General features: G+C 53.3%; 48 protein-coding genes, 1 other RNA gene, 1 pseudogene and 1 other annotated feature. Of the genes and pseudogenes, 32 read left to right on the top strand and 18 right to left on the bottom strand.

The window, feature by feature from the left end; translation table 11 throughout:
- The 4 genes from FD737_RS22080 to FD737_RS22065 all read left to right on the top strand — a co-directional run.
- A partial coding sequence (locus tag FD737_RS22080; protein ID WP_160834595.1) for an ABC transporter permease occupies positions 1 to 876 on the top strand: 876 nt, incomplete at its 5' end.
- An 11-nt stretch (positions 877 to 887) separates the two neighbouring features.
- Positions 888 to 1685, top strand: coding sequence for an SDR family oxidoreductase (locus tag FD737_RS22075; protein WP_058959720.1), 798 nt, complete (start codon positions 888 to 890; stop codon positions 1683 to 1685).
- Positions 1686 to 1896: 211 nt separating this feature from the next.
- Positions 1897 to 3333, top strand: coding sequence for a YchO/YchP family invasin (locus tag FD737_RS22070; protein WP_097119244.1), 1437 nt, complete (start codon positions 1897 to 1899; stop codon positions 3331 to 3333).
- 85 nt (positions 3334 to 3418) lie between these two features.
- A complete protein-coding gene (locus tag FD737_RS22065) occupies positions 3419 to 4438 on the top strand; it encodes an AraC family transcriptional regulator (protein ID WP_160834594.1) in 1020 nt (339 codons plus the stop codon).
- Here the strand turns inward: FD737_RS22065 and FD737_RS22060 are convergent.
- Positions 4371 to 5429, bottom strand: a complete 1059-nt coding sequence (locus tag FD737_RS22060; RefSeq protein ID WP_097119246.1) for an alpha/beta fold hydrolase — start codon at positions 5427 to 5429, stop codon at positions 4371 to 4373. The two genes, FD737_RS22065 and FD737_RS22060, sit on opposite strands and share 68 nt — an antisense overlap.
- Before the next feature lie 172 nt (positions 5430 to 5601).
- Positions 5602 to 6693 (bottom strand): porin, encoded by a 1092-nt coding sequence (locus FD737_RS22055; RefSeq protein ID WP_097119247.1) that lies wholly within the window; start codon positions 6691 to 6693, stop codon positions 5602 to 5604.
- An 888-nt stretch (positions 6694 to 7581) separates the two neighbouring features.
- Here FD737_RS22055 and FD737_RS22050 point away from each other — a divergent pair.
- From FD737_RS22050 to spy, 6 genes are all read left to right on the top strand, one after another.
- Positions 7582 to 8802, top strand: coding sequence for an aspartate aminotransferase family protein (locus tag FD737_RS22050; RefSeq protein WP_160834593.1), 1221 nt, complete (start codon positions 7582 to 7584; stop codon positions 8800 to 8802).
- Positions 8799 to 9830: an arginine N-succinyltransferase gene (astA, locus tag FD737_RS22045; RefSeq protein ID WP_160834592.1), complete on the top strand. Its 1032-nt coding sequence runs from the start codon at positions 8799 to 8801 to the stop codon at positions 9828 to 9830. The genes FD737_RS22050 and astA overlap by 4 nt, the downstream gene beginning before the upstream one ends.
- Complete coding sequence (astD, locus tag FD737_RS22040) at positions 9827 to 11293, top strand: succinylglutamate-semialdehyde dehydrogenase (RefSeq protein ID WP_160834591.1); 1467 nt, start codon at positions 9827 to 9829, stop codon at positions 11291 to 11293. Before astA ends, astD begins: the two co-directional genes overlap by 4 nt.
- A complete protein-coding gene (gene astB, locus FD737_RS22035) occupies positions 11293 to 12621 on the top strand; it encodes an N-succinylarginine dihydrolase (RefSeq protein WP_097119252.1) in 1329 nt (442 codons plus the stop codon). Before astD ends, astB begins: the two co-directional genes overlap by 1 nt.
- A gap of 43 nt (positions 12622 to 12664) precedes the next feature.
- Positions 12665 to 13660: a succinylglutamate desuccinylase gene (gene astE, locus FD737_RS22030; RefSeq protein WP_160834590.1), complete on the top strand. Its 996-nt coding sequence runs from the start codon at positions 12665 to 12667 to the stop codon at positions 13658 to 13660.
- 280 nt (positions 13661 to 13940) lie between these two features.
- Positions 13941 to 14438 (top strand): ATP-independent periplasmic protein-refolding chaperone Spy, encoded by a 498-nt coding sequence (gene spy / locus FD737_RS22025; protein ID WP_034821771.1) that lies wholly within the window; start codon positions 13941 to 13943, stop codon positions 14436 to 14438.
- Between the two features lie 78 nt (positions 14439 to 14516).
- Here the strand turns inward: spy and cho are convergent, their stop codons facing one another.
- From cho to FD737_RS22010, 3 genes and pseudogenes are all read right to left on the bottom strand, one after another.
- Positions 14517 to 15377 (bottom strand): excinuclease Cho, encoded by an 861-nt coding sequence (gene cho, locus FD737_RS22020; RefSeq protein ID WP_097119253.1) that lies wholly within the window; start codon positions 15375 to 15377, stop codon positions 14517 to 14519.
- Positions 15378 to 15489: 112 nt separating this feature from the next.
- Positions 15490 to 16317: an ammonia-dependent NAD(+) synthetase gene (nadE, locus tag FD737_RS22015; RefSeq protein WP_058959728.1), complete on the bottom strand. Its 828-nt coding sequence runs from the start codon at positions 16315 to 16317 to the stop codon at positions 15490 to 15492.
- Between the two features lie 117 nt (positions 16318 to 16434).
- A pseudogene (locus tag FD737_RS22010) lies at positions 16435 to 17630 on the bottom strand (multidrug effflux MFS transporter).
- A 190-nt stretch (positions 17631 to 17820) separates the two neighbouring features.
- On the opposite strand from FD737_RS22010, the gene osmE reads away from it, so the two are divergent.
- On the top strand, positions 17821 to 18156 hold the full coding sequence (osmE, locus tag FD737_RS22005; protein ID WP_034821760.1) for an osmotically-inducible lipoprotein OsmE: 336 nt from the start codon (positions 17821 to 17823) through the stop codon (positions 18154 to 18156).
- Positions 18157 to 18210: 54 nt separating this feature from the next.
- Here the strand turns inward: osmE and FD737_RS22000 are convergent, their stop codons facing one another.
- The 6 genes from FD737_RS22000 to hxpB all read right to left on the bottom strand — a co-directional run bounded on the left by FD737_RS22000 (position 18211) and on the right by hxpB (position 23573).
- Positions 18211 to 18594, bottom strand: a complete 384-nt coding sequence (locus FD737_RS22000) for a DUF6515 family protein (RefSeq protein ID WP_034821757.1) — start codon at positions 18592 to 18594, stop codon at positions 18211 to 18213.
- Positions 18595 to 18792: 198 nt separating this feature from the next.
- Positions 18793 to 20184 (bottom strand): L-cystine transporter, encoded by a 1392-nt coding sequence (locus tag FD737_RS21995; RefSeq protein WP_160834589.1) that lies wholly within the window; start codon positions 20182 to 20184, stop codon positions 18793 to 18795.
- 153 nt (positions 20185 to 20337) lie between these two features.
- Positions 20338 to 20928, bottom strand: a complete 591-nt coding sequence (locus FD737_RS21990) for a metal-dependent hydrolase (protein ID WP_058959772.1) — start codon at positions 20926 to 20928, stop codon at positions 20338 to 20340.
- 134 nt (positions 20929 to 21062) lie between these two features.
- Positions 21063 to 21824 carry a 2-dehydro-3-deoxy-D-gluconate 5-dehydrogenase KduD gene (kduD, locus tag FD737_RS21985; protein WP_160834588.1) on the bottom strand — a complete coding sequence of 254 codons (762 nt, stop codon included), beginning with the start codon at positions 21822 to 21824 and terminating at the stop codon, positions 21063 to 21065.
- Positions 21825 to 21836: 12 nt separating this feature from the next.
- A complete protein-coding gene (gene kduI, locus FD737_RS21980) occupies positions 21837 to 22673 on the bottom strand; it encodes a 5-dehydro-4-deoxy-D-glucuronate isomerase (protein ID WP_034821747.1) in 837 nt (278 codons plus the stop codon).
- 231 nt (positions 22674 to 22904) lie between these two features.
- Positions 22905 to 23573 (bottom strand): hexitol phosphatase HxpB, encoded by a 669-nt coding sequence (gene hxpB / locus FD737_RS21975; protein WP_160834587.1) that lies wholly within the window; start codon positions 23571 to 23573, stop codon positions 22905 to 22907.
- A gap of 143 nt (positions 23574 to 23716) precedes the next feature.
- Here hxpB and FD737_RS21970 point away from each other — a divergent pair, with 143 nt between their 5' ends.
- Positions 23717 to 24253, top strand: a complete 537-nt coding sequence (locus FD737_RS21970; RefSeq protein ID WP_160834586.1) for a YniB family protein — start codon at positions 23717 to 23719, stop codon at positions 24251 to 24253.
- Between the two features lie 4 nt (positions 24254 to 24257).
- On the opposite strand, the gene FD737_RS21965 is transcribed toward FD737_RS21970, so the two are convergent.
- Positions 24258 to 25151, bottom strand: coding sequence for a fructosamine kinase family protein (locus FD737_RS21965; RefSeq protein WP_097119259.1), 894 nt, complete (start codon positions 25149 to 25151; stop codon positions 24258 to 24260).
- 89 nt (positions 25152 to 25240) lie between these two features.
- Complete coding sequence (gene ghoS / locus FD737_RS21960; protein WP_097119260.1) at positions 25241 to 25531, bottom strand: type V toxin-antitoxin system endoribonuclease antitoxin GhoS; 291 nt, start codon at positions 25529 to 25531, stop codon at positions 25241 to 25243.
- Between the two features lie 332 nt (positions 25532 to 25863).
- On the opposite strand from ghoS, the gene FD737_RS21955 reads away from it, so the two are divergent.
- The 16 genes from FD737_RS21955 (at position 25864) to FD737_RS21880 (ending at position 40177) form a co-directional block, all read left to right on the top strand.
- Positions 25864 to 26625, top strand: coding sequence for a YdiY family protein (locus FD737_RS21955; RefSeq protein ID WP_097119261.1), 762 nt, complete (start codon positions 25864 to 25866; stop codon positions 26623 to 26625).
- Positions 26626 to 26869: 244 nt separating this feature from the next.
- Positions 26870 to 28798, top strand: a complete 1929-nt coding sequence (thrS, locus tag FD737_RS21950) for a threonine--tRNA ligase (RefSeq protein WP_038647340.1) — start codon at positions 26870 to 26872, stop codon at positions 28796 to 28798.
- A 4-nt stretch (positions 28799 to 28802) separates the two neighbouring features.
- Positions 28803 to 29354 carry a translation initiation factor IF-3 gene (gene infC / locus FD737_RS21945; protein ID WP_034821726.1) on the top strand — a complete coding sequence of 184 codons (552 nt, stop codon included), beginning with the start codon at positions 28803 to 28805 and terminating at the stop codon, positions 29352 to 29354.
- Positions 29355 to 29453: 99 nt separating this feature from the next.
- Entirely contained in the window at positions 29454 to 29651 is a 198-nt protein-coding gene (gene rpmI / locus FD737_RS21940) for a 50S ribosomal protein L35 (RefSeq protein WP_160834585.1), read from the top strand.
- Positions 29652 to 29733: 82 nt separating this feature from the next.
- A complete protein-coding gene (rplT, locus tag FD737_RS21935) occupies positions 29734 to 30090 on the top strand; it encodes a 50S ribosomal protein L20 (protein ID WP_007892678.1) in 357 nt (118 codons plus the stop codon).
- A 115-nt stretch (positions 30091 to 30205) separates the two neighbouring features.
- Positions 30206 to 30331 (top strand) — a sequence feature (Phe leader region).
- Entirely contained in the window at positions 30211 to 30255 is a 45-nt protein-coding gene (gene pheM, locus FD737_RS21930; RefSeq protein ID WP_160834596.1) for a pheST operon leader peptide PheM, read from the top strand. Its footprint overlaps the feature before it by 45 nt.
- 71 nt (positions 30332 to 30402) lie before the next feature.
- Positions 30403 to 31386, top strand: coding sequence for a phenylalanine--tRNA ligase subunit alpha (pheS, locus tag FD737_RS21925; protein WP_034821723.1), 984 nt, complete (start codon positions 30403 to 30405; stop codon positions 31384 to 31386).
- A gap of 14 nt (positions 31387 to 31400) precedes the next feature.
- Positions 31401 to 33788, top strand: a complete 2388-nt coding sequence (gene pheT / locus FD737_RS21920; RefSeq protein ID WP_160834584.1) for a phenylalanine--tRNA ligase subunit beta — start codon at positions 31401 to 31403, stop codon at positions 33786 to 33788.
- Positions 33789 to 33792: 4 nt separating this feature from the next.
- Positions 33793 to 34095: an integration host factor subunit alpha gene (gene ihfA, locus FD737_RS21915; RefSeq protein ID WP_007892687.1), complete on the top strand. Its 303-nt coding sequence runs from the start codon at positions 33793 to 33795 to the stop codon at positions 34093 to 34095.
- Positions 34096 to 34286: 191 nt separating this feature from the next.
- On the top strand, positions 34287 to 34649 hold the full coding sequence (locus tag FD737_RS21910; RefSeq protein WP_097119263.1) for a DUF2502 domain-containing protein: 363 nt from the start codon (positions 34287 to 34289) through the stop codon (positions 34647 to 34649).
- 90 nt (positions 34650 to 34739) lie between these two features.
- On the top strand, positions 34740 to 35723 hold the full coding sequence (gene btuC / locus FD737_RS21905) for a vitamin B12 ABC transporter permease BtuC (RefSeq protein ID WP_097119264.1): 984 nt from the start codon (positions 34740 to 34742) through the stop codon (positions 35721 to 35723).
- A 39-nt stretch (positions 35724 to 35762) separates the two neighbouring features.
- Positions 35763 to 36308: a glutathione peroxidase gene (locus tag FD737_RS21900; RefSeq protein ID WP_160834583.1), complete on the top strand. Its 546-nt coding sequence runs from the start codon at positions 35763 to 35765 to the stop codon at positions 36306 to 36308.
- Positions 36309 to 37055 carry a vitamin B12 ABC transporter ATP-binding protein BtuD gene (gene btuD, locus FD737_RS21895; protein WP_097119266.1) on the top strand — a complete coding sequence of 249 codons (747 nt, stop codon included), beginning with the start codon at positions 36309 to 36311 and terminating at the stop codon, positions 37053 to 37055.
- Positions 37056 to 37123: 68 nt separating this feature from the next.
- Entirely contained in the window at positions 37124 to 37585 is a 462-nt protein-coding gene (locus FD737_RS21890) for an NlpC/P60 family protein (protein ID WP_097119267.1), read from the top strand.
- 311 nt (positions 37586 to 37896) lie between these two features.
- Positions 37897 to 38640 carry an EAL domain-containing protein gene (locus FD737_RS21885; RefSeq protein ID WP_097119291.1) on the top strand — a complete coding sequence of 248 codons (744 nt, stop codon included), beginning with the start codon at positions 37897 to 37899 and terminating at the stop codon, positions 38638 to 38640.
- 97 nt (positions 38641 to 38737) lie between these two features.
- A complete protein-coding gene (locus FD737_RS21880) occupies positions 38738 to 40177 on the top strand; it encodes a YdiU family protein (RefSeq protein WP_097119268.1) in 1440 nt (479 codons plus the stop codon).
- 5 nt (positions 40178 to 40182) lie between these two features.
- Here FD737_RS21880 and FD737_RS21875 read toward each other — a convergent pair whose 3' ends face one another.
- Together FD737_RS21875 and FD737_RS21870 are read right to left on the bottom strand one after the other, a co-directional pair.
- Positions 40183 to 41229, bottom strand: coding sequence for a 3-deoxy-7-phosphoheptulonate synthase (locus FD737_RS21875; protein WP_097119269.1), 1047 nt, complete (start codon positions 41227 to 41229; stop codon positions 40183 to 40185).
- Between the two features lie 148 nt (positions 41230 to 41377).
- Positions 41378 to 42205, bottom strand: a complete 828-nt coding sequence (locus FD737_RS21870; protein ID WP_058959746.1) for a pyruvate, water dikinase regulatory protein — start codon at positions 42203 to 42205, stop codon at positions 41378 to 41380.
- 451 nt (positions 42206 to 42656) lie between these two features.
- On the opposite strand from FD737_RS21870, the gene ppsA reads away from it, so the two are divergent.
- On the top strand, positions 42657 to 45044 hold the full coding sequence (gene ppsA / locus FD737_RS21865; RefSeq protein WP_097119270.1) for a phosphoenolpyruvate synthase: 2388 nt from the start codon (positions 42657 to 42659) through the stop codon (positions 45042 to 45044).
- Between the two features lie 98 nt (positions 45045 to 45142).
- On the opposite strand, the gene rprA is transcribed toward ppsA, so the two are convergent.
- Together rprA and ydiK are read right to left on the bottom strand one after the other, a co-directional pair.
- Positions 45143 to 45250, bottom strand: an RNA gene (rprA, locus tag FD737_RS21860) — antisense sRNA RprA.
- Between the two features lie 316 nt (positions 45251 to 45566).
- On the bottom strand, positions 45567 to 46679 hold the full coding sequence (gene ydiK / locus FD737_RS21855) for an AI-2E family transporter YdiK (RefSeq protein ID WP_034821692.1): 1113 nt from the start codon (positions 46677 to 46679) through the stop codon (positions 45567 to 45569).
- A gap of 206 nt (positions 46680 to 46885) precedes the next feature.
- On the opposite strand from ydiK, the gene FD737_RS21850 reads away from it, so the two are divergent.
- Positions 46886 to 49939, top strand: coding sequence for an FAD-binding and (Fe-S)-binding domain-containing protein (locus tag FD737_RS21850; RefSeq protein WP_160834582.1), 3054 nt, complete (start codon positions 46886 to 46888; stop codon positions 49937 to 49939).
- Between the two features lie 30 nt (positions 49940 to 49969).
- On the opposite strand, the gene FD737_RS21845 is transcribed toward FD737_RS21850, so the two are convergent.
- Positions 49970 to 50374, bottom strand: a complete 405-nt coding sequence (locus FD737_RS21845) for a hypothetical protein (RefSeq protein WP_045813973.1) — start codon at positions 50372 to 50374, stop codon at positions 49970 to 49972.
- A 390-nt stretch (positions 50375 to 50764) separates the two neighbouring features.
- Between FD737_RS21845 and sufA the strand changes: the two genes are divergently transcribed.
- Together sufA and sufB are read left to right on the top strand one after the other, a co-directional pair.
- Entirely contained in the window at positions 50765 to 51139 is a 375-nt protein-coding gene (sufA, locus tag FD737_RS21840; protein WP_038647312.1) for a Fe-S cluster assembly scaffold SufA, read from the top strand.
- A gap of 5 nt (positions 51140 to 51144) precedes the next feature.
- The coding region (gene sufB / locus FD737_RS21835; protein ID WP_160834581.1) for a Fe-S cluster assembly protein SufB at positions 51145 to 52139 on the top strand (995 nt) is incomplete at its 3' end.

Raw genomic sequence — 52139 nt, 5'->3', positions numbered from 1 at the left:
GGCATCGATCTGTCGGTCGGTGCGGTGGCGGGCATTTGCGGCATGGTGGCGGGGGCTTTGCTCACCAATGGTGTGCCGCTGTGGGGCGGCAACACGCTGTTCTTTAACGTGCCGGAAGTGATTCTGGTGGTGGCGCTGTTCGGCATCGTGCTGGGGTTGATCAACGGCACCGTGGTGACGCGTCTGGGCGTGGCACCCTTTATCTGCACCCTCGGCATGATGTATGTGGCTCGTGGGGCCGCGCTGCTGTTCAACGATGGCAGTACCTACGCCAATCTGGTGGGGATGCCAGCAGTGGGTAATACCGGTTGCGCGTTGCTGGGATCGGGCAGTGTGCTTGGCGTCTACATCCCAATCTGGTTAATGATCGGCTTCCTGCTGCTCGGCCTTTATCTGACACGTAAAACCCCGCTGGGCCGCTATATCTATGCCACCGGCGGCAATGAATCTGCGGCACGCCTGGCCGGTGTGCCGATCATTAAGGTCAAAGTGTTTGTCTATGCCTTCTCCGGTTTATGTGCTGCGCTGGTGGGATTGATCGTCGCATCCCAACTGCAAACCGCGCACCCGATGACCGGCAACATGTTCGAGATGGACGCCATCGGTGCAACCGTATTGGGCGGAACGGCGTTAGCAGGGGGGCGCGGGCGCGTATCAGGTTCGATCATCGGTGCCTTTGTCATCGTGTTCCTCGCCGATGGCATGGTGATGATGGGCGTCAGCGATTTCTGGCAAATGGTGATTAAAGGACTGGTGATCGTCACCGCCGTGGTCATCGACCAGTTCCAGCAAAAATTACAAAGTAAGGTGGTGCTGCTGCGCAGACATGAAAAAAAGCAGCAATCGGCCGCCCTGCCTGAAGCAACGCACGGATAACAGGAGGCAATATGACACGCGATTTTAGTGGGAAAACGGTGGTGATTACCGGCGCATGCCGCGGCATTGGCGCGGGCATCGCCGCACGATTTGCGCGCGATGGCGCTCGGCTGGTAATGGTGTCCAACTCGGACCGGGTATTCACCACAGCGCGGGCGCTGGAAGAACAGTATGGCAGCGAGATTCTGGCGCTGCAGGTGGATGTGACCAATGAGGCCGAAGTGCAGCAGCTTTATCAGCAGGCGGCGGAGCGCTTTGGCACCATTGATGTCTCGATTCAGAATGCCGGAGTGATCACTATTGATCGCTTTGACGCGATGCCAAAGAGCGATTTCGAAAAAATTCTGGCTGTGAACACCACCGGCGTCTGGCTGTGTTGCCGTGAGGCGGCAAAGTACATGGTGAAGCAGGGCAGCGGCAGCCTGATCAACACCTCATCCGGGCAGGGGCGACAGGGCTTTATTTACACGCCACACTATGCGGCCAGTAAAATGGGTGTTATCGGCATTACTCAGAGCCTGGCACTGGAACTGGCGCCGTCGCACATCACCGTGAATGCTTTCTGTCCGGGTATCATCGAAAGTGAGATGTGGGATTACAACGATCGCGTGTGGGGAGAAATCCTTAGCAGCGATAAAAAGCAGTATGGCAAAGGCGAGTTGATGGCGGAGTGGGTGGAAAATATTCCGCTGAAACGCGCCGGACAGCCGCAAGATGTCGCCGGGTTGGTGGCGTTTCTCGCGTCGGATGATGCGCGCTACATCACCGGCCAAACCATCAATGTGGATGGCGGGTTGATCTTCTCCTAATCGCAGCAGCCGTGAGCGTCTTGCGGGGCTTTACGCAGGGCGCTCTGTGGAGCGATGTGGCTATCAAGATAAGATGATGCCTTTTGCGAATCAGGCAATGTCCTAATTCAGCCCGGCTTTTTCTGCAATATCGGCAGAATGTGTTAGGGTATTCCAGTACAGTTTTGTGAGCCACTTCAAATTCTAAACTGGATAAAAGCCTGTTTTTGCTATGACATCTGTTTTCTCTGCTTTTAAATCACTGCGTATGTTGCCCGCTGCAACGGGGCTGCTTTTCACCGCGCCTGCTCTGGCGCTCGTCACTGACACGCATGTCGCTGATGCGCCTTTTAGCGATCCCGAACGCTTCCAGAAAATGGCCAGCGATCTGCCTGCACTCGGCTATGAAGATGAAAATGCGGCTTTCAGCAAAAATCTGGCGACCATCGCTAAGAGCATTGGTGAAGCCAGTCAGGACAGCACCAGTGACAACACTTTTGGTCATCAGGCGGGTATCTGGGCGTTTAACCATTTCCGCGATGAGGTGGCAAACCGCGTGGTGGATGAGGGCCAATCTCTGCTATCGCCTTATGGTAAAGCGCAGATCGATTTTAACGTTGATATGGATGGTAACTTCACCGGCAGTGGCGCTTCTCTGCTTACGCCGTGGGCCGATCGCTATCAATATCTGACGTTTAGTGAGGTGGGCTTCCACCAAACGGATGATGGGCTGGTGGGCAATATCGGCTTAGGACAACGTTGGACGGCGGGCAAATGGCTGCTTGGTTACAACGGTTTTGTCGATCGCATGTTCAACAGCGGATTGCAGCGCGCTTCAGTGGGCACAGAAGCCTGGGGTGATTACCTGCGCTTCTCGGCTAACTACTACACACCGCTATCGGGCTGGCAAAACCGCGATCCCTTTCAGCAGCAGCGTTTAGCACGCGGCTACGATTTCACCACTCAGGGCTACCTGCCGTTTTATCGCCAGCTTGGTATGTCAGTGAGTTGGGAGCAGTACCTGGGCAATGATGTGGATCTGTTTAGCAGCGGCAATACCTATCACAATCCTTCGGCGCTAACTTTTGGCGTCTCATACACCCCAGTACCGCTGGTGACATTTTCTGCTAGCCACAAAACCAGTAATGAAGGTGAAAGTCAGGATCAGCTGGGTTTGCATCTCAACTATCGTTTTGGTGTGCCGCTGAGCCAGCAGTTGAGTGCCGATAACGTGGCCGAAGCGCGTTCTCTGCGCGGCAGCCGTTACGACATGGTGACGCGCAACAATACGCCGGTGGTGGAGTATCGTCAGCGCAAAACCTTATCGGTATTCCTCGCCACACCGCCATGGCAATTAAACGGCGGCGAAAGCCTGCCGCTGAAATTGCAAATCCGTAATGCGAATCCGATAACCAGGGTGACGTGGCAGGGCGATACCCAGGCGTTAAGCCTCACGCCGGGCGCTAATCCGAATGATCCGCAAGGCTGGAGCATCATCATGCCCGCATGGAATAGCGCATCGGACGCCACCAACAGCTATCGTCTGTCTGTGACACTGGAAGACAGCAAGGGCAGTCGGGTGACCTCCAACTGGATTACGCTGCAAATTCAGGAACCGTTTAGCATCGATTCCGGTGAGGATAATCGTTTCGATCTGATGACGCCTTAGTAACGGCCATCGAAGAAACTCCCGCCACTTCAGTGCATGAACCTGGTAATATAGCGGCTTATTGTCAAGAATGGATTCTTACTACATGCCTTCAATTCCGGTTCCGCTGGTTACGCTACTGGTGCTGCTAATTTTAATCGTGACCTTAGCTGCGAACGATAAGCAGCGCCACCAAACCACGCTGCTATTTCTGGTCGTCTGCTCACTGTTACTGGCGGTGGGAGCATTACGTTGGATCTGGCCGTCAACACCACTCATTGCTTTGCGCGTGTTATTAGCAACGCTAATCCCGGCGCTGGCCTGGCACTGTTTCAGCCCGCATACGACTCATCAATATTCACGCTGGAAAATCGTCCCGCCCGCGCTGGCCATCATCATTATGCAGTGCTGGCCAGAAGCCATTGATAGCGCGCTATTTGTGCTTTATATCGGATACGGGGCGACATTGATTCTTATGGGCTTAGGCGGTGGGGATCGATTTAGCGATGCGCGCATTGGTGAAGTCGGGCTGGCGGCAAGAATGGCTCTTACCGCCGGTGTTTTTCTTTGCTTCTCTGGTATGACAGATTTGCTGGTGGCGCTCGAATTCACTTTGCATCAGGGCAAGCTTGTGCCGCAAATCATCGCGATACTGCAAAGTTTAATGCTGCCTTTGCTTAGTCTGGCGATTGTACTTGCAGCACGGACCCGCCCCCGGGAAGTGAGTATTGAGACAGTACTGCCCGATTCTTCTCCGTTGCAGACGCCTGAGCAGGCAGCCTTGTGCCTGCAACTGGAAAATCGACTGCGGCAGGATGACCTGTTCCTTAATACACAACTCACGTTGAATCTGTTAGCACGCAAATCCGGTATTCCCTCGCGTCATATCTCACGTGCGATCAATGCGACTTACCACTGCAATGTTTCTCAGTGGATAAATGGTTTTCGCATCGCTCATGCGCAGCAGTTGCTTCGAAGCAGTTCACTGCCGGTTACGGAGGTGATGCTGGCGTCAGGATTCACCACTAAATCAAATTTCAATCGCGAGTTTTTACGCATTAGCGGACAGACGCCGAGTGCATTTCGTCAGCAGGCGAGTTCAATGCCGCTGTCAGAAAGCGAGTGATACGGGCGATTAACTCCTGATGAATATCGGCGCGGGTGAGGCTGCCTTGATCCCGGCAAACGAAGCCCTCACCAGGGGAAGATTGTTCGATTAACTCAGCACCATGTGGTTTACAGCGCTGCATAAAACTAAAGTGGGTTGCGCCTCTTATACGTGAAAACGATGTCTGTTGCGGCGGAAGATACTGCGCCAGATAGCCGGATACCAGTGAGGCGGGAAGTTCAACACTGTCTTGTTCTGCGGATAACACCAGCACTGGCACAGAAACCCTTGCCAGGCTCTCAGGTGTGAATCCGCGCGCCAGACCAAGGTCAAGCGATACGGCCGCTTTAATACGTGGATTACGTAATTGAGCATCTAATAAAGAAGCGGTATTTGTATTGCTGATACCCAACGTTTCAATCAATTGACAGTCTGCTAGTTGCGCGTGGTTCTGACAATCCTGAACAAATCTGTTCGACGAAAACCGGGCACCGATTAACTCCATTACTGTCCACCCTCCGAGTGAGTGGCCGATTGCGGCGATGCGCAACGAATCGACCTTTCCTGCCAGGTGTTCGTCTGCCAATAACCGATCCAGTACCCGGCTGATATCATCTGGACGCAGCCAAAGTTTCCGGGCAGTAGCAGGATCGTGATTCTCAGTTGTTGTACCGGGATGATTGGGGGCAGCGACGATGTATCCCTGCACAGTGAGTGCATGCGCCAACCAGTTGAGGTTACGCCAGCTACCGCCATAGCCGTGAGACAGAAGGACTAAAGGATGCTGTCCTGGACGAGGCGTTGCATTGCGTAACATCGGCTCACCATAGAACACGGGGTTCTCACCCACATCTTCAAAGACGCCCGTGGCGGCAGTGGGATACCAAAACGCAACATTGAGCGGACGATTGCCTTGACTATCAAGTGTTATCTGACGAAAACCCGTTGCGGCCTGTGCAAGCGACGCACACATCATCAGCATAAGTGCACAAATACAAAATCGATTCATTAGCGTTGTCTCCATGAGTGTAAAATCATGAAGAGTAATAACGGAAACAGTCAGTTATCGCGTCCTCAATCACGATTGAGTACCTGTATAACGACAATAAAAAAGGGCAGCTTACGCTGCCCCTGGCTCATACCCAGCCGACACTAGCCGGTATGCAATGAGGGATACTCTCTTAGAACTGATACACCAGACCAACAGCAGTTACGTCGTCAGTGTTGATGTTCAACGCGTTATTATCTTTCAACAGGTTGATTTTATATTCTGCATAAGCAGACATGTTCTTGTTGAAGTAGTAAGTCACGCCAACGGCAACGTATTTGAACAGATCGGTATCGCCCACGTTGTTCTCAACATCTTTCGCGCGAGAAGACACATAGCCCAGTGAAGGACGCAGGCCGTTCAGGAACTGATACTGTGCAACGGCTTCAAAGTTAACCGCTTTGTTAGCGAAACCGTTGTTACCGATCGGCGTTGCATTCTGCGTTTCGCCATAGATGGTCGCCAGGTAAATCTGGTTAGCATCATATTTCAGACCGGCTGCCCAGCTCTGCGCTTTATCGCCACGGCCGTAGGTCGCGGTGTTCTGTGCAGTGACACGATCCAGATTAGCGTAAGCACCGACAAGGCTCAGGCCGAAATCGAAGTCATAAGAGGTTGACAGCGCAAAGCCGTCACCATTCGAACGACGTACCGCCAGGTTGCTGGCAGTCGCGCTATCAGAGCGCTCGTTTTTGCCTTCGTACTGCGCGGCAAAGTTCCAGCCTTTCACCAGACCGAAGAAATCTTTGTTACGCCAGGTCAGCACACCGGTAGAACGGCCTGACAGGAAGGCATCGGTGTAACCGGAATCACCACCAAAGTATGGCAGCATATCGGTGTAACCCAGAACGTCATACACCAGACCGTAGTTGCGGCCGTAGTCGATTGAACCGAACTGCGCGATTTTCAGACCTGCAAAGCCCAGTCGGGTTTTGTTACCCGTGTTAGCATCGCTGCCTTCTGAGTTGCTCAGGCTGTATTGATATTGCCACTGGCCGTAACCGGTCAGTTGGTCATTAATTTTGGTTTCGCCTTTAAAGCCCAGACGGGCATAGGAAGAGACTTCACCGTTCTGGCTGTCATTATCCGAGAACAGATGCGAAACGTTGATTTTGCCGGTCAGGTCCAGTTTGTTGCCATCTTTGTTATAGATTTCGGCGGCCTGAGCCGAAGAAAGTCCCAGCAGTAAAGGCATCACTGCTGCCAGTAAGGAGCGCTTCATCATTTATAATTTACCCTGTGATATTTTTTAATTGTGTCCCCGTAGTCGGGGTGAAAAGAAAATGACACAAAAGGTTCAAGATCAACAGTGCAATATATGTAACTAAATATTTCTAATTGGCTTTTTGTGTGATTTTTAATCTTAACTTCCATTATATGGGATTTTATATTGGAGAAACTTATCTCAATTCCGTCATTCATTTGACCAATATAAATACATATAACATTGTTTTTATTGGTTTTTAGTAAAATTAAAGAAAAGTAAATCACCGCTTTTACTTGAGGGTTAAATAGCACAAGCCTATGCTTTATTGTTCAATAACAAATATAGAAAACCACCTAATCATTAGCATGGTAATTATCTGGTTAATGTGTTTGTATCCTTTTATTTCTGTTCTGATAATAACCTTAGTCACTAAATATCGTTTAACTCACGTTTAATTAAATGGCTGTTCAAAATACAGCCAAATATGCAACGAGATTGTTAATTAGCGGCGAATCGGCCCTGCCTTTACTTGCCCATTTGGCTGCACACTTCCTGCACACTTGCGCACCATAAATGCACAAATTGCCCTAAAACAGGGCGACAGCCGCGACATTTTGGCGAAATATTCCCTGTGCGATCACAAAAGCGCTATTTCATTTTGTGAATGCATAAATCTGCTAAATAAATTGCTGCTCTCCCATCTTCATCAGACTGATATTCACTTTTTATGCATTTTATGTGAATAGCGATCTGGTGTAACTCATTGATATTGCGTTACCCAAACCCGTTTATGCATTTTTTCCGCTAGCTGGCACGCTTACTGCACTCTACAGTAGTGCTGCGACACATCAGATTTTAACAATTTTAAAACAATAGCTTCACTCAGGTGGAGCAGGAGAAATGGCTATGTCACTGCAGGTTTCACGTCACGATTTTGATCAATGGATGATGCCGGTATACGCCCCCGCGGCTTTCGTACCGGTGCGTGCTGAAGGCTCAACCCTTTGGGATCAGCAAGGTAAGGATTACATCGACTTTGCAGGCGGCATCGCGGTGAATGCTTTGGGACATGCACACCCGGCTTTGCAACAGGCACTGACCGAGCAGGCGAGTAAGCTGTGGCACACCGGCAATGGCTATACTAACGAACCTATTTTACGTCTGGCTAAACAGCTGATTGACGCCACCTTCGCCGATCGCGTGTTCTTCTGTAACTCCGGGGCGGAAGCTAATGAGGCTGCACTGAAGCTGGCCCGTAAAGTGGCGCACGATCGTTTTGGCGCAGAGAAAAACGGCATTGTAGCCTTCAATAATGCTTTCCACGGACGCACGCTGTTTACTGTTTCAGCGGGTGGACAACCGGCTTACTCACGTGATTTTGCACCGCTGCCTCCGGCGATTCAGCACGCCAACTTCAACGACCTCGCCCCTGCGGCAGCACTGATCAATGACCAGACCTGTGCCGTGATTGTTGAACCGATTCAGGGCGAAGGCGGTGTCTTGCCTGCCGATCCTGCTTTCCTGCGCGGCCTGCGTGAACTGTGCGATAAACATCAGGCGACCCTGATATTCGATGAAGTACAGAGCGGCGTGGGTCGTACCGGCTCGCTGTATGCTTACATGCATTATGGCGTGACGCCGGACGTCCTGACCACCGCCAAAGCGCTCGGTGGCGGCTTCCCGGTTGGCGCGATGCTGACGCGCGAAGATCTGGCGCTGGTGATGGGCGTGGGTACCCATGGCACCACCTACGGCGGTAACCCGCTGGCGGGTGCCGTCGCCGGTAAAGTGATGGAGTTGATAAACCAACCCGATTTTATGGCGGGCGTGGCGCAGCGCCACCAGTGGTTTGTCGATGCTTTGCAGGAGATGAATCAGCGCCTGCCGATTTTTAGAGAAGTTCGTGGTCTTGGGCTGTTGATTGGAGCCGTGCTGAATGAAGATTTTGCCGGGAAAGCGAAGCAATTCAACCTGGCGGCGGCTGAAGAAGGTGTCATGGTGCTGATTGCCGGTGCTAACGTGGTGCGTTTCGCGCCAGCGCTGAATATCAGCGAAGCGGAAGTGAAAGAGGGACTGGCGCGCTTTGAACGTGCCTGCGCTCGTGTGCTCACAGGAGCTGCATCATGATGGTGATTCGCCCCGTCGAACGTGACGACCTTGCGCAGTTGCTGTCGCTGGCGGGCAAAACCGGGGGCGGCTTAACTTCGCTGCCCGCCGATAGCGATACACTGAAAGCGCGAATCGAGCGTTCTCTGCTCACCTGGCAGGGCGCGTTATCGCGTGCTGAACAAGGCTATGTATTTGTGCTGGCCGACAGCGAAGACAATCGCGCTGTCGGCATCTGTGCCATTGAGGTGGCCGTGGGCCTGCAAGACCCGTGGTACAACTTCCGTGTGGGCACCCAGGTGCACGCTTCGAAAGAGTTAAACGTTTATGCCAGCTTGCCAACACTGTCGTTAAGTAACGATCACACCGGCAGCAGCGAGCTGTGCACCCTGTTCCTCGATCCCGATTATCGTGATGGCAAAAATGGCCATCTGCTGTCGAAATCCCGTTTCCTGTTTATGGCAAATTTCCGCGACCGCTTTATGAAGCATGTGGTGGCGGAGATGCGCGGAGTCAGCGATGACAGCGGTCATTCCCCGTTCTGGGACAGCGTCGGTAGCCGTTTCTTCTCCATGGAGTTTCGTGAGGCCGATTTCCTCAGCGGCACCGGGCAGAAAGCCTTTATTGCCGAGCTGATGCCAAAGCATCCGCTGTATATCCACTATCTCAGCGAAGCGGCGCAGAAGGTGATTGGTGAAGTGCATCCGAAAACGGCCCCCGCGCGCGCCGTGCTGGAAGCCGAAGGGTTTCGTTATCTCAATTACGTCGACATCTTCGACGGCGGCCCAACGCTGGAGTGCGAGATTGATCGCATTCGCGCCATTCGTAAAAGCCATTTGCTTCAGGCCGAAGCCGGGGAAGCGGACGAAAGCTGGCCGCTGTGTCTGGTCGCCAACGGTGATTACCAGCATTTCCGTGTGGCGCTGCTGCCTGTCGATATGGCGAGCGGAAAAGTCCGCATCAATGAACATCAGCGCACGGCGTTGCGCTGCGATTATGGCGATGCATTGCGTGTGGTCACGCTGTGCCGCGAGGAGAAAAAAGCATGACGCACTTCATTAATGGTCAATGGCTGACAGGCGGCGCGGAAGCGTTAACCAAACAAAACCCGGTGAACGGTGAAACATTGTGGCAGGGTCGGGCAGCGACAGGTGCGCAAGTGGCGGCGGCTTGTGAAGCGGCACGCGCGGCCTTTCCCGCGTGGGCACGCAAGCCGTTTGCGGAGCGTCAGGCGGTAGTGGAAGCCTTCGCCGCATTACTCGAGAGCCACAAAACTGCACTGGCAGAGACCATCGCCAAAGAAACCGGTAAGCCGCGCTGGGAAACCCTGACCGAAGTGCAGGCAATGATCAACAAAATCGCCATCTCGGTGAAAGCCTACCACACGCGTACCGGAGAGCAGGCCGACGGCGAAAGTTCGCTACGCCATCGCCCGCATGGCGTGCTTGCCGTGTTTGGTCCTTACAATTTCCCTGGTCATCTGCCGAACGGTCATATCGTTCCTGCGCTGTTGGCGGGTAACTGCGTGGTATTTAAGCCAAGTGAACTCACGCCGATGACAGCAGAGAAAACCATTGAGCTGTGGGAGCAGGCGGGACTGCCAGCGGGCGTGATAGCGCTGTTGCAGGGCGCGCGCGAAACCGGTCAGGCACTGGCGCATGAGCCACAAATCGATGGTCTGCTGTTTACCGGCAGCGCCGCAACAGGCTATCACCTGCATCGCCAGTTTGCCGGTCAGCCTGAGAAAATGCTGGCGCTGGAGATGGGGGGTAACAATGCGCTGATTGTTGAAGATCCTTCAGACCTTGATGGTGCAGTACACATCGCGATTCAGTCTGCCTTTATTACCGCCGGGCAGCGCTGCACCTGTGCACGTCGTCTGCTGGTGAAAAGCGGAGCAGCAGGCGATGCCTTCCTGCAGCGTTTGGTGGAAGTGGCCGGACGTCTGCAACCTGGTGCATGGAATGCTGAACCGCAACCCTTTATGGGCAGCGTGATTTCACCTGCCGCCGCCGGACATATTTACGCAGCCTGGCAGCAGCGTATCGATCTGGGCGGTAAGGTGTTGCTAGCGATGCACTGGCCCGACCGCGACAGCGCCATTATCACTCCAGGCATCATTGAGATGACCGACGTGGCGAAACTGCCTGACGAAGAGGTGTTTGGTCCGCTGCTGCAGGTGATCCGTTACGACGAGTACGATCAGGCAATTCGTATCGCTAACCAGACGCGTTACGGTTTGTCCTGCGGCTTGATCTCTCCGCAGCGTGCGCAGTTCGATCAGCTGCTGCTGGAAGCGCGTGCCGGCATTGTTAACTGGAACAAACCGTTAACCGGTGCCGCCAGTTCAGCGCCGTTTGGCGGTGTGGGTGCGTCCGGTAACCATCGCGCCAGTGCCTGGTATGCTGCGGATTACTGCGCGTGGCCGATGGCATCTTTGGAGAGCCCAAGCCTGGCCTTACCGGGCAGCTTATCGCCGGGACTCGATTTCTCCGCGGAAGGAGCTGAATAATGAAAGCGTTTGAAGCCAATTTTGATGGACTGGTCGGCCTGACGCACCATTACGCCGGGCTCTCTTTCGGTAATGAAGCGTCGACGCGCAATCAGCTGCAGCCTTCAAACCCGCGCCTGGCCGCAAAGCAGGGCCTGTTGAAAATGAAGGCGCTGGCGGACATGGGCTACGTGCAAGGGGTGATCCCGCCGCATGAGCGGCCGAATATCCCGCTACTGCGCCAGCTCGGTTTTGCTGGCTCGGACGAACAGGTACTGGCGAAAGCGGCTCAGCAGGCGCCGCAGCTGTTGTCTGCTGCCAGTTCTGCCTCGGCAATGTGGGTGGCGAATGCTGCCACCGTATCGCCTTCGGCTGATAGCGCCGATGGCCGCGTGCACTTCACCGTGGCTAACCTCAACAATAAATTCCACCGTGCCATCGAAGCGCCGGAAACCGCCGACTTGCTGCGCGCCATTTTCCGCGATCCACAACATTTCAGCGTGCATGATGCTTTGCCACAGGTGGCGCTGTTTGGCGATGAAGGTGCCGCCAACCATAACCGCTTTGGTGCGGACTACGGCGATGCGGGTGTTCAGCTGTTTGTTTATGGTCGTGATGGTCAACAGCAGGGTGCTGCACCGGCACGTTATCCGGCACGTCAGACGCGGGAAGCCAGTGCCGCGGTGGCGCGCCTGCATCAGCTCGACGACGATCGCACGCTGTTTGCTCAGCAAAACCCGCTGGTGATCGATCAGGGCGTATTCCACAACGATGTCATCGCCGTCAGCAACCAGCAGGTGCTGTTCTGCCATGAAGAGGCGTTTGTCGATCAGCCGGCGTTATTACAACAGCTGGCTGCGCGGGTGCCCGGTTTCCAGCCGATTGTGGTGCCGCGCGATAAAGTGTCAGTAGCCGACGCGGTGAATACCTATCTGTTTAACAGCCAACTGTTGCAGCATCCTGAAGGTGGCATGCGACTGGTGCTGCCAGAAGAGTCACGCCAGCACGCCGGCGTATGGCGCTATTTGACCGGGCTGGTGGAGAGCGGCGGGCCAATTCGCGAACTCACGGTGTTCGATCTGCGTGAGAGCATGTGTAACGGCGGCGGACCAGCCTGTCTGCGTTTGCGCGTGGTACTGAATGAAGCAGAGCGTCAGGCCCTGAATCCAGCGGTATTGATGAATGATCGCCTGTTCAACACCCTGAACAGCTGGGTGGATCGCCACTACCGCGATCGCCTCACGCAAGCCGATTTGGCCGATCCGCAATTACTGCGTGAAGGACGCACCGCGCTGGATGAGCTGACACAGCTGCTAGACTTAGGCAGTGTCTACGCATTTCAGCGTTAACCTCAGAGGGTAAGTGAAGCTTCTGAGTTGAAAAGGAGTGTACATGCAGGATTTTCTACAACAAACCCTGTCAGGTAAGCCGCCGCAGCAGCGGCAGGGCAGCAATGCCCATTTACAGTGGCAGTGGCATGATGAGGGCATTCTATCCCTGACCCCCCATGCACCGACGCATCAGGCGCTGGTACTGTCAGCGGGCGTCCACGGCAACGAAACGGCCCCGGTTGAGATTCTTAACCTGTTGCTGACGCCACTGCTACGCGGAGAACAACCGTTAGCGGTGCGCTTGCTGGTGATATTGGGCAATCCCGATGCGCTACGTAGCGGCAAGCGCTATCAGCAATATGACATTAACCGTTTGTTCGGAGGGCGCTGGCAGAAGGTCTCCGATTTGCCTGAAGCTCAACGCACGCTGCGGCTGGAGCAGGCGCTGGAACAGTTCTGGCGCGAGTGTCGCAATCATGAAGTGCGCTGGCATCTCGATCTGCATACCGCAATTCGCGGCTCATACCATGCGCGTTTCGGCGTGATGCCGCTGAATCCTCAGCCGTGGCCGCAGGATTTCCTGCACTGGCTGGCGGCGGCTGAGCTGGAAGCGCTGGTGTTTCATCGTTCCCCAGGCGGCACCTTTACCCATTACAGCTGTGAACATCACGATGCGGCCAGTTGCACGCTGGAGCTGGGTAAAGCGCTGCCGTTTGGTGAAAATGATCTCAGCCAGTTTGCGGCCGTGCAGCTGGCGCTGGCGGCATTGTTGTACGGTGAGCCACTGCCAGAGGTGCGGGAACAACCCCGCCACTATCGCGTGGCGCAGCAGATTACCCGCCACGGCGACGCGTTTGTGCTGCACATGGGGCCAGAGACCCTGAACTTTACCGCCTTCCCGCAGGGCACGTTGCTGGCAGAAGAGGGCGAGAAGCGCTATTACGTGCAACAGGCGCGCGAATATGTGCTGTTTCCCAACCCAAATGTTGCCGCAGGACTGCGTGCTGGCCTGATGCTGGTGGAAGAAAACGAGCAAACGCAGGCACTGACATTATAAATAAGGTGGGTGAAGAAAATTCACCCATTTTTCCCTTCCGCAAATCCGACAATACCGTTACACTCCTCCTTAATTCCTGCGCATTTCCGTTTGATTGTCATACTCTTTTGCAATTCCTCACGCATTTCTTCTCTTTCTCTCCATGATTGCCTGATTACTGTCTTTTATGCTTTCAGGGCTTTACTCAGACTCTGAGTAGTTGACGTTTGGCGTCGTATGCTTGTTTCCGAAGACGCGACACACCTTGTCGTCATGAAACTGAATAGTAAGGACAAATATTATGCGTAAACTCACTTCCCTGTTCCTGGCTACTGCAATGGCTCTTGGTGCTGCCAACATCGTCCACGCTGCAGCGGACAATCTGACACCACCGCCAGCAGGTAGCGAAAAACCGATGCACAAGCCGCCAATGCATCATCACGGTATGGAGATGATGTTCAAAGGCCTGAATTTAACGGATGCGCAGAAAGCGCAGATCAAGACCATCATGCGTGACAGCCATAAAGAGATGAAACGTCCATCTCTGGAAGAGCGTCGTGCCAACCACAGCATCATCGCTTCAGATACTTTCGATAAAGCGAAAGCCGAAGCGCAGGCTGAGAAAATGACCGCCAACGCGAAAGATCGTGCGGTGAGCATGATGGAAACACAGAACAAGATTTACAACGTTCTGACGCCTGAGCAGAAAAAACAGTACAACGCCAACTTTGAGAAACGTCTGACAGAGAAAGGCCCGCATGACGGTAAAATGCCGCCACCGCCGGCTGATGGTGAATAAGCCGTTTAGCTAATCGGTTTGAGACCGCCGACGTTGTCCACTGCATCTGATGCTTTGGGCAGCGTCGGCGGTTTTGTTTTAGAGTTCAATCAGCGGGAAAACCCCGGACAGCAGCGGGCGGCACAAAATTTTATAGCCGTCATGATCAAAACCCTGGCGTGCGCGCTGCAATTGACGGGCTTCGGCTTCGGTAGCAACAGATCCCAGCCAGAACCAGTGATCGATAACGTGAATCTGCGTCATCGCCGTTCCTACTTCCACCATGCCAACCGGGCCTTGCCACGGCCAGCACACCACGCGCATCTTTTCCAATGCCTGATGCAAACGTTGCTGATGGGCTTCAAAGGATTCGTTACCGCAACACGCCCCGGCACAGCGTTTTAGCGCGGCGCGAAAACAGCCGCGTCCCGGCGTTAACCGCTCCAATCCCAGCAATCCATGACACAGGCGCTGTTCATCGGCAATCGTCTTGAGTTTTTCCATGGCTGCAAAGCGGCTGCGAAATAAGCCATAGAGATTCGGTGAACACGAGAAGTCGAGATCTTTGGCGTACACCACCTGTGGAGCGCCATCGCCAAGCTGCAACGAACAGAGCTGACGATTTTTGCGCAGGCGCTTATTAAACAGCGGCTGCTGCGTTTTGATCATCTGCGCTTCCAGCAATTGCGCGCCAAGATCGCCCGCGGTGGGGATCCAGGTGACGCGTCGCGCCTGACGCAACATGTTGGCTTCATCCGGGGTGCGAAAATGCGACATCACCCGACTGCGCAGGTTGACGCTTTTGCCGATATATAACGGCAGGTTAGCGCTGTCACCGTGAAAGGTGTAAACGCCAGGCTGATTGGGCAAACCTTCCAGCCATTGGCGTAAATGTTCGGGATATTGATAAATCGCGGCCGCATCAAATTCGAGGCGGTGGCTGGCTGCACGTCTGACCAAAACACACTCCGATTACTGGTTGTCTGTCCAGTATATCAGCGTGATGCTTTTCTCGCCAGTCAGCGGCAGGAGGAGGGCGTTTCCCGCGACAGCGGCGGGAAACGTAGAGCGGTTACTTTTTCCAGAAGTCGTCGAACACGGTGATCGGCGGACGACGTTTGTGTTCGGTTTTCAGATACCAGCCTTCAATGATCTTCGCGGCGGCGGCATCGATGGTTTTGCCTTCCAGATAAGCGTCAATCTGTTGATAGGTGACGCCGAGTGCCACTTCGTCCTGCAAGCCAGGACGATCGTCTTCCAGGTCGGCAGTAGGATGCTTCAGATACAAGTGTTCCGGGCAGCCAAGGGTTTTTAACAGCTGTTTTCCCTGACCTTTGTGCAGGCGGAAAATCGGGTTGATATCGCTGCCGCCGTCACCGTATTTGGTGAAGAAACCGGTCACGGCTTCGGCCGCATGGTCGGTGCCCACCACCACGCCTTTGGTCATGCCGGCGATGCTGTATTGTGCCTTCATACGCTCACGCGCTTTTTCGTTGCCGCGCACGAAATCGGAAACCACGATGCCCGCCTCTTTCAACGCGCGCTCGCTGGCGAGAATCGCTTCCTTGATATTCACGACCAGGGTGCGATCCGGCTGGATAAATGCCAGCGCATCCTGACAATCCTGCTCATCGGCCTGCACGCCATACGGCAGACGTACCGCAATAAAGGTGTAATCTTTGTCGCCGGTCTCTTCACGTAACTCGCGAATGGCGGTTTGTGACAGAATGCCGGTTAGCGTGGAGTCCTGTCCGCCGCTGATGCCGAGCACCAGGGTTTTCAGGAATGGATTGGCTTTCAGGTAGGATTTCAGAAAATCGACGCTGACGCGGACTTCCTGTTGCGGATCGATAACGGGTTTAACACCCAACGCTTCAATGATTTCCTGCTGCAGTGACATGAACCTCTCCTCAAGTCAGTAGCCTGACGGCACAATACGAATCATCTGCTAAAGCTAACGCCTCCGCTGGCAAACAACAAGCCGCATGGCTTGTTGTCGCACTTATTTGCAGGCTTTTCAGGCGCTTTTCGGTTTTTGCGCCAACAGGATGAACATCAAAATTGCCAGCATAAAGCAGCCAAAGATAGTGCCCGTCATGCTCGCCACCGAGGTGCCGCCCAATCCGGTCACCGGCACGGCAATTGCGCCAAGCGTGAACATGGTGACGCCAATCACTGCCGAGGCGCTGCCTGCACGATGTCCCTGACTTTGCATCGCCAATGACGAACCCGTGGTGGCAATCACACCGTTACTGGCGATGGTGAAGAACAGTGCCAGCAGAATGATTGGCAATGGTGCACCGGTCAGGCCAGCTAATAGCAAGCAACCTGACGCCACGAATGCCAGCGTCAGTCCACCTTTCAGCACGCGATATTCACCCCACAGCGGGCACAAGCGTGCACTGGTTTGAGATGCAATAATCAGGCCGAAGCCATTGGCGGCGAAGCAGAAGCTAAACGCCTGCGGCGACAGGCCATAGATTTGCTGTAATACAAACGGGGAAGCGCCAATGTAGGCAAACATGCCGGACATCATAAAGCCCTGCGTCAGGCAGAAGCCCATGAAGGGACGATGAGTGATCACCTGGCCGAGCGCTGCCCAGGCGGAAAAGATTGAGCCCTGGCTGCGACGTTCGGCGGGCAGCGTTTCATGCAGTTTCCAGCGCGCAAGGAAGATCAGCAGTACAGCGATACAACCGAGCACCACAAAAATGCCGCGCCAGTTCAGCACCGTCATTAACACACCGCCGAGCACCGGTGCACCAATTGGCGCAAGGCCATTCACCAGCATCAGCAGGGCAAAGAAGCGAGTCAGTTCATGGCCGCTGTACATATCACGAGCGATAGCGCGTGATAATACCGCACCGCCTGCGCCCGCCAGACCTTCCCTTCAAACAGACGCGCTACCAACAGAGAGTGAATGTCTTTTGCCAGCGCGCACCCAACCGACGCGATAAATAACAGCACCAGCGACAGTAACAACGGGCGGATACGGCCAAACTTGTCGCTCATCGGGCCAAACAGCAATTGTCCAGCGCCGAGGCCCAGTAATCCTGCGGTCAAACTTAACTGCGCGGTGGCGGTTTCGGTATGCAGATCGCGCGCCAGTTCAGGTAAGGCGGGCAAGTACAAGTCGATACAGAGCGGTCCAAGTGCCGCGAGCAGGCCCAGCGTAATGGCGTAAACCAGCCGATTAGAGTGTGCAGGTGTCATTGATCCTCTGTTTTCTTGATGTCTTGAGATTTTTTTGCCGGGGGATTATACGAAGCGTGAAGCGGCAACACAGCAACTTTACGAAAAACTAACGTTTCAGAAATTGCCTAAAACATTGCCATTGATTTGATTAATCTGGATTTATGTTCCAGGCTTAGTGTGACATGGACAAAGAATGAGGAATATAAAGATGAATAAAGTGCTGGGATGTATCGCTGCCGCTGTGACGCTGGTAGCTCTGTCAGGTTGTACGACTTATGACAAAGCGGAAAGCTATGTGACTAAGCCGGTGGTTAAGGATGTGAAAAAAGGAATGACGCGCGATCAGGTTCGCCAGATTGCGGGTGCTCCATCAACTGAAATCACCATGGTACACGCCCGTGGTACTTGCCAGACTTACGTGATTGGCGAGCGTGATGGTAAAGCACAGACCTACTTTGTCAGTTACAACGATGTGGGCCGTGTCATGAACTACGGTTTCCAGAGCTGTAAAGACTACGATACCGATCCGCAAGCTGCTCAGTAATTCTTGCCGAATGCAAAAAGGCCCGTCAATGACGGGCCTTTTTTCGTTTTACGCTTACAGTCCGTACGGGCGGGGCACTTCAACGTAATTGCCGCCCATCTCACGCTGATAGTAGTGACCTTCCTGCACGTAATAGCGTTTTCCGTTGAAATCGAGCACGCGCATCCCGCCTTCTGGCGGCGCTTCAGGCGCCTGAACCACCACGTAGGTATCACCCTGACGCTGGTAGTAGTTGCCATTCAGCATGTAATAAGTGAGACCGCCTATCAGCACCGCTGTCGCCGCCTCAGGTAAGAAGCGCAGCGGACCAGGACCGCCCCAACGTGGGCCACCCCCCCAATGTGGACCTGGGCCGGGGCCCCATCCGTAAGGGTGGGCAAAACTAATGGCGGGCGTTAATAAGGTTAACGCCAGCACCGAGGCGATAACGTTTTTCATCGGTGATTCTCCTGCTATGACTGATAGCAGAATTAGCCTTCTGACGACAAAACTCAAGTGAAAAGTGGCTGATTTTTCGTCTGTTTACCATGCTTAACGCTTTCCTGACGCTAGCGCCACGATCGGGGGGAATTGCGGAGTTTCAGCCATAAAAAAACGGCAGGCGATGAGGCCTGCCGTTGTTCTGCTGCGTCGGAATTAGCGATGCGCCAGTTCAGCGTGCTCGTCGCTTTCCAGCACTCTTTTATCGGTCAAACCGAGCCAGCGGCTGGTGAGTGAACCGGCCGTCATCGAACCATTGACGTTCAATGCGGTACGGCCCATGTCGATCAGCGGCTCAATGGAAATCAGCAGCGCAACCAGGGTCACCGGTAAGCCCATCGCAGGCAGCACAATCAGCGCTGCGAAGGTGGCACCGCCGCCGACCCCGGCAACACCGGCTGAGCTCAGCGTAACGATACCGACCAGCGTCGCAATCCACATCGGATCAAACGGGTTGATGCCGACCGTTGGTGCAACCATCACCGCCAGCATGGTCGGGTACAAACCGGCGCAACCGTTCTGACCAATGGTGGCACCGAAGGAAGCCGAGAAGCTGGCAATCGATTCGGGCACACCAAGACGGCGCGTCTGCGTTTCGACGTTCAGCGGAATGCTGGCCGCACTGGAACGGCTGGTGAAAGCGAAGGTGATCACCGGCCATACTTTGCGGAAGAAGCGCATCGGGTTGATGCCGTTCACTGACAGCAGCAGGGCGTGCACACCAAACATGATCGCCAGACCGAGATAAGAGGCCACCACAAAACCACCCAGCTTGATGATGTCCTGCAGGTTAGAACCCGCCACCACTTTGGTCATCAGCGCCAGCACACCGTACGGCGTCAGCTTCATGATCAAACGCACCAGTTTCATCACCCAGGACTGCAGCGTATCAATTGCCACCAGTACGCGCTCGCCTTTGACTTTGTCATCCTTCAGCAACTGCAATGCAGCCACGCCGAGGAAGGCAGCGAAGATCACCACGCTGATGATCGAGGTGGGGTTAGCACCCGCCATATCGGCAAACGGATTTTTCGGGATAAAGGAGAGCAGCAGCTGCGGCGTGCTGAGATCGGCAACCTTGCCTACATAGTTGCTCTGGATCGCGCTCAGACGTGCGGTTTCCTGCGCACCCTGCACCAGACCTTCTGCGCTCAGGCCAAACAGCCCGGTGACCATCACACCCACCAACGCGGAGATCGCGGTGGTGAACAGCAATACGCCAATGGTCAGCACGCTGATCTTGCCGAGTGAAGAGGCATTATGCAGGCGCGCGACAGCGCTCAGGATTGACGCAAACACCAGCGGCATCACAATCATCTGCAGCAACTGGACATAACCGTTGCCGACAATGTTGAACCAGCTAATTGAATCCTTCACCACCGGGCTGTTTTCGCCATAAATGGTTTGCAGCGCCAGACCGAACAGCACGCCAATCACTAAGCCAGTCAGCACGCGTTTCGACAGGCTCCAGCTTTGGTTGCCAATACGATTCAACAGAATCAGCAACGCAACGAAGGCGATGATATTAATAATGAGGGGAAAATCCATACTCGACTCCAGAGGTGTGCCGCGCAGCACGTTTGGCTGGCACGGAAAACAGTAAGTTCCCGTCAGGGAATGTCAGGAATGTTACCAGTTCAGGAAAGTGCAGGCTTATACTCAAAAGGAATGGTTTATAACTTTATTGATTGATTTGCCTGGTTATTGACCACTTTGGCCATTAACTAGCCGACCGACACCATTTTGCAGCGTATTAAACAGTTGCTCGGGCCAACCGTTGGCACCAAAAGAGGGCATACCTGCGGGAAACCACAATGCATATCCGACCAATGCGAGACAAAGTGCGCGCTCCAGTTGATTGCCTTTCTGGCTATTGAGCAGCGGCAAACGGAAACGCCAGCGGCACGGCCACAGCAAGGGGACGCCTGCGGGGGTCAACATGTCGGCGACGATGTGACTGAGATAACCCAGCGTCATCCCCTGTAAAACATCAGCAGGCAGGAACCAGTCCGCCGGAACGTTAATCTGGAATAGCCACAGGCTTATCGCCACCGCCAGCAAACTGTGGGTAAATCCACGATGACCAAAGGCGCGCGCAATGGGTTGTGAGATCCATTTCAGGCGCTGGCCTAACACAGATTTAGGATGGTCAATATCAGGCAGCAGACAGGTCAGCAGTGCAGCAGGCACGAGATGCCACCAGTCGGCGCTGGCCATGACTGGCGTCAGCTCCGCACGCTTAGCAAAAATCGCGCTGGCAATGGCAAAAATGATATGGCCTTCGGCCGTCATGATGAAACCTGGCTGCAAAAACTGTCGATGCATCCAGTATAGGGATTTATCCAGTGAAATAGAACGGTGACGCTGTAACGAAGCGTTAATATTTTTCGCTTTCCCGCGTCATAATGACGCGGGAAAAGAACAGGTTAGCGTGCTAACCATCCACCATCGACGGCCAGTGTGAAGCCGTGCACATAATCTGCAGCGTCAGAAGCCAGAAACACGATCGGACCCATCATGTCATCCGGAACACCCCAGCGTCCGGCAGGGATGCGCCCAAGGATCTCTTCGTTGCGCGACTCATCATTACGCAGTTGTTCGGTATTATTGGTCGCCATATAGCCAGGAGCGATGGCATTCACGTTAATGCCGTGTTTCGCCCACTCATTTGCCATTAGCCGCGTTAAACCCATCACCGCGCTTTTCGACGCAGTGTAAGAGGGCACGCGAATGCCGCCCTGAAAGGAGAGCATTGAGGCGATATTAATAATTTTGCCGCCGTTGCCCTGAGCGATAAACTGACGCGCCACCTGCTGAGACAGGAAGAACAGGCTTTTGCTGTTGATGTTCATGACATCGTCCCAGTCCTGCTCGCTGAAGTTGAGTGCATCTTCACGGCGGATGATGCCCGCGTTATTCACCAGAATATCGATACGTCCGGCCTGAGCCACGGCTTGTTCAACAATCTGCGGCACCCCTTTCGGCTGAGTCAAATCGGCCTGAATCGACCAAAAGCGGCGCCCCAGGGCTTCAACTTTAGACTGTGTATCGGCAGGACCGGCACGATTAACGCCAATGATGTCACAGCCGGCTTGCGCCAACCCTAAGGCCATCCCCTGACCTAAACCGGTATTACAGCCGGTGACCAGCGCAATTTTGCCTTCAAGATTAAATGCGTTAAGGATCATCTTTCGCTCCTGTTAGCGCAGCGCGCTGATGCTGACGTGGTCCATGTCATCGAACACCTGATTTTCGCCCACCATGCCCCAGATAAAGGTATAGCGCTGTGTGCCCACTCCGGCATGAATTGACCAGCTTGGTGAAATCACCGCCTGCTCGTTGTGCACCAGCAAATGGCGCGTTTCCTGCGGCTGGCCCATCATGTGGAAAACGGCGCTGTCATCTGCCATATCAAAGTAAAAGTACACTTCCATACGACGTTCATGGGTGTGGCACGGCATGGTGTTCCAGAGATTGCCGTCATCAAGACGCGTGAGTCCCATGGTGAGCTGGCAGGTGGGTAACACATCCGGCACAATAAATTTATTAATGGTGCGACGGTTTGAGGTCGCGGCATCCCCTAACGTGGCTTTGACTGCATCCTGCAGGGTGATCTTTTTATCCGGATAACGGGTATGTGCGGGTGCGCTGTTGTAGTAAAACTTCGCTGGAAGGTTGGCGTTGCTGCTGCGGAAAACCACGCTTTTGGCTCCCTGGCCAACATACAGCGCCTCCTGATGGCCCACCTCCCAGGTTTTGCCATCGACGTCAATCAAGCCCGGCCCGCCAATATTGATCACGCCCAGTTCGCGGCGTTCGAGAAAATAGCTCACGCCCAGTTGTTTGCCGACTTCTTCACCGATCGTCACCGACTGCTGGATTGGCATGACACCACCAATGATGATGCGATCAATGTGGCTGTAAGTGAGGGTGTAATGGTCTGCCTCAAAAATTTTCTCGATCAAAAATTCGCGACGTAATCCGGCGGTGTCCAGATTTTTTGCATGCTCAGTATGAATGCTTTGACGAACGTCCATCTCAGACCTCTCAAAGTTGAAGGAAGTGTCCCGAAGCGGGTCTTTGGGCATCTTAGGCAGGATGAGATGTGAATTCAATAAAAATGAAACGTTGTTTTATTTAATTGTGTGGGTGATCAAATACGCGCAGTTATTGGCGTAGTGGGTGTCAGGAACAATGCAAAGCGTTGCCCACAGATGGGCAACGAGAATGGAGGGGCTGAGTCCTGGCCCGGCACAGGTGTATCAGAATTAATTGAACAGATGCTCAGCTTTCAACTCGGCCAAACTCGCCAGCTTCACATTGGCCAGCGCCCAACGCGCATCATCCGCGTACTCGGCTGCTGGCACCACAATCGAACGCATGCGCGCGGCTTTGGTGGCGATCATGCCATTGAACGAATCTTCCAGAGTCACACAGTTAAGCGGATCCACCGCCAACTTCGTCGCCGCATCCAGATAGACCTGTGGATGAGGTTTGCTGTACGGCAGGCTTTCGGCTGAAGCAATGGCGTCGAAATATTTGCGCAGGTCGAACATCTCCAGCACGCGCTCCAGCATAAAAAGCGGTGACGCAGAGGCGAGGGCGATTTTTAATCCCTGCTGCTGGCAAAGTTGCAATGCCTGTTCAACGCCGGGCAGTAATGGACGCGTCTCCTCAACCAATGCCAGCGCGCGGGCAATGATACGTTGCGTCACTTCCGCCTGATCCGGGCCGTTCCACGGCAAAGCTTCAAACCACATACGGACGGTTTGATCGATGCGCAAACCCAGCGTATCGGGCAGTTCATGGCGGCGGGTAATATCCACACCCAGACTCGCAAACACATCCAGTTCTGCCTGATCCCACAAGGGTTCAGAGTCGATCAGCAATCCGTCCATATCAAAAATAGCGGCCAACACCGGGCGACGATAAGACATACAACAGCTCCGTTTGAAATTTGCCCTACCTTATCATGCGCAGCCGGGAAATCCGACTCACGGCAGGTTACGCATTTTTCAGGAAAAAAAGCCGCAGTGCAGGTAGACTTAGGGCAAAACTATTGTATGTGAAGGGAGACACCATGACTTACCAACAGGCTGGCCGCATCGCCATCCTTAAGCGAGTGGCTGGCTGGGTAATTTTTATTCCGGCGCTGCTATCCACCATTATCTCAATTCTCGGCTTCATGTTTAAACACAGTGAAAAGCAGCCGGGCATTGATGCAGTGATGCTTGATTTTGTCCATGTCATGGTCGACATGATCAAGTTCAATACGCCGTTTTTGAACCTGTTTTGGCAAAACTCACCGATACCGGAGTTTCATGGCGGTGCCAATATTGGCTTCTGGGTCATCTACATCCTGATTTTCGTCGGCATTGCGCTGCAGGCGTCAGGCGCGCGCATGTGGCGTCAGTCGCGTCACATCAAGGAAGGTATTGAAGATCAGTTGATTCTTGAACAAGCCAAAGGAGCTGAAGGGCGCACACGTGCTCAGCTGGAAGAGAAGATCCATGTCCCGCGACATACTATTTTGCTGCAAATTTTCCCGCTCTATATCCTGCCAATTGTGATTGCTATTGCGGGTTATTTTGTCCTGAAATTACTGGGCATGCTGTAAGGCGTCAGGCCGGCCTGGCCTGACGTTGTCCCAATGCATCTTCATTTAACAACTGGTCAATCGCGAATTGTGCGGCGTTTGTCCAGTTACCGGCAAACACGTTGGCGCGGTTGAGCAAATAGTAGAGCTGATACACGGGCTGTCGCTGCGAAAACCCTTCCGCCAGCGGCCACACCGAGTGATATCCCTCGTAAATCTGGCGTGGCAATTCGACGTAGTAATTCAACATCGCGAGATCGCACTCCCTGTCGCCCCAATAGCAGGCGGGGTCAAACAGCCATGGCCCACTGCTGCTATCCGCGCAGTTAGCAGGCCATAAATCGCCGTGAAGTAGAGAAGGCTGAGGATGATGATTGGCCAGCGCGCGTTGCACGCAATCGACGATCAATTCGGTATTGCCGTATTGCACCCCTTTTTCAGCGGCCAGTTGCAGTTGCCAGCCAATACGCTGTTCAGCAAAGAACACCGACCAGCGTCGTAGCCAACTGTTGGGCTGGGGGGAGGTGGTGATGTTGTTATCGTAATCGAGTCCAAACTGCGGTTGCTCGCTCCATTGATGGAGGTGAGCCAACTGCTGGCCAAGCTGGAAGGCGCTCTGTTCGTTTAGCGCCTCTGGCTGGATATATTCCAGCAGCAAAAAGCTGCTGTCGCGGTCATTCCCGACGCCATATACTTTAGGCACCCGGACCGTCTGTGTCCGCGCCAGCAAGCCCAGCTGGTCCGCTTCCCAGCTAAACAGAGTGAGCATATCGCGCGTATTACATTTAACGAAAACGTCGAGATCGCCGTAGCGGAGGCGCCAGGCAGGATGCACATCGCCACCAGGGAGTTCGTAACGTTCAGTGATTTCAGCTTCACCGGCGTGTTCGCTTAACAGACGACTAATGGCTGACCACATTGGGTAATCCTCTTTATTCGCTGCGTAAGTTTGATTGTAGCGCTCAAAACTTCAGCAAAACCAGTGGTGAGGCGATTATTTGTGGCGCGTCAGGGTTTTGACTGTAGAAATTCGGACAGCGTGGTGATCTTCACCTCCGCTTTACGATGCAGGGCAACATCCGCCAGCCCGGCGGCGTGTTCTGCGATCTCATGTTGTTCCAATGCACTGATGATGCCAAAACTGTTGGTTCCCAACTCATGCGAATGACCTTCATCATCATGCAAGGTCGTGGTGTAACCGCCGCTGACCATCACGCTGTTAAGGGATTGCAGATCGCCTAAGCTCTCATCGGAATAGCTTAGCGTGACAATGTAACGTTTAAGGTCGTGGTCACTCATCATTCACCTCATTGTAATGGAACAGATTTCAGCGTAGACCAGCGCTGCGGATAGAGCGAATTCTGCGCAATTCAGATGGGAAAAGGGAGCGTAAATCTGCGTCAACTGGCTTCAGAAAATTCTTGTATCAATTGGGCTGCTATTTGGTTAATTGCCTCTTATAATGCGCAGCGGAAATGGGAAAGCTCCTATTAACCATGCGGTTCCAGCGCGGAACCTGGCATTTCTGGCATCTTCATACTTTTTTACAAAACTTACCGTAAATTGCATTGATTGGCCGGGAAAACTCTTCAGACTCACTCTTTTTTAAACTGCCGTACGGGTCACATTTAATGAAAGCCTTTAATAAGCTGTCCGCTGTTGTATTGCTCTCTGCTGGAGCATTTTGTCACCAGGCATTTGCTGATAACACCGTTTTTACCTCTATGGATGACCCTTCAACGGCAAAAAAACCGTTTGAAGGCAGCGCGTCAGCCGGTTATTTGGCACAGACAGGGAATACCACCAGTTCATCATTGAGCGCCTCAACCAATATGACGTGGTATCAGACCAACACCGCTTACAGCTTATGGGGCAACGCCGCGAACAACTCATCCAACGATGAGCGTTCCTCAGAGACTTACAACATCGGTGGTCGTACTCGTTACAATATGAACAGTGCGGACTATCTGTTCGGTCAGGCGAGCTGGTTGAGCGACCGTTTCAACGGTTATGATTCGCGCGATGTTCTGACTGCCGGTTATGGTCGCCAGTTGCTGAACGGTCCTGTGCACTCGCTGCGAGCTGAATTCGGTCCCGGTGTCCGTTACGATGATTTCCATGAAGGTGGTCACGAAACCAAGGCGCTGGGATACGGTGCTGTGAGCTACCAGTGGCAACTGACTGACACGACCAAATTCATCCAGGGTGTTTCCGTGTTGAGCAGCTTCGGTGAAGATACAACGCTGAACTCCGAAACCGGCTTGCAGGTGGCCATCAACGAACACTTCGCGTTGAAGCTGGCTTACAACGTGACCTGGAATAATAATCCGCCAGAGTCTGCGCCGGATCGTACCGACACCAAAACCACCATCCAGCTTTCTTACGCGATGTAAGCGAGCCGTGATGAAAAAACCGTTGCCGGCTAGCGCCGCGCAGCGGTTTTTTTTTATCTGTCGATGGCTTAGCGCATTTTTCGCGGGTTTAGATCGCGGCAGAAAGCTGCTATTATCTCCGGCGCTTTACATTCCTGGCGTCATTCCGACAACGTGGGTCTGACATTACGCCGGGTTACTCAAACAGAACTCAATGTTGCATGTAGGCTTTCGTGTGGCTTACCACTGCAATTAAGGATATGAAATGCCAGTAATTACTCTTCCTGATGGCAGCCAGCGCGTATTTGACCGTCCGGTCAGCGTGATGGACATCGCTCTGGATATTGGACCGGGCCTGGCGAAAGCCTGTATTGCCGGTCGTGTTAATGGCGAGCTGGTGGACGCGGTTGATCCGATCACCGAAGATGCTCAGGTGGCAATTATCACCGCCAAAGATGAAGCCGGTCTGGAAATTATTCGTCACTCTTGTGCGCACCTGTTAGGGCATGCGATTAAACAACTGTGGCCGAATACCAAAATGGCGATTGGTCCGGTGATCGATAACGGCTTCTATTATGACGTCGATTTGGATCACACCCTGACGCAGGAAGATCTTGAGCTGCTGGAAAAGCGTATGCACCAGCTGGCTGAGACTAATTACGATGTGGTGAAGAAGAAGGTGAGCTGGCAGGAAGCACGTGATGTGTTTGCTGAGCGTGGCGAAAGCTACAAAACCACCATTCTTGACGAAAACATCAGCCACGATGATCAACCTGGTTTGTATCATCATGAAGAATACATCGACATGTGCCGCGGTCCGCACGTGCCGAACATGCGTTTCTGCCATCACTTCAAACTGCAGAAAATCTCCGGTGCTTACTGGCGCGGCAACAGCGATAACAAAATGCTGCAGCGTATTTACGGTACAGCGTGGGGCGACAAGAAGCAGCTGGCTGCCTATCTGCAGCGTTTGGAAGAAGCGGCGAAGCGCGATCACCGTAAAATCGGTAAGCAGCTCGACCTGTACCATATGCAGGAAGAAGCGCCAGGTATGGTGTTCTGGCACAACGACGGTTGGACCATCTTCCGTGAACTGGAAGTGTTCGTCCGTACCAAGCTGAAAGAGTACGATTACCAGGAAGTGAAAGGTCCGTTTATGATGGACCGTGTGCTGTGGGAAAAAACCGGCCACTGGGAAAACTACAAAGAAGCGATGTTCACCACCTCTTCAGAGAACCGTGAATATTGCATCAAGCCAATGAACTGCCCTGGCCACGTTCAGATCTTTAATCAGGGTCTGAAATCCTACCGTGACCTGCCGCTGCGTATGGCTGAATTTGGTAGCTGCCACCGTAATGAGCCATCAGGCGCATTGCACGGCCTGATGCGCGTCCGTGGTTTTACCCAGGATGATGCGCACGTCTTCTGTACCGAAGATCAGGTTCGTGATGAAGTGAACAGCTGTATTCGTATGGTGTACGACATGTACAGCACCTTCGGTTTTGAAAAAATCGTGGTGAAACTGTCGACCCGTCCGGAGAAACGTATCGGTACCGATGAAATGTGGGACCGTGCGGAAGTGGATTTAGCAGAAGCGCTGAAGGAGAACGAAATTCCGTTCGAATATCAGCCGGGAGAGGGTGCCTTCTACGGCCCGAAAATTGAGTTTACCCTGTACGATTGCCTCGACCGCGCATGGCAGTGCGGCACCGTTCAGCTAGACTTCTCCCTGCCAAAACGTTTGGACGCCACTTATGTGGGCGAAAACAACGATCGTCAGACGCCGGTAATGATTCACCGTGCGATTCTCGGTTCAATGGAGCGCTTTATCGGCATCCTGACCGAAGAGTTCGCGGGCTTCTTCCCGAGCTGGCTGGCCCCCGTGCAGGCTGTGGTGATGAATATTACCGACAGTCAGGCAGAATATGTCAGTGAATTGACAAAGAAATTGCAGAAAGCTGGCATTCGTGTCAAAGCAGACTTGAGAAACGAGAAGATAGGCTTTAAAATCCGCGAGCACACATTACGTCGCGTCCCTTATATGCTGGTTTGCGGTGAGAAAGAGGTGGAAGCAGGCAAAGTTGCCGTGCGCACCCGCCGTGGTAAAGACCTCGGGAGCATGGACGTAGATGTGTTTGTTGAGAAGCTGCAACAAGAGATTCGCAGCCGACATCTTCACCAATTAGAGGAATAAGGTTATTAAAGGCGGAAAACGAGTACAACCGACGCGTCCGAACCGTATCAACGGCGAAATCCGTGCTACCGAAGTGCGCTTAACTGGCGTAGACGGCGAGCAACTTGGCATTGTGACATTGCGCGAAGCAATTGAGAAAGCCGAAGAAGCTGGCGTAGATTTAGTTGAAATCAGCCCGAACGCCGAACCGCCGGTTTGCCGTATTATGGATTACGGCAAGTTCCTTTATGAAAAGAGTAAATCTTCTAAGGAACAGAAGAAGAAGCAGAAAGTTATCCAGGTTAAGGAAATTAAATTCCGTCCTGGTACCGATGATGGCGACTATCAGGTCAAACTACGCAACCTGATTCGCTTTCTGGAAGAGGGCGATAAAGCCAAAATCACGCTGCGTTTCCGTGGTCGTGAAATGGCGCACCAGCAGATCGGTATGGAAGTGCTTAACCGCGTCCGTAAAGACCTGTGTGAAGATCTGGATCTGGCCATTGTCGAGTCCTTCCCGACTAAGATCGAAGGCCGCCAGATGATCATGGTGCTCGCACCGAAGAAGAAACAGTAGGCCTTCAAGTAATAATTCCGCGCAGCGTTCGCGCTGTGCGGAATCTTATTCGCCTGTCTGATTCATTTTATTAACAATGCGAAGTGGATATTTGTAAAAATGCCAAAGATTAAATCTGTCCGTGGCGCGGCTAAGCGCTTCAAGAAGACCGCTTCTGGCGGCTTCAAGCGTAAGCACGCGAACCTGCGTCATATTCTGACTAAGAAGTCTACCAAGCGTAAACGTCACCTGCGTCCGAAAGGCATGGTGTCTAAAGGCGATCTGGGTCTGGTTGTTGCCTGCCTGCCGTACGCATAAGTAAACTTTTTATAAATCTGCCTGAACACTTTGCGTACTGCAGGGAATAGGGCATCACAGAATATGATATAGGAGAGCTAACATGGCTCGCGTAAAACGTGGTGTAATTGCTCGCGCACGTCACAAGAAAATCTTAAAACAAGCTAAAGGCTACTACGGTGCACGTTCACGTGTTTACCGCGTTGCTTTCCAGGCTGTTATCAAAGCTGGTCAGTATGCTTACCGTGACCGTCGTCAACGTAAGCGTCAGTTCCGTCAGCTGTGGATCGCGCGTATCAACGCTGCGGCCCGTCAGAACGGTATCTCTTACAGCCGTTTCATCAATGGCCTGAAAAAAGCCTCTATTGAAATCGACCGTAAGATTCTGGCTGACATCGCTGTATTCGACAAAGTGACCTTCACGGCACTGGTCGAAAAAGCAAAATCAGCTCTGGCGTAAGTCAGATGAAAAAGGGAGCTTGCTCCCTTTTTTATTGCCTGCAACTCACGCAAAAGATTGACATTTTAACCGCTGGGCTTTTCAATAGTGCGGTTTCTATCAAGACAAGGTAACGCAAGCATGCACGCTGCTTTTTTCCGTTTCTTTTTTTACTTTAGCGCCTGACAATCGGGGGCTTTTGCGCATAAGAAAAGAAACGAAAAATCGCGCTGAAAGCCTCCCTCGTGGAGGCTTTTTTGTTTCTGGCGACACTTAATCGGATCTCACGGTCCTTACAAGAACTGACCAGCCCGGCTGGAAGAAGAGGAAATCATGTCCCAACTCGCAGACCTGGTGGCCCGTGCCACGGCCGCTATCGACGAGGCGTCGGATATCGCCGCCCTGGACGCCGTGCGCGTCGAATTCCTGGGTAAGAAAGGGCATCTGACGCTGCAAATGACCACCCTGCGTGAACTGCCAGCGGAAGACCGTCCGGCAGCAGGCGCGGTGATTAACGAAGCGAAGCAGCAGGTGCAGGATCGTCTTAACGCACGTAAAGACACCCTGGAAAGCGCTGAGCTGAATGCGCGCCTCGCCGCAGAGACCATTGATGTCTCGCTGCCTGGTCGTCGCGTTGAGAACGGCGGTTTGCACCCGGTGACCCGCACCATCGATCGTATCGAAAACTTCTTCGGCGAGTTGGGCTTTGCGGTGGTCACTGGTCCGGAAATCGAAGATGACTATCATAACTTCGACGCACTCAACATTCCTGGCCACCATCCGGCGCGTGCTGACCACGATACCTTTTGGTTCGATGCCACCCGTCTGCTGCGCACCCAGACGTCTGGCGTGCAGATCCGCACCATGAAAAACCAGCAGCCGCCGATCCGCATCATCGCGCCAGGTCGCGTGTATCGTAACGACTACGATCAAACCCACACCCCAATGTTCCATCAGATGGAAGGTCTGATTGTCGATAAAGACATCAGCTTCACCAACCTGAAAGGCACGCTGCACGATTTCCTGAACAACTTCTTTGAAGAAGACCTGCAGATTCGCTTCCGTCCTTCTTACTTCCCGTTCACCGAACCCTCCGCGGAAGTGGATGTGATGGGTAAAAACGGCAAGTGGCTGGAAGTGCTGGGCTGCGGCATGGTGCATCCGAACGTACTGCGCAATGTGGGCATTGACCCGGAAGTCTACTCTGGCTTCGCTTTCGGCATGGGAATGGAGCGTCTCACCATGCTGCGTTATGGCGTGAACGATCTGCGCGCCTTCTTCGAAAATGATTTACGTTTCCTCAAACAATTTAAATAAGGGCAGGTTATCCAATGAAATTCAGTGAACTCTGGTTACGCGAATGGGTAAATCCAGCCCTGGACAGCGCTGCGCTGTCTGAGCAAATCACCATGGCCGGCCTGGAAGTGGACGGCGTGGATCCGGTCGCCGGTGCGTTCCATGGCGTGGTCGTGGGTGAAGTGGTGGAGTGCGGCCAGCATCCGAACGCAGACAAACTGCGCGTGACCAAAATCAACGTGGGCGGCGAGCGCCTGCTGGATATCGTCTGTGGCGCGCAAAACTGCCGCCAGGGCCTGAAAGTCGCGGTGGCGACCGTCGGCGCTGTACTGCCAGGCGACTTCAAAATCAAAGCCGCGAAACTGCGCGGTGAGCCTTCAGAAGGCATGCTGTGCTCGTTCTCTGAGCTGGGTATTTCCGACGATCACAGCGGCATTATTGAACTGCCTGCTGATGCGCCTATCGGCACTGACATCCGCAGCTATCTGCAGCTGGATGACAACACCATCGAAATCAGCGTAACGCCAAACCGTGCCGATTGCCTCGGTATTATTGGTATTGCGCGCGATGTGGCGGTAGTCAACGGTCTGCCGCTCACCGAGCCAACGATTGAGCCGGTTAAAGCGACCATTACCGATACCTTCCCGATTCGCGTAGATGCCACCGACGCTTGCCCACGTTATCTGGGCCGCGTTGTAAAAGGCATCAATGTGAAAGCGGCAACGCCATTGTGGATGCGTGAAAAACTGCGTCGCTGCGGCATCCGTTCTATCGACCCGGTGGTGGATATCACCAACTACGTTCTGCTGGAACTCGGTCAGCCGATGCACGCCTTTGACCTCGACCGCATTGACGGCGGCATTGTGGTACGCATGGCGGAAGAGGGTGAAGTCCTGACCTTACTGGATGGCACCGAAGCGAAACTCAGCAGCGACACGCTGGTGATTGCTGACCATCAGAAAGCGCTGGCGATGGGCGGCATTTTTGGTGGTGAGCACTCTGGTGTGAACGAAGAAACCCAAAATGTGTTGTTCGAGTGTGCCTTCTTTGAACCGCTGGCGATCACCGGCCGTGCTCGTCGTCAGGGCCTGCATACCGATGCGTCACACCGTTACGAGCGTGGTGTTGATCCGGCACTGCAATTCAAAGCCATTGAGCGTGCGACCCAGTTGCTGCAGGAAATTTGCGGCGGTGAAGCGGGTCCGGTTATCGATCAAACCGACGCCAGCAAGCTGCCTGAGCGCGCCACCATTACCCTGCGTCGTGAAAAGCTGGACCGCCTGATTGGTCACGTGATCGCCGATGCGCAGGTCACCGATATCCTGACGCGTCTCGGTTGCGAAGTGACCGTAGGCAATGGTGAGTGGACAGCCGTTGCACCAAGCTGGCGTTTTGATATGGCGATTGAAGAAGATCTGGTTGAGGAAGTGGCCCGCGTATACGGCTACAACAACATTCCAGACGTGCCGGTGAAAGCCAGCCTGATTATGACGAAGCATCGCGAAGCGGATCTGTCGCTGAAGCGTGCGCGTAACCTGCTCGTCGATAAAGGCTATCAGGAAGCGATTACCTACAGCTTCGTTGATCCGAAAGTGCAGCAGCTGCTGCATCCGGGTGAAGAAGCGCTGATCCTGCCAAGCCCGATTTCCAGCGATATGTCGGCAATGCGCTTGTCACTGTGGACCGGTCTGCTTGGTGCGGTGGTGTATAACCAGAATCGTCAGCAAGGCCGTGTGCGCCTGTTTGAGAGCGGTTTGCGCTTTGTTCCTGATACGCAGGCCGATCTCGGTATCCGGCAGGATCTTATGCTGGCGGGCGTTCTGAGCGGTAATCGCTATGAAGAGCATTGGGATCTGGCGCGTCAGACAGTTGACTTCTATGATTTAAAAGGCGATTTAGAATCGTTACTGGATTTGACCGGTAAACTCGATGAGATTTCTTTCCGTGCAGAAGTCAATCCGGCGCTGCATCCGGGACAGAGCGCGGCAATTTATTTACGCGGCGAACGAATCGGATTTATCGGAGTGGTTCATCCGGAGTTGGAACGTAAGCTGGATCTCAACGGCCGCACCTTAGTGTTTGAACTGCTTTGGAATAAGGTCGCAGACCGCGTCCTGCCTGACGCGCGCGAGATTTCACGCTTCCCGGCGAACCGTCGTGATATCGCTGTGGTAGTGGCTGAAAACGTGCCTGCAGCAGATATCATCGCGGAGTGTAAGAAAGTTGGCGTAAATCAGGTAGTTGGCGTAAACTTGTTTGACGTGTACCGTGGTAAGGGCGTGAACGAGGGCGAAAAGAGCCTCGCGATTAGCCTGATTTTGCAAGATACCAGCCGGACACTCGAAGAAGAGGAGATTGCCGCGACCGTTGCCAAATGCGTTGCGGCATTAAAAGAGCGATTCCAGGCAACCTTGAGGGATTGAACCTATGGCGCTTACAAAAGCTGAAATGTCAGAGTACCTGTTTGAAAAACTCGGGTTGAGCAAACGCGATGCCAAAGAGTTGGTTGAGCTCTTCTTTGAAGAAGTTCGCCGCGCGTTAGAAAACGGAGAACAGGTTAAACTGTCCGGATTTGGTAATTTTGATCTGCGTGACAAAAATCAACGTCCGGGCCGTAACCCGAAGACGGGGGAAGATATTCCTATCACTGCCCGCCGAGTGGTGACCTTCCGTCCGGGACAGAAGTTGAAAAGTCGCGTTGAGAACGCGACACCGAAGGACGCTGACTAATTTCAGTATGACAAAAAGGCCGCTTAGCGGCCTTTTTTATTGGCTGTAAAATGGCCGTTCTGCGCAATCTTTCCATAATGTCAGGATTTCGTAAGTATCCGGAAAATAGGATGAAAATCGGCACTGGCTGATAGTGACTGCGGCAATCCATTTGTTATAACAGCGCCATCACATAACAAGGGGTATTGCTGATGAAAAAGACAGCACTTTTACTGGGCATCCTGTTAGGCATGCCGCTGCTGGCTAACGCCAATGTTTCCGTTAACATCAACACACCGGGTGTTTCTATTCATATCGGTGATCAAGATAAACGTGGCTACTACTGGGATGGCTACGACTGGCGTGCGCCAACCTGGTGGAAACAGCACCACAATCAACGCATCGGCACCAAAGGCCCGCACGGTTACTGGAACGGTAACGGCTGGCAGCCACAGCACCCGGGCAATGCGCCGCACCACGATAACAAACCGCAGCCGCGAGACCAGCATCATGACTCGCGTGATAGCCACGACAAGCGTGATAATCACGGTCAACCGATCCCGCCTCATCAGTAAGCGTTGCTTAGCGGCACCCACTCGGTGCCGCTTTCTTTTTGCCACAATCCCACTACAATCAAATCTCTGTTTTCTCTGCCAATCTTATCTATGACTCTGTTGGACCAGCTTGCCCGTCAGGCCGATCGTCGTAGCCAGCGCTGGCTGATGCTGCTCGGTGCCATTCTGCTGCTGCTGTTTATTCTCAGCCTGTGCGCCGGAGACATCTGGATATCGCCAACCCAATGGTTTTCCTCTAACGGTGAACTCTTCGTCTGGCAGTTGCGCTTACCGCGGACGCTGGCGGTGCTGCTGGTGGGCGCTGCGCTGGCGGTGTGTGGTGTGGTGATGCAGGCGCTGTTCAACAATCCGCTGGCAGAACCCGGCCTGCTTGGCGTATCCAATGGCGCGGGCATTGGGTTAGTGTTGGGTGTCATGCTGGGCAATGGCTCATTATGGAGCCTGACGCTGGCGGCGATGGCGGGCGCATTATTGATCACGCTGATCCTGCTGCACTTTGCCCATCGTCAGCTTTCAGCCAGCCGCTTATTGCTCACGGGAGTTGCGCTCGGCATTATCTGTAGCGCAGTGATGACATGGGCCGTGTACTTTAGCACCAGCCTCGATCTACGGCAGTTAATGTACTGGATGATGGGCGGCTTTGGCGGTATTGACTGGCGCTATGGCTGGATGATGCTGGCGCTGTTGCCGGTCACTCTGCTGCTGACAGCCACCGCTTGGACGCTGAATTTACTTTCACTGGGGGAAACCTCGGCGCGTCAGCTAGGCCTGCCGTTATTGTTATGGCGTAACCTGTTAGTGTTGGCGATGGGCTGGCTGGTTGGCGCCAGCGTGGCGATGGCCGGTGCCATCGGGTTTGTCGGATTGGTCATCCCTCATCTGTTACGCTTAAGCGGTTTTAGCGATCACCGATACCTGCTGCCCGCCTCGGCGCTGGCAGGGGCTGCGGTGCTCCTCGGGGCAGATATTATCGCCCGACTGGTGCTGACGTCGGCAGAGTTGCCGATTGGCGTGGTCACCGCCACCCTCGGCGCACCGCTGTTTATCGTGCTATTAGTGAAATCTTCGCGCTAGCAATGGCTGGCATCTTGGTCTCAACAACAGGAATCGACAATGAGCATTTATCAGACAGAACTGGTTACCCTGGACGGCGAAAAAACGACGCTGGCACAGTATCAGGACAACGTACTGCTGGTGGTCAACGTGGCGTCAAAATGTGGGCTGACGGCGCAGTATGAGCAGCTTGAGTCACTGCAGAAAGCCTGGCAGGACAAAAACTTTAGCGTGCTGGGTTTCCCCTGCAATCAGTTTCTGGAGCAGGAGCCGGGCAGCAACGAAGAGATCAAAACCTTCTGCAGCACCACTTATGGTGTGACTTTCCCGATGTTCGATAAAACCGATGTGAACGGTGCCAATCGTCATCCGCTGTATGCGCAGTTAACGGCGGCACAGCCTGAAGCCGAACGTCCTGAAGGCAGCGGTTTCCTCGAGCGTATGGTGAGCAAAGGACGTACACCAAAAGCCGAGGGCGACATTTTGTGGAACTTCGAAAAATTCCTCATCAACAAACAGGGTAAGGTGATTGCGCGTTTCTCTCCGGATATGACGCCTGATGATCCGATCATCCTGAAACGCGTTGAGCAGGCGCTGGCAGAGTAAATGCTGTTGCAGTGTCAGGGAGTCAGCGTCGCGGGACGTCTGGCTCCGGTTGATCTCAGCGTCAATGCAGGTGAATGGATACATTTGGTAGGCCCGAATGGCGCGGGAAAAAGTACTTTACTCTGTGCGCTGTCGGGATTATTGCCGGCTCAAGGCGTGATTCAGCTTGCAGGAACGTCGTTGAGCCGCTTAAGCGGGGCTGCACTGGCTCAATGGCGTGCCTGGTTACCGCAACAACAGGCCGCGTTAGGGACCATGCCCGTCTGGCACTATCTGCGTCTGCATTTCTCTTCGGCGTCGCCGCAGGTAGATGTCACACTCAATGATGTGCTGACGCAACTCAGTATACACGACAAATTAACCCGTCAACTGACGCAGCTCTCTGGTGGCGAATGGCAGCGTGTGCGGCTGGCGGCAGTAGTGATGCAAATCCATCCGGCGAGCAATCCTCACGGCAAGCTTTTAATTCTGGATGAGCCGATGACGGCATTGGATGTCGCGCAGCAGCGAGCCGTGGATAAATTGCTGCTCCAGCTGTGCCACGCCGGTATTGCGGTGATTGCCAGCGGCCATGATCTTAACCACAGTCTGCGCCATGCCGACCGCGTAGGATTGATGCATCAGGGGGAAGTGGTGATGCAGGGACGTGCGCGGGACGTCTTAACCGCCGCCAATCTCTCTCCGTTGTACCAAACCGAGTTTCAACAATTTGATACACCGCAAGGCCCTCTGCTGTTTATTCCCTGAATAACATTGCCTGTTAAGCAGATTTGCCGCTAAAGTGTCATCCGGGCGACGGATTTAGGGACATTCTGATGCGAATAACGGTATTTCTTCTGATGCTGCTGCTGGTTGGGTGTAGTAGCCATCACGCGCCGCCGCCGAATGGCCGCCTTTCTGATTCCATCACCGTGATTGCTCAACTCAACGATCAGTTAGGTCGCTGGCGTGGCACGCCTTATCGCTACGGCGGGTTAAGTCGAGGCGGTGTGGATTGCTCTGGTTTTGTTTATCTGACCTTCCGCGATAAATTCGATATGCAACTGCCGCGTTCTACCGTTGACCAGACGGATATTGGCACTCGCATTGATAAACGCGATTTGCTGCCCGGTGATCTGGTCTTCTTCAAAACGGGCAGCGGAGAGAATGGCCTGCATGTGGGTATTTATGATACCGATAACACCTTCATCCACGCTTCTACCAGCCAGGGCGTGATTCGCTCTTCACTGGATAATGTCTATTGGCGCAAGGTATTTTGGCAGGCACGTCGTATCTGAATGATTACCATACCAGTGCTGAATGACCTATTCTCTTCATGGTTTTTCAGCCGGTTTATTATTGAATTCCCCTCAAATTTAACTCTCATTTAAAATGGCACTTTACCTGTGCTCGCATAAATACTAAAAATAAGACTGAATTTATTTAATGAGTATGGACAACCACCTCGGCTATTTGGCTTAAGTTTTATTTATGGCTTAAAACGGTTTAATCAGGCACAAAATTGCGTCTCTTCTAACGTTTGGTCCTATTGCCTGACCGTTTTCATTGATATACGATGCGCCAATTGCCACTGCTTCTGGCTGCTAAAATGAAAGTCCATTTATCTGCCGACTATCAGTCGGAAACCTGGTTCTATCCAGTTTATACACTGGCGGGCCAGCTGACTGCGGTCGAGCTGGTGACGCAATTCGTCCACGACAGCGCACCTATTACGCTGCCGCAGGATTTGCTGTTGCCGCAATTAGACGATGCGCAGCAATTACGGTTAATGCAGAGCCAGCTTTCTTTACTGGAAAAGTACCGTGACTTTTTTGAGCTACATCAAATTACCGCTTTGGTTCGTATTGATGATTCGATGGCGTTAACGCTGCTTGAAAGTGAATTTCTGTTAAGGAAATTTAAACAACTTCCTTTTATTATTCTCGATATTAGCGAAACGTTTCCGCAATTAGCGCGCGGAAAAGCGCAGCCACTTCTGGCAACATTACAGCAGGAATTCCGTTTATCACTTTCCCAATTTGGTGCAGGTAAAGCACCTGCAACCGCAGTTTACGATAATCTCTTTAGTGTACTGAAACTGGATAAAACCTTTATACAAGGCCTGGCTAAACGTGCATCTTTTACACCATTTATCCAAACGGTCATCGATAATTTCTCAGATTATGCCGATCAGCTCATAATATGTGGTGTTGACGATAACCTCATGCTGGAGAAAGTCAGCACGCTGAGCGGAGCTCAACTGCAAGGCAATTTGTTCCCGGTTGTCAAAGCGGAACGGTTAGGTGATCTTATTTATCCTGATGTGACTTCGCACACCCCTTCACAGCAGTAGTCCTTTCAACTGTCATCCGCTGACGCCCAGCGTTACACTGAACCCTATTCTTTAAACTCACTGTTGGTGCTTTTTGTGTGCACCTTCTGGAGTGGTGATGCAATTTATTAATAGCTGGCAGCAAGAGCTGCCGGGATGCTATACGGCGCTGATGCCAACGCCGTTGGAAGGCGGGCGTCTGTTCTATCATAACGCGCCGCTGGCGGCAGAAATGGAACTGGATGCCGGGCTCTTCACTGGGCAGGGGCACGGCGTCTGGAGTGGTCGTGAGCTATTGCCAGGTATGGCCCCGCTGGCGCAGGTTTACAGCGGACATCAATTTGGTGTGTGGGCCGGCCAACTGGGCGATGGGCGGGGCATTCTGCTGGGTGAACAGCAACTGACGAACGGACGTAAACTCGACTGGCATTTGAAAGGGGCGGGATTGACACCCTATTCGCGTATGGGTGATGGCCGGGCGGTGATTCGTTCCAGCGTGCGTGAGTTCCTGGCTTCGGAAGCGCTGCACCATTTGGGGATTCCCACCACTCGCGCGCTGGCTCTGGCGATTGGCGATGAGCCAGTGCTGCGTGAAACGCAGGAACGCGGGGCAATGCTGATGCGCATCGCTGAGAGTCATCTGCGTTTTGGTCACTTTGAACATTTTTACTATGGCGGCGAGCAGGATAAGGTCCGGCAACTGGCAGATTACGCCATTCATCATCACTGGCCAGAATTAAGCGATGACGCTGACCGCTATGTGCTGTGGTTTACCGATATCGTGAAACGCACTGCCAGCCTGATCGCCCACTGGCAGAGCGTGGGCTTTGCGCATGGCGTGATGAACACCGACAACATGTCGATCCTCGGACTGACGCTGGATTATGGTCCCTATGGCTTCCTTGATGATTACCAACCCGGATTCATCTGCAATCACAGCGATTATCAGGGGCGTTATTCCTTTGAGAATCAGCCGATGATTGGTTTGTGGAACCTCAATCGTCTGGCGCATGCATTGTCAGGGTTGATGAGCACGGATCAGTTAAAACAGGCGCTCAGCCATTATGAAACGGAACTTATGCGGGTCTGGGGTGAGAAGATGCGCGCTAAACTGGGCCTTCTGACCGCTGATGCCAATGACAACGCGATTCTGACGCAACTGCTGTCGCTGATGACACAAGAGCGAAGCGATTACACGTTGACCTTTCGCTTACTGAGTGAGACGCAGCAGCATCAACAGCGTTCGCCGCTGCGTGATGAATTTATCGACCGCGAGGCGTTTGACCACTGGTACGACGGCTATCGTCAACGTCTGCTGCAGGATGAGGCATCAGATGAACAACGCCAGCAGGTCATGAAGGCGGCCAACCCAGCGCTGGTGTTGCGCAATTATCTGGCACAGCAGGTGATTGAAGAAGTCGAGCAGGGTGAGAAGGCGGCGCTGGAGCGGCTCCATCTGGCTTTACAACAGCCATTTGATGATGCGGCCGTCAGCGCAGAGTTACGCCAACGGCCGCCAGAGTGGGGCAAAACGCTGGAGGTGAGTTGCTCCAGCTAAGGTGATTAAAAACGGCTGTCGACCGCGGCAGCCAGTTTCTCCAGCACTTCGGCGCTATCTTCCCAGCTCAGGCAGGGATCGGTAATGGACTGACCGTAGTTTAACGGCTCGCCGCTCACCACTTTCTGATTACCTTCCTGCAGGAAACTCTCAATCATCACACCCGCCACCGCACGTGATCCCGCACGAATTTGTGCTGCCACATCATCCGCAACATCGCGCTGGCGACGATGCTGTTTCAGGCAGTTACCATGACTGAAGTCGATGATCAGCTGTTCCGGCAAATTGAAATCACGCAGATTTGCGGCCGCGGCCGCGACATCTTCGGCGTGGTAGTTAGGTTGACGACCACCGCGCAGAATCACATGACCATGCGGATTGCCGCTGGTCTGGTAAATCGTCATTTGACCGTGTTTATCCGGAGACAGGAACATATGACTGACGCGTGACGCGCGAATCGCATCCACTGCGATTTGCACATTGCCGTCTGTACCGTTTTTGAATCCGACCGGGCACGACAGCGCCGATGCCATTTCACGGTGGATCTGACTCTCAGTGGTGCGTGCACCAATGGCGCCCCAGCTGATCAGGTCAGCAATAAACTGGCCGATCACCATATCAAGAAACTCGGTGGCGGTCGGCATACCAGTGGCGTTGATATTCAGCAACAGTTTACGAGCAATGGCGATGCCGCGATTAACGTCGAAACTGCCATCCAGATCCGGATCTGAGATCAATCCTTTCCAGCCGACCACCGTGCGCGGTTTTTCGAAGTAAGCGCGCATCACGATTTCCAGACGATCCTGGTAACGTTCGCGTAACACGTTGAGGCGTTCGGCATAGTCCAGCGCGGCTTTAGGGTCGTGTAGCGAGCACGGGCCGATAATCACCAACAGGCGTGGATCTTCACCGGTCAAAATGCGTGCAATACGCTGGCGCGCAGCGGTGACGGTGGCCGCCACCTCCGGTGAAATGGGGTGTTCTTGCGCAAGCACAGCGGGCGTTAGCAGGCTGCCGATGCGCGCGGTACGCAGTTCATCAGTCTTGTTCATTGAGATTCTCAAAATCTGTTCTTCGCAACGGTGAAATACCGGGAAGTGATGGTGGTCACAATAAACCAATAGGCCGCGAATTCAACCCGCTAAAAAGAAAGGTGAGCGAAACAAGACGGAAGCCAGGCTTTACGGCCTGGCGTACAGATCAATACATGCTGCGGCGCAGACCCATAATGTCGAGGATTTTGGTGGCAATCTCCTCTACCGAATAGTTGGTACTGTTAAGATAACGAATCTGATGCGTGCGGAAGAGCGCTTCCACTTCCCCCACTTCCAGGCGGCACTGGCGCATCGAGGCATAACGGGTATTCTCTGCACGCTCCTGCCGAATCGCCGCCAGACGTTCAGGATCGATGGTTAATCCAAACAGCTTATGTTGATGGGCGCGTAACGCCGGCGGCAATTTCAGGTTATCCATGTCATCGGCGATAAAGGGATAGTTTGCCGCACGCACACCAAACTGCATCGCCAGATAGAGGCTGGTGGGTGTTTTGCCACAGCGAGAGACGCCGAGCAAAATGACCTGTGCATCCTCCAGACCACGCAGTGAGATACCATCATCGTGCGCAAGCGTGTAATCAATCGCGGCAATACGCGCATCATATTTGCCGAGATTGCTCGCCGTCAGACCATGGGTTCGGTGCGCCACTGGCATTGAAGATACGCCAAGCTCACTTTGCAGCGGACCCACCAATGCCTGCACGATGTCCTGGCAAAAGCCTTCGCTTTCAAGAATGATTTCACGCACATCCGGGGTGACGATGGAAAAGAACACAATCGGACGTACGCCGCTTTGCTGATACAGCGCGTTAATCTGCGCCTTCACCGCCTGAGCTCGCTGAACATTCTCAACAAAGGGCAGGGTCACGCTGTTGATATTCACGGGGAATTGCGACAGCACGGCATGCCCCAATACCTCCGCGGTAATGGCGGTACCGTCTGAAATGTAGAACACACTGCGCTCAGTGCTCATAGGCGAAATCCCCTCTTATTTACTTTTGCGTAACAATGTCATTGCCGATGTTTCATTTTAATTAAAAATAAAATGAAACATCCATATCGTGAGTGCTTTCTGCTGGAATTTTATTTTTGTGATGAACAATATTAGATGAAATGCTGTTTTGAAAACCGCTATTTCCCCGCAATTTTTATCACAAGGTAAAAATAAAGTCTGAATCTGTTGCGCAACAAAAACCAATGGCTAACCCTCTGAAAAGGGGAAAAATATCGTTGCGGCCATGTTTCAGCATTAAATAAGCCTGTTGCGCAACGCTAGCACTAACAGGTACTAGTCCGATTTTGCGTTTCTTTTTTCTGCTTTAACGATTCAACACTTAGTCTTTATTTATTGATTGTGCCAGGCTGTTTTGGCGAATAGCAAAATGTTCCATGTGCTCCAATCATTTAAATGAAGGATAATCTCAATGTCCAATCAAGACCAACAGTCGCTAGTGCTCTGGTACAACCAGCTTGGCATGCATGATGTTGATCGGGTGGGGGGCAAGAATGCTTCCCTGGGAGAAATGATTACTAACTTGTCGTCACTGGGCGTCTCCGTGCCTAACGGCTATGCCACGACATCTTACGCCTTTAATCTGTTTCTCGATCAAAGCGGACTGAACCAGCGCATTTATGATTTGCTGGACAAAACGGATATTGATGATGTTGAAGAACTGGCTAAGGCCGGTAAACAAATTCGTCAATGGGTTGTGGACACGCCATTCCTGCCTGAGCTGGAAGAGGCGATGCGTACTGCCTATGAGCAACTCTCCTCTGATGATGCCGACGCTTCCTTTGCGGTGCGCTCATCCGCCACCGCTGAGGACATGCCCGATGCCTCGTTCGCGGGGCAACAGGAGACCTTCCTTAACGTGCAGGGCTTTGATGCGGTGCTGGTGGCCGTGAAGCACGTGTACGCTTCTTTATTTAACGATCGTGCGATCTCTTACCGCGTGCACCAGGGCTACGACCATCGTGGCGTTGCCCTGTCAGCGGGTATTCAGCGCATGGTGCGATCCGATCTCGCGTCTTCTGGCGTGATGTTTACCATTGATACCGAATCCGGTTTCGACCAGGTGGTCTTTATCACCTCGGCGTTCGGTCTTGGTGAGATGGTGGTGCAAGGTGCGGTGAACCCGGATGAATTCTACGTGCACAAACCCACACTGGCAGCCAATCGCCCGGCTATCGTGCGTCGCACTATGGGTTCCAAAAAGATCCGCATGGTGTATGCCGATTCTCAGGAGCACGGTGAGCAGGTGCGCATTGAAGATGTCGATCAGGAGCAGCGTGACCGTTTTAGCCTGACCGATGACGAAGTGCAGGATCTGGCGCGCCAGGCGGTGTTGATTGAGCAGCACTACAAGCGCCCAATGGATATCGAGTGGGCGAAAGATGGTCACACCGGCAAATTGTTCATTGTGCAGGCGCGTCCGGAAACCGTGCGCTCTAACGGTCAGGTGATGGAGCGCTATAACCTGCAAGGGAAAGGCAAGGTGCTGGTCGAAGGCCGTGCCATCGGCCATCGCATTGGCGCGGGTGAAGTGAAAGTGATTCATGACATCAGCGAAATGCATCGCATCGAGAAAGGTGACGTGCTGGTCACCGACATGACCGACCCGGATTGGGAACCGATCATGAAGAAGGCCTCCGCGATTGTGACCAACCGTGGTGGCCGTACCTGCCATGCGGCGATCATCGCACGTGAGCTGGGCATTCCTGCCGTCGTTGGCTGTGGCGATGCCACCGATTACCTGAAAGATGGGCATAAGGTGACCGTTTCCTGTGCTGAAGGCGACACCGGTTATGTGTATCAGGATCTGCTGGACTTTGAAGTGACCAGTTCGCAAGTGGATACCATGCCGGACCTGCCACTGAAAATCATGATGAACGTCGGTAACCCGGATCGCGCCTTTGACTTCGCCTGTCTGCCAAATGAAGGTGTTGGTCTGGCGCGTCTGGAGTTCATCATCAACCGTATGATCGGTGTGCACCCGAAAGCGCTGCTGGAGTTTGACCAGCAGACGCCAGAATTGCAGCAGCAGATTCGTCAAATGATGAAGGGCTTCGATGATCCGGTTGAGTTTTACATTGCGCGTCTGACCGAAGGCATCGCCACCCTGGGCGCGGCCTTTGCGCCGAAGCGCGTGATTGTGCGTCTCTCTGATTTTAAATCGAACGAATACGCCAATCTGGTGGGCGGCGAGCGTTACGAGCCAGAAGAAGAGAACCCGATGCTGGGCTTCCGTGGCGCGGGGCGCTATGTGGCAGACAGCTTCCGCGACTGCTTCGCGCTGGAGTGTGAAGCCGTGAAACGTGTGCGTAATGAAATGGGTCTGACTAACGTCGAGATTATGATTCCATTTGTGCGCACTGTTGACCAGGCGGCTGCCGTGGTGGAAGAACTGGGCAAGCAAGGTCTGAAGCGCGGTGAGAACGGCTTGAAGGTGATCATGATGTGTGAGATCCCGTCAAACGCCTTGCTGGCTGAACAGTTCCTGCAGTATTTCGACGGCTTCTCTATCGGTTCGAACGACATGACACAGCTGGCGTTGGGTCTGGACCGCGATTCTGGCGTGGTGTCTGCACTGTTTGATGAGCGCAACGAAGCGGTGAAGGCGCTGCTGTCGATGTCGATTCAGGCCGCCAAGAAACAAGGCAAATATGTTGGAATTTGTGGCCAGGGTCCTTCAGATCATGAAGACTTCGCTGCGTGGTTGATGGAGCAGGGTATTGATAGCCTGTCATTGAACCCAGATACCGTGGTGCAAACCTGGTTAAATCTGGCGGAATTGGATGCTGCTAAGCAGTAATCAGACATCAATTAGGGCGCGTTCGGGGTAAATCTGAAGCGTCCCTGACGAAATCATTAAGGCCAGCGCTGCTGGCCTTTTTTTTATCCATAAAAAATACAAAAAAAAGCCCATCACAGGGGATGGGCAAAGACTACACACAGCAATTCTTCACTTTACTCAGGGGAAAAAGGTTGTTTAAAAATCAGTGGTTTGATCTCAAACATAGGATTCATGTTATTCATCAGGCTTGCTGGCGTCTTTAAGAATCCTCTTATTAGTTTAAAGCTGATAATCTTTTCTGAGCTTTTTTAACGGTTGCGCCTGATGATTCAGTTCGAAAAATAATCATTCCGTTAGCGAAATCCACCTAAAGCGCCTAAATCTGCGTTTTTTCTTAAAAATCGCTTATGAAAAATAAAGGGTGGTGTAGGCAATTATGTGACAGCGATTAAGTTGCTTTCAGCGCAGTAGGTAAGGCAAATCAGACGTGGGAGAAGAAGGCGGTGCATTTATCTGCACCGCTCGCGGAAAAGGTCAGCTTTAAGGTTGCTCTTCCTCATGTTCGGCAAGAGCTTCGATGGCCGTTTGCGGGTCATCATCCGGGGCAGGTGCTTCATGCATCCACACGGAAACCAAACGATAAGATACCGCTAGCACCACCGGGCCAATAAACAGTCCGATCATGCCAAAGGCGATCAATCCCCCGATAACGCCGGAAAGGATCAGAATCATCGGCAGATCCGCACCCATGCGAATCAGCATCGGACGCAACACGCTATCGAGCGTACCGACTACACAACTCCACACCAGTAATATCGTGCCCCAGGTGGTATCGCCACTCCAGTAGAGCCAGATGATAGCCGGTACTAGCACCACCAAGGGCCCCAACTGCACCAGGCACGTCAGAATCATTAGCACGGTGAGCAAGGTGGCATAAGGGATGCCGGAAATCGCCAGGCCAATGCCGCCCAGCACACCCTGCACCAGCGCCGTCACCACCACACCCAGCGCCACGGCACGAATCGCTTGCCCAGCCAGCAGCACCGCCGCATCGCCGCGACGTCCGCCCATGCGATAAGCAAAGTGGCGAATGCCGTGGCCGACCTGCTCACCGCGCCAATAGAGCAATACGCTAAATAGCAGCATGACGGCGAGGTGGATCATAAAGCGGCCGAAGTGGCCGGCCTGCGCCACAAAGAAGCCGGTGGTGCGGCCAATGTAAGGTTGTAGCTGATTTAAAATCGCCGTCCCGCCGCCATCGACCATTTTGTGATAGCTGGAGTAGGTTTTGTTGCCGACATACGGAATTTCGCGCAGCCAGACAAAATCCGGGAAAACCAGATGACGCTGCGTGGCCCAGGCAATCACCGGCGCGCTGTTGTCGATCAGGCTACTCACCAGCAGGGCAATGGGAATAATGAACAGCAGCAGTAATAGAATGGTCATGGCGATCACCGCCAGCGATCGTCGTCCCCACAGCAAATGCTGCAAACGGATCATCAATGGCCAGGTCGCAATCACCACCATGCTGGCCCAGGCAAAGCCCAGAATAAAGGGTTGTACCACCCACAGGCAGGCGATGATCATGATGAGAATGAACATCAACGAGAACAGCAGTTGCGGTAGATCCATACCGCGTTGCAGGCTTTTCATCACAACGTTTTGACCTCAATTAATCCTTCGTGGTGGACCGCGTGGGCCCTGATCAATGATGAGCTATTTCCTGAAAATTAAACAGAAAAAAGCAGGTGTCGCGGAGGTCTTTCCTGAAAAAACAGCAGCCATTAAAAAAATATGATAAAACCAGTGGTTGAAAAAAATAACCACGCAAACGTTTACAACATCTCGGTCACGCAATAATGATCCCACAGATTTCCCAGGCGCCAGGCCTCGTTCAACTGGTGCTGACATTCCTGCAGTCATTAAAAGAACAAGGCTTTACCGGCGATGTCGCCACCAGTTATGCCGATCGTCTCTCGCTTGCTACCGATAACAGCATTTATCAGCTGTTACCCGATGCCGCGCTGTTTCCGCGTTCGACGGCGGACGTGGCGTTAATCGCTCGTCTGGCGGGCGAAACGCGGTTTAACAGCCTGGTGTTTACCCCACGCGGCGGCGGAACGGGTACCAACGGTCAGTCACTCAATCAGGGCATTGTGGTCGACATGTCGCGCTACATGAATCGCATCCTTGAAATCAATCCTGAACAGGGCTGGGTGCGTGTGGAAGCGGGCGTGGTGAAAGATCAGCTCAATGCCTGGTTGAAGCCTTATGGATTCTTCTTCTCGCCGGAGCTCTCCACCAGTAATCGCGCTACCTTAGGCGGCATGATCAATACCGATGCATCCGGGCAGGGTTCGCTGGTGTATGGTAAAACCTCGGATCACGTGGAGGGATTGCGGGCGGTTCTGCTCGGCGGCGATATCCTGGATACCCGCGCGATGCCCACCGAACTGGCTGAGCAATTAGCAACAACACCGACAGCAGAAGGGCGTATCTATCATCAGGTGCTGAATCGCTGTCGTGATCAGCGTGATCTGATTCTGGATAAATTCCCTAAGCTTAACCGCTTCCTGACCGGTTATGACTTGCGTCATGTGTTCAGCGATGACATGCAAACCTTCGATCTGACGCGTTTGTTATGCGGTGCAGAAGGGACGCTGGCCTTTATTACGGAAGCGCGTCTGGACATCACGTCGATCCCGAAAGTGCGTCGTCTGGTGAACATCAAGTACGACTCCTTTGACTCTGCACTGCGTAATGCCCCTTTCATGGTGGAAGCCAAAGCGCTGTCAGTGGAAACCGTGGACTCTAAGGTGTTGAATCTGGCACGTGAGGATATTGTCTGGCATTCGGTAAAAGAGCTGATTACCGATGTGCCGGACAAGGAAATGCTCGGCCTGAATATTGTTGAATTTGCCGGTGACAACGGCGAATTGATTGAACAGCAGGTCAACAGCCTGTGCGGTCGACTGGATGAGCTGATGGCGCAGCAGCAGGGCGGTGTGATCGGCTATCAACTGTGTAATGATTTAGGCGGTATCGAGCGCATCTATAATATGCGCAAAAAAGCGGTGGGCTTGCTGGGTAACGCCAAAGGGCGCGCCAAGCCGATTCCGTTTGTGGAAGACACGGCAGTTCCGCCAGAACAACTGGCGGATTACATCGTCGATTTCCGCGCCTTGCTCGATAGCCATGGCCTGAGTTATGGCATGTTTGGCCACGTGGACGCCGGTGTGCTGCACGTCCGTCCTGCGCTCGACATGTGCGATCCGCAGCAAGAAATGCTGATGAAGCAAATCTCCGACGAGGTGGTGGCGCTGACCGCACGCTACGGCGGATTACTGTGGGGTGAACACGGTAAAGGATTCCGCGCGCAGTACAGCCCGGAATTTTTTGGCGAGACGCTGTTCAACGAACTGCGCGCAATTAAAGCCGCCTTCGATCCTGATAATCGCCTGAACCCCGGCAAGATTTGCACCCCGCTGGGCAGCAACGAGCCGATGATGCAGGTGGATGCGGTGAAACGCGGCACTTACGATCGTCAGATTCCGGTCACGGTGCGAACTGACTGGCGCGGTGCCATGGAGTGCAACGGCAACGGCTTATGCTTCAACTTTGATGCGCGCAGCCCGATGTGCCCGTCGATGAAGATTACCCGCAACCGTATCCATTCGCCGAAAGGCCGCGCGACGCTAACGCGTGAATGGTTGCGTTTGCTGTCAGAGCAGGGCGTTGATCCCTCGCAGTTGGAACAGGCGCTGCCTAAACAGGGTGCCAGCCTGCGCACACTGATCCAACGCACGCGTAACTCCTGGCACGCGAAGCAGGGCGAGTATGACTTTTCTCATGAAGTGAAAGAGGCGATGTCAGGCTGTTTAGCCTGCAAAGCCTGTTCGACGCAGTGCCCGATTAAGATTGATGTACCGGGCTTCCGCTCGCGCTTCCTGCAGCTTTATCACACGCGCTATTTGCGTCCGATGAGCGATCATCTGGTGGCAACGGTAGAGAGTTATGCGCCTTTGATGGCCAAAGCGCCAAAGGTGTTCAACTTCTTCCTCAAGCAGCCGTGGGTGCGCGATCTGAGTAAAACCCACATTGGTATGGTCGATCTGCCATTGCTCTCCTCTCCAAGCCTGAAACAGCAGCTCGGCGGCCATCCGGCGATGAGTTTGACGCTGGAACAGCTGGAAGCGATGGATATGGCGCAACGTGAAAACTGTGTACTGGTGGTGCAGGATCCGTTCACCAGCTATTACGAAGCGCAGCTGGTGACCGATTTCGTCAAATTGATTGAGAAGCTGGGCTACCGCCCGGTGTTATTACCCTTCTCACCCAATGGCAAAGCACAACATGTGAAAGGCTTCCTGCAGCGCTTTGCACGCACAGCCGGCAAAACCGCCGAGTTTCTTAATCGTGTCGCCCAATTGGGAATGCCGATGGTTGGGGTCGATCCCGCAACGGTACTGTGTTATCGCGATGAATATCAGGAAGTGCTGGGTGAGCAGCGCGGTGAGTTCAAGGTGCAACTGGTCCACGAATGGTTGCAGCAGGCCTTAGATGCGCGTGCGGTTCAAACTGCCAGCGGCGAGGCCTGGTATCTGTTTGCCCACTGCACTGAAGTCACTGCGCTGCCCTCAACGCCGAATCAGTGGCAGGACATCTTTGCGCGTTTCGGTGCGAAGCTGGAGAACGTCAACGTCGGGTGTTGCGGTATGGCGGGGACGTACGGACATGAGAGCAAGAACCTCGAAAATTCGCTCGGCATCTACGAACTCTCATGGCATCCGCAGCTACAGAAACTGCCACGTCAGCGTTGTCTGGCGACAGGTTTCTCCTGTCGCAGCCAGGTTAAACGCGCCGAGGGCAATGGCATGCGCCATCCGCTGCAGGCATTACTGGAAATGATGTAAACAAATTGTAGGAGTCGTCACAAAGCTGGATTAGAATATCCAGCCTGCGTGACGGACGAAATCACTCTGCAGGCTGGTGGCTTTATCCCACTCGCCGCTGAGCGCCAGTTGATGACACAAGCGAGTCAACGACAGGCGCGCCAGTTGATAGGCCTGAATACGGAATAAACGGTCGCGATCGGCATTGCCCATCTCCTGCACTAAGCGGTGATGGAGCTTGCCCATGGCATGCAGATAGCTTTGGTCGTCGCCGTTAAGCTCGCAGATTTCTGCCATGTCGAGACAGGTGTCGTTAAAGCGACGCAGTTGGTCAATAGTACAATCGGTGCGGTTGAGCTTAGCCTGAGCCATGTAGAAGTCGACGGTGATATCACGCACTGAAAACTTATATTCATCGATTTTGTGTTGTAACCAGGCTGAGACGGTAAGCGTCATGTCGCTACCTTAAATGGGTTAATGATAATCATTATCATATTCAACCGCGTCAGGAATGCAATTCCCGCAATGAAATTTTATTGATTTCCTTTGCCTGTTACTAAAATCGGCAATAACAATCCCTTTACATTGAAGAAAGGCGTAACCTATCAATCATGACGATGTCGTAAAGTTGAATTTCTAAATTTTACGTCATTTTAACGGGTTACGCGGGCGTGGCGCGCACGGGAATGCCGCTCACAAGCTCGATTGAAGAGACTATGCTTAATAAAGCAACAGTAAAAAATAGCACGAGATGATTATCCCTGCAAAACAAGAGGTTGAAGTGGTATCTGATATCACTACCATAGGGGGATAGCCTGAAAAGGCCCAGACTTACGAGGTAGCACTATGTCATCAGTAAATGCAGCTTCCTTTTCACCCGACGATTTCGTCTGGAAAGGGCTTACGCTGACCGAATCGGCAGCGAAACAGATTCTTAACCTGGTTGAGGCGGATCCTGAAGTTAAGGGCCTTAGATTGGGTGTGAAGCAGTCCGGCTGTGCCGGTTTTGGGTACGTTATGGATCTGACAAAAGAGCCAGCCGATGACGACCTGACGTTTGAGCAATTCGGCGCAAAATTATTTGTGCCTCTTCAGGCTATGCCGTTTGTTGACGGTACCGAACTGGATTATGTCCGTGAAGGCCTGAACCAGATTTTTAAATTCAACAACCCTAAAGCTCAGCACGCCTGCGGGTGCGGTGAGAGCTTTGGCGTCGAGTAAGTAAAATGTCACGACACAGCGAAGCATCTGACGATGTACAAACGTGGGAAGGTAGCCTGAATTATAAAGAAGGCTTCTTTACCCAGTTGCAAACCGACGAATTGGCACACGGCATCAATGAAGATGTGGTGCGTGCTATTTCGGCCAAACGTAACGAACCTGAGTGGATGCTGGAATTCCGCCTCAAGGCCTTCCGTGCCTGGTTAGAGATGGAAGAGCCACACTGGTTGAAAGCTAACTACGCCTCACTCGATTATCAGGACTACAGCTACTATTCCGCGCCGTCTTGCGGCAATTGCGATGATAGCTGCGCGTCTGAACCGGGTGCGAAGCAAACCTCTGGCAGCGTCGCGTCAAGCGATTACCTGACCAAAGAAGTGGAAGACGCTTTCAATCAGTTGGGTGTTCCGGTACGTGAAGGACGTGAAGTCGCGGTTGATGCGATTTTTGACTCCGTATCCGTTTCCACCACCTACCGTGACAAACTGGCTGAGCAAGGCATTATCTTCTGCTCATTCGGCGAAGCGATTCACGATCATCCAGAGCTGGTGCAGAAGTATCTCGGTACTGTGGTTCCCCACAACGATAACTTCTTCGCGGCATTGAACTCTGCTGTGGCCTCAGACGGGACTTTTGTCTACATCCCTAAAGGCGTGCGTTGCCCGATGGAGCTGTCGACTTATTTCCGTATCAACGCGGCAAAAACCGGTCAGTTCGAACGTACCATTCTGATCGCCGATGAAGACAGCTATGTCAGCTATATCGAAGGCTGCTCAGCCCCGGTGCGTGACACCTACCAGCTGCACGCCGCAGTGGTTGAGGTGATCATCCACAAAAATGCCGAAGTGAAATACTCCACCGTACAGAACTGGTTCCCGGGCGGTGAAGGCGAGGGCGGTATCCTCAACTTCGTGACCAAGCGTGCGCTGTGTGAAGGCGACCACAGCAAGATGTCCTGGACGCAGTCTGAGACCGGTTCAGCCATCACCTGGAAATACCC

This window comes from Pantoea sp. Seng (assembly GCF_009829935.1).
GTDB lineage: Bacteria > Pseudomonadota > Gammaproteobacteria > Enterobacterales > Enterobacteriaceae > Pantoea > Pantoea communis.
Note: the sequence above shows the minus strand (reverse complement) of the source record. Positions and strands in the feature narration are given on the sequence as shown.

Bases quoted from the DNA above. Each gene is read 5' to 3' on its own strand.
- FD737_RS22075 (WP_058959720.1), top strand. From the start codon at position 888: ATGACACGCGATTTTAGTGGGAAAACGGTGGTGATTACCGGCGCATGC.
- FD737_RS22070 (WP_097119244.1), top strand. From the start codon at position 1,897: ATGACATCTGTTTTCTCTGCTTTTAAATCACTGCGTATGTTGCCCGCT.
- FD737_RS22065 (WP_160834594.1), top strand. From the start codon at position 3,419: ATGCCTTCAATTCCGGTTCCGCTGGTTACGCTACTGGTGCTGCTAATT.
- FD737_RS22060 (WP_097119246.1), bottom strand. From the start codon at position 5,429: ATGAATCGATTTTGTATTTGTGCACTTATGCTGATGATGTGTGCGTCG.
- FD737_RS22055 (WP_097119247.1), bottom strand. From the start codon at position 6,693: ATGATGAAGCGCTCCTTACTGGCAGCAGTGATGCCTTTACTGCTGGGA.
- FD737_RS22050 (WP_160834593.1), top strand. From the start codon at position 7,582: ATGTCACTGCAGGTTTCACGTCACGATTTTGATCAATGGATGATGCCG.
- astA (WP_160834592.1), top strand. From the start codon at position 8,799: ATGATGGTGATTCGCCCCGTCGAACGTGACGACCTTGCGCAGTTGCTG.
- astD (WP_160834591.1), top strand. From the start codon at position 9,827: ATGACGCACTTCATTAATGGTCAATGGCTGACAGGCGGCGCGGAAGCG.
- astB (WP_097119252.1), top strand. From the start codon at position 11,293: ATGAAAGCGTTTGAAGCCAATTTTGATGGACTGGTCGGCCTGACGCAC.
- astE (WP_160834590.1), top strand. From the start codon at position 12,665: ATGCAGGATTTTCTACAACAAACCCTGTCAGGTAAGCCGCCGCAGCAG.
- spy (WP_034821771.1), top strand. From the start codon at position 13,941: ATGCGTAAACTCACTTCCCTGTTCCTGGCTACTGCAATGGCTCTTGGT.
- nadE (WP_058959728.1), bottom strand. From the start codon at position 16,317: ATGTCACTGCAGCAGGAAATCATTGAAGCGTTGGGTGTTAAACCCGTT.
- osmE (WP_034821760.1), top strand. From the start codon at position 17,821: ATGAATAAAGTGCTGGGATGTATCGCTGCCGCTGTGACGCTGGTAGCT.
- FD737_RS22000 (WP_034821757.1), bottom strand. From the start codon at position 18,594: ATGAAAAACGTTATCGCCTCGGTGCTGGCGTTAACCTTATTAACGCCC.
- FD737_RS21995 (WP_160834589.1), bottom strand. From the start codon at position 20,184: ATGGATTTTCCCCTCATTATTAATATCATCGCCTTCGTTGCGTTGCTG.
- FD737_RS21990 (WP_058959772.1), bottom strand. From the start codon at position 20,928: ATGACGGCCGAAGGCCATATCATTTTTGCCATTGCCAGCGCGATTTTT.
- kduD (WP_160834588.1), bottom strand. From the start codon at position 21,824: ATGATCCTTAACGCATTTAATCTTGAAGGCAAAATTGCGCTGGTCACC.
- kduI (WP_034821747.1), bottom strand. From the start codon at position 22,673: ATGGACGTTCGTCAAAGCATTCATACTGAGCATGCAAAAAATCTGGAC.
- hxpB (WP_160834587.1), bottom strand. From the start codon at position 23,573: ATGTCTTATCGTCGCCCGGTGTTGGCCGCTATTTTTGATATGGACGGA.
- FD737_RS21970 (WP_160834586.1), top strand. From the start codon at position 23,717: ATGACTTACCAACAGGCTGGCCGCATCGCCATCCTTAAGCGAGTGGCT.
- FD737_RS21965 (WP_097119259.1), bottom strand. From the start codon at position 25,151: ATGTGGTCAGCCATTAGTCGTCTGTTAAGCGAACACGCCGGTGAAGCT.
- ghoS (WP_097119260.1), bottom strand. From the start codon at position 25,531: ATGAGTGACCACGACCTTAAACGTTACATTGTCACGCTAAGCTATTCC.
- FD737_RS21955 (WP_097119261.1), top strand. From the start codon at position 25,864: ATGAAAGCCTTTAATAAGCTGTCCGCTGTTGTATTGCTCTCTGCTGGA.
- thrS (WP_038647340.1), top strand. From the start codon at position 26,870: ATGCCAGTAATTACTCTTCCTGATGGCAGCCAGCGCGTATTTGACCGT.
- rpmI (WP_160834585.1), top strand. From the start codon at position 29,454: ATGCCAAAGATTAAATCTGTCCGTGGCGCGGCTAAGCGCTTCAAGAAG.
- rplT (WP_007892678.1), top strand. From the start codon at position 29,734: ATGGCTCGCGTAAAACGTGGTGTAATTGCTCGCGCACGTCACAAGAAA.
- pheS (WP_034821723.1), top strand. From the start codon at position 30,403: ATGTCCCAACTCGCAGACCTGGTGGCCCGTGCCACGGCCGCTATCGAC.
- pheT (WP_160834584.1), top strand. From the start codon at position 31,401: ATGAAATTCAGTGAACTCTGGTTACGCGAATGGGTAAATCCAGCCCTG.
- ihfA (WP_007892687.1), top strand. From the start codon at position 33,793: ATGGCGCTTACAAAAGCTGAAATGTCAGAGTACCTGTTTGAAAAACTC.
- FD737_RS21910 (WP_097119263.1), top strand. From the start codon at position 34,287: ATGAAAAAGACAGCACTTTTACTGGGCATCCTGTTAGGCATGCCGCTG.
- btuC (WP_097119264.1), top strand. From the start codon at position 34,740: ATGACTCTGTTGGACCAGCTTGCCCGTCAGGCCGATCGTCGTAGCCAG.
- FD737_RS21900 (WP_160834583.1), top strand. From the start codon at position 35,763: ATGAGCATTTATCAGACAGAACTGGTTACCCTGGACGGCGAAAAAACG.
- btuD (WP_097119266.1), top strand. From the start codon at position 36,309: ATGCTGTTGCAGTGTCAGGGAGTCAGCGTCGCGGGACGTCTGGCTCCG.
- FD737_RS21890 (WP_097119267.1), top strand. From the start codon at position 37,124: ATGCGAATAACGGTATTTCTTCTGATGCTGCTGCTGGTTGGGTGTAGT.
- FD737_RS21885 (WP_097119291.1), top strand. From the start codon at position 37,897: ATGAAAGTCCATTTATCTGCCGACTATCAGTCGGAAACCTGGTTCTAT.
- FD737_RS21880 (WP_097119268.1), top strand. From the start codon at position 38,738: ATGCAATTTATTAATAGCTGGCAGCAAGAGCTGCCGGGATGCTATACG.
- FD737_RS21875 (WP_097119269.1), bottom strand. From the start codon at position 41,229: ATGAACAAGACTGATGAACTGCGTACCGCGCGCATCGGCAGCCTGCTA.
- FD737_RS21870 (WP_058959746.1), bottom strand. From the start codon at position 42,205: ATGAGCACTGAGCGCAGTGTGTTCTACATTTCAGACGGTACCGCCATT.
- ppsA (WP_097119270.1), top strand. From the start codon at position 42,657: ATGTCCAATCAAGACCAACAGTCGCTAGTGCTCTGGTACAACCAGCTT.
- ydiK (WP_034821692.1), bottom strand. From the start codon at position 46,679: ATGAAAAGCCTGCAACGCGGTATGGATCTACCGCAACTGCTGTTCTCG.
- FD737_RS21850 (WP_160834582.1), top strand. From the start codon at position 46,886: ATGATCCCACAGATTTCCCAGGCGCCAGGCCTCGTTCAACTGGTGCTG.
- FD737_RS21845 (WP_045813973.1), bottom strand. From the start codon at position 50,374: ATGACGCTTACCGTCTCAGCCTGGTTACAACACAAAATCGATGAATAT.
- sufA (WP_038647312.1), top strand. From the start codon at position 50,765: ATGTCATCAGTAAATGCAGCTTCCTTTTCACCCGACGATTTCGTCTGG.